The 57,671-nt window shown below is 39.5% G+C and carries 62 protein-coding genes and 1 other RNA gene (2 of these 63 only partly in view); 8 read left to right on the top strand and 55 right to left on the bottom strand.

Annotated elements, in window-relative coordinates:
- Nucleotides 1-1,168, bottom strand: the 5' portion of a protein-coding gene (locus A4245_RS03030; protein ID WP_067725538.1) for a formate--tetrahydrofolate ligase. It extends 494 nt beyond the left edge of the window; only the first 1,168 of its 1,662 coding nucleotides appear in the window; the start codon lies at nucleotides 1,166-1,168; its stop codon lies off the left edge, out of view.
- Between the two features lie 338 nt (nucleotides 1,169-1,506).
- Here A4245_RS03030 and A4245_RS03025 point away from each other — a divergent pair, with 338 nt between their 5' ends.
- The 4 genes from A4245_RS03025 (at nucleotide 1,507) to A4245_RS03015 (ending at nucleotide 4,582) form a co-directional block, all read left to right on the top strand.
- On the top strand, nucleotides 1,507-1,707 hold the full coding sequence (locus tag A4245_RS03025; protein ID WP_067725536.1) for a cold-shock protein: 201 nt from the start codon (nucleotides 1,507-1,509) through the stop codon (nucleotides 1,705-1,707).
- Between the two features lie 515 nt (nucleotides 1,708-2,222).
- The gene (locus A4245_RS19555; RefSeq protein ID WP_084268641.1) at nucleotides 2,223-2,360 is read left to right on the top strand and encodes a cytochrome c oxidase subunit 2A; all 138 of its coding nucleotides are present in this window, start codon (nucleotides 2,223-2,225) and stop codon (nucleotides 2,358-2,360) included.
- Between the two features lie 27 nt (nucleotides 2,361-2,387).
- Entirely contained in the window at nucleotides 2,388-2,891 is a 504-nt protein-coding gene (locus tag A4245_RS03020) for a cupredoxin domain-containing protein (protein ID WP_067725534.1), read from the top strand.
- Nucleotides 2,891-4,582 (top strand): b(o/a)3-type cytochrome-c oxidase subunit 1, encoded by a 1,692-nt coding sequence (locus A4245_RS03015; RefSeq protein WP_067725533.1) that lies wholly within the window; start codon nucleotides 2,891-2,893, stop codon nucleotides 4,580-4,582. Before A4245_RS03020 ends, A4245_RS03015 begins: the two co-directional genes overlap by 1 nt.
- Before the next feature lie 66 nt (nucleotides 4,583-4,648).
- On the opposite strand, the gene A4245_RS03010 is transcribed toward A4245_RS03015, so the two are convergent.
- The 9 genes from A4245_RS03010 to A4245_RS02970 form a co-directional block, all read right to left on the bottom strand.
- The gene (locus A4245_RS03010; RefSeq protein WP_067725530.1) at nucleotides 4,649-5,188 is read right to left on the bottom strand and encodes an isoprenylcysteine carboxyl methyltransferase family protein; all 540 of its coding nucleotides are present in this window, start codon (nucleotides 5,186-5,188) and stop codon (nucleotides 4,649-4,651) included.
- Nucleotides 5,188-6,285 (bottom strand): type III polyketide synthase, encoded by a 1,098-nt coding sequence (locus tag A4245_RS03005; protein ID WP_234402334.1) that lies wholly within the window; start codon nucleotides 6,283-6,285, stop codon nucleotides 5,188-5,190. Before A4245_RS03005 ends, A4245_RS03010 begins: the two co-directional genes overlap by 1 nt.
- Before the next feature lie 25 nt (nucleotides 6,286-6,310).
- Entirely contained in the window at nucleotides 6,311-7,810 is a 1,500-nt protein-coding gene (locus A4245_RS03000; protein ID WP_067725526.1) for a carboxypeptidase M32, read from the bottom strand.
- Nucleotides 7,811-7,813: 3 nt separating this feature from the next.
- The gene (locus A4245_RS02995; protein ID WP_067725524.1) at nucleotides 7,814-8,950 is read right to left on the bottom strand and encodes a THUMP domain-containing class I SAM-dependent RNA methyltransferase; all 1,137 of its coding nucleotides are present in this window, start codon (nucleotides 8,948-8,950) and stop codon (nucleotides 7,814-7,816) included.
- A gap of 705 nt (nucleotides 8,951-9,655) precedes the next feature.
- An RNA gene (gene rnpB / locus A4245_RS02990) (RNase P RNA component class B) lies at nucleotides 9,656-10,029 on the bottom strand.
- Nucleotides 10,030-10,106: 77 nt separating this feature from the next.
- Nucleotides 10,107-10,415 (bottom strand): cell division regulator GpsB, encoded by a 309-nt coding sequence (gene gpsB, locus A4245_RS02985; protein WP_067725522.1) that lies wholly within the window; start codon nucleotides 10,413-10,415, stop codon nucleotides 10,107-10,109.
- Between the two features lie 226 nt (nucleotides 10,416-10,641).
- Nucleotides 10,642-11,043: a cytidine deaminase gene (locus A4245_RS02980; RefSeq protein ID WP_067725520.1), complete on the bottom strand. Its 402-nt coding sequence runs from the start codon at nucleotides 11,041-11,043 to the stop codon at nucleotides 10,642-10,644.
- A gap of 82 nt (nucleotides 11,044-11,125) precedes the next feature.
- Nucleotides 11,126-11,473 (bottom strand): YppE family protein, encoded by a 348-nt coding sequence (locus A4245_RS02975; RefSeq protein ID WP_067725518.1) that lies wholly within the window; start codon nucleotides 11,471-11,473, stop codon nucleotides 11,126-11,128.
- A gap of 82 nt (nucleotides 11,474-11,555) precedes the next feature.
- On the bottom strand, nucleotides 11,556-11,765 hold the full coding sequence (locus A4245_RS02970) for a hypothetical protein (RefSeq protein WP_067725515.1): 210 nt from the start codon (nucleotides 11,763-11,765) through the stop codon (nucleotides 11,556-11,558).
- A 160-nt stretch (nucleotides 11,766-11,925) separates the two neighbouring features.
- On the opposite strand from A4245_RS02970, the gene A4245_RS20000 reads away from it, so the two are divergent.
- Nucleotides 11,926-12,030 (top strand): spore protein, encoded by a 105-nt coding sequence (locus A4245_RS20000; RefSeq protein ID WP_157087642.1) that lies wholly within the window; start codon nucleotides 11,926-11,928, stop codon nucleotides 12,028-12,030.
- Between the two features lie 36 nt (nucleotides 12,031-12,066).
- Here the strand turns inward: A4245_RS20000 and A4245_RS02965 are convergent, their stop codons facing one another.
- Entirely contained in the window at nucleotides 12,067-13,029 is a 963-nt protein-coding gene (locus A4245_RS02965) for a DUF2515 family protein (protein WP_067725514.1), read from the bottom strand.
- Between the two features lie 116 nt (nucleotides 13,030-13,145).
- On the opposite strand from A4245_RS02965, the gene recU reads away from it, so the two are divergent.
- A complete protein-coding gene (recU, locus tag A4245_RS02960) occupies nucleotides 13,146-13,739 on the top strand; it encodes a Holliday junction resolvase RecU (RefSeq protein ID WP_067725513.1) in 594 nt (197 codons plus the stop codon).
- Nucleotides 13,740-13,757: 18 nt separating this feature from the next.
- The gene (locus A4245_RS02955; RefSeq protein WP_067725512.1) at nucleotides 13,758-16,601 is read left to right on the top strand and encodes a penicillin-binding protein 1A; all 2,844 of its coding nucleotides are present in this window, start codon (nucleotides 13,758-13,760) and stop codon (nucleotides 16,599-16,601) included.
- 42 nt (nucleotides 16,602-16,643) lie between these two features.
- On the opposite strand, the gene nth is transcribed toward A4245_RS02955, so the two are convergent.
- From nth to A4245_RS20515, 12 genes are all read right to left on the bottom strand, one after another.
- Nucleotides 16,644-17,300 carry an endonuclease III gene (gene nth / locus A4245_RS02950; protein WP_067725509.1) on the bottom strand — a complete coding sequence of 219 codons (657 nt, stop codon included), beginning with the start codon at nucleotides 17,298-17,300 and terminating at the stop codon, nucleotides 16,644-16,646.
- 4 nt (nucleotides 17,301-17,304) lie between these two features.
- The gene (locus A4245_RS02945) at nucleotides 17,305-17,988 is read right to left on the bottom strand and encodes a DnaD domain-containing protein (RefSeq protein ID WP_067725508.1); all 684 of its coding nucleotides are present in this window, start codon (nucleotides 17,986-17,988) and stop codon (nucleotides 17,305-17,307) included.
- Nucleotides 17,989-18,092: 104 nt separating this feature from the next.
- The gene (gene asnS / locus A4245_RS02940; protein WP_067725507.1) at nucleotides 18,093-19,385 is read right to left on the bottom strand and encodes an asparagine--tRNA ligase; all 1,293 of its coding nucleotides are present in this window, start codon (nucleotides 19,383-19,385) and stop codon (nucleotides 18,093-18,095) included.
- An 18-nt stretch (nucleotides 19,386-19,403) separates the two neighbouring features.
- Complete coding sequence (locus tag A4245_RS02935) at nucleotides 19,404-20,591, bottom strand: pyridoxal phosphate-dependent aminotransferase (RefSeq protein ID WP_067725505.1); 1,188 nt, start codon at nucleotides 20,589-20,591, stop codon at nucleotides 19,404-19,406.
- A 16-nt stretch (nucleotides 20,592-20,607) separates the two neighbouring features.
- Nucleotides 20,608-21,123 (bottom strand): cell wall elongation regulator TseB-like domain-containing protein, encoded by a 516-nt coding sequence (locus A4245_RS02930; protein WP_067725503.1) that lies wholly within the window; start codon nucleotides 21,121-21,123, stop codon nucleotides 20,608-20,610.
- Nucleotides 21,124-21,438: 315 nt separating this feature from the next.
- A complete protein-coding gene (gene dinG / locus A4245_RS02925; protein ID WP_067725499.1) occupies nucleotides 21,439-24,240 on the bottom strand; it encodes an ATP-dependent DNA helicase DinG in 2,802 nt (933 codons plus the stop codon).
- A gap of 192 nt (nucleotides 24,241-24,432) precedes the next feature.
- Entirely contained in the window at nucleotides 24,433-25,410 is a 978-nt protein-coding gene (locus A4245_RS02920; RefSeq protein WP_067725624.1) for a biotin--[acetyl-CoA-carboxylase] ligase, read from the bottom strand.
- Nucleotides 25,386-26,585, bottom strand: coding sequence for a CCA tRNA nucleotidyltransferase (locus A4245_RS02915; protein ID WP_067725497.1), 1,200 nt, complete (start codon nucleotides 26,583-26,585; stop codon nucleotides 25,386-25,388). The genes A4245_RS02920 and A4245_RS02915 overlap by 25 nt, the downstream gene beginning before the upstream one ends.
- Before the next feature lie 6 nt (nucleotides 26,586-26,591).
- Nucleotides 26,592-27,734: an N-acetyl-alpha-D-glucosaminyl L-malate synthase BshA gene (gene bshA / locus A4245_RS02910; RefSeq protein ID WP_067725496.1), complete on the bottom strand. Its 1,143-nt coding sequence runs from the start codon at nucleotides 27,732-27,734 to the stop codon at nucleotides 26,592-26,594.
- Complete coding sequence (mgsA, locus tag A4245_RS02905) at nucleotides 27,731-28,153, bottom strand: methylglyoxal synthase (protein WP_067725495.1); 423 nt, start codon at nucleotides 28,151-28,153, stop codon at nucleotides 27,731-27,733. Before mgsA ends, bshA begins: the two co-directional genes overlap by 4 nt.
- Nucleotides 28,154-28,285: 132 nt before the next feature.
- Nucleotides 28,286-29,080 (bottom strand): 4-hydroxy-tetrahydrodipicolinate reductase, encoded by a 795-nt coding sequence (gene dapB / locus A4245_RS02900; protein ID WP_067725494.1) that lies wholly within the window; start codon nucleotides 29,078-29,080, stop codon nucleotides 28,286-28,288.
- 14 nt (nucleotides 29,081-29,094) lie between these two features.
- Nucleotides 29,095-29,427 (bottom strand): nucleotide pyrophosphohydrolase, encoded by a 333-nt coding sequence (locus tag A4245_RS20515; protein ID WP_067725623.1) that lies wholly within the window; start codon nucleotides 29,425-29,427, stop codon nucleotides 29,095-29,097.
- 185 nt (nucleotides 29,428-29,612) lie between these two features.
- Between A4245_RS20515 and A4245_RS02890 the strand changes: the two genes are divergently transcribed.
- A complete protein-coding gene (locus A4245_RS02890; RefSeq protein ID WP_199860642.1) occupies nucleotides 29,613-30,485 on the top strand; it encodes a YitT family protein in 873 nt (290 codons plus the stop codon).
- 50 nt (nucleotides 30,486-30,535) lie between these two features.
- On the opposite strand, the gene A4245_RS02885 is transcribed toward A4245_RS02890, so the two are convergent.
- The 32 genes from A4245_RS02885 to A4245_RS02725 form a co-directional block, all read right to left on the bottom strand.
- Nucleotides 30,536-31,216 carry a zinc metallopeptidase gene (locus A4245_RS02885; RefSeq protein ID WP_067725493.1) on the bottom strand — a complete coding sequence of 227 codons (681 nt, stop codon included), beginning with the start codon at nucleotides 31,214-31,216 and terminating at the stop codon, nucleotides 30,536-30,538.
- A gap of 56 nt (nucleotides 31,217-31,272) precedes the next feature.
- On the bottom strand, nucleotides 31,273-31,551 hold the full coding sequence (locus tag A4245_RS02880) for a sporulation protein YpjB (protein WP_067725491.1): 279 nt from the start codon (nucleotides 31,549-31,551) through the stop codon (nucleotides 31,273-31,275).
- 245 nt (nucleotides 31,552-31,796) lie between these two features.
- Complete coding sequence (lhaT, locus tag A4245_RS02875) at nucleotides 31,797-32,369, bottom strand: lipoprotein heptaprenylglyceryl N-acetyltransferase LhaT (RefSeq protein WP_067725490.1); 573 nt, start codon at nucleotides 32,367-32,369, stop codon at nucleotides 31,797-31,799.
- A 132-nt stretch (nucleotides 32,370-32,501) separates the two neighbouring features.
- Entirely contained in the window at nucleotides 32,502-33,275 is a 774-nt protein-coding gene (locus tag A4245_RS02870; RefSeq protein WP_067725489.1) for a menaquinol-cytochrome c reductase cytochrome b/c subunit, read from the bottom strand.
- Nucleotides 33,276-33,290: 15 nt separating this feature from the next.
- Nucleotides 33,291-33,965 (bottom strand): menaquinol-cytochrome c reductase cytochrome b subunit, encoded by a 675-nt coding sequence (gene qcrB / locus A4245_RS02865; protein ID WP_067725488.1) that lies wholly within the window; start codon nucleotides 33,963-33,965, stop codon nucleotides 33,291-33,293.
- A gap of 6 nt (nucleotides 33,966-33,971) precedes the next feature.
- A complete protein-coding gene (locus A4245_RS02860; protein ID WP_067725487.1) occupies nucleotides 33,972-34,484 on the bottom strand; it encodes a QcrA and Rieske domain-containing protein in 513 nt (170 codons plus the stop codon).
- A gap of 162 nt (nucleotides 34,485-34,646) precedes the next feature.
- On the bottom strand, nucleotides 34,647-35,108 hold the full coding sequence (locus A4245_RS02855) for a YpiF family protein (protein WP_067725486.1): 462 nt from the start codon (nucleotides 35,106-35,108) through the stop codon (nucleotides 34,647-34,649).
- A gap of 94 nt (nucleotides 35,109-35,202) precedes the next feature.
- Nucleotides 35,203-35,772, bottom strand: a complete 570-nt coding sequence (locus tag A4245_RS02850; protein WP_067725485.1) for a ReoY family proteolytic degradation factor — start codon at nucleotides 35,770-35,772, stop codon at nucleotides 35,203-35,205.
- Between the two features lie 30 nt (nucleotides 35,773-35,802).
- On the bottom strand, nucleotides 35,803-37,071 hold the full coding sequence (locus A4245_RS02845; protein WP_067725483.1) for a tetratricopeptide repeat protein: 1,269 nt from the start codon (nucleotides 37,069-37,071) through the stop codon (nucleotides 35,803-35,805).
- Nucleotides 37,072-37,207: 136 nt separating this feature from the next.
- Nucleotides 37,208-38,494, bottom strand: coding sequence for a 3-phosphoshikimate 1-carboxyvinyltransferase (gene aroA, locus A4245_RS02840; RefSeq protein WP_067725481.1), 1,287 nt, complete (start codon nucleotides 38,492-38,494; stop codon nucleotides 37,208-37,210).
- A gap of 26 nt (nucleotides 38,495-38,520) precedes the next feature.
- Nucleotides 38,521-39,624 carry a prephenate dehydrogenase gene (locus A4245_RS02835; RefSeq protein ID WP_067725479.1) on the bottom strand — a complete coding sequence of 368 codons (1,104 nt, stop codon included), beginning with the start codon at nucleotides 39,622-39,624 and terminating at the stop codon, nucleotides 38,521-38,523.
- Nucleotides 39,624-40,727 carry a histidinol-phosphate transaminase gene (gene hisC / locus A4245_RS02830; protein ID WP_067725476.1) on the bottom strand — a complete coding sequence of 368 codons (1,104 nt, stop codon included), beginning with the start codon at nucleotides 40,725-40,727 and terminating at the stop codon, nucleotides 39,624-39,626. Before hisC ends, A4245_RS02835 begins: the two co-directional genes overlap by 1 nt.
- 3 nt (nucleotides 40,728-40,730) lie before the next feature.
- Nucleotides 40,731-41,105 (bottom strand): chorismate mutase, encoded by a 375-nt coding sequence (gene aroH, locus A4245_RS02825; RefSeq protein ID WP_067725474.1) that lies wholly within the window; start codon nucleotides 41,103-41,105, stop codon nucleotides 40,731-40,733.
- Nucleotides 41,102-42,160, bottom strand: a complete 1,059-nt coding sequence (gene aroB / locus A4245_RS02820; protein ID WP_324609837.1) for a 3-dehydroquinate synthase — start codon at nucleotides 42,158-42,160, stop codon at nucleotides 41,102-41,104. Before aroB ends, aroH begins: the two co-directional genes overlap by 4 nt.
- Nucleotides 42,161-42,174: 14 nt before the next feature.
- Nucleotides 42,175-43,344 (bottom strand): chorismate synthase, encoded by a 1,170-nt coding sequence (gene aroC / locus A4245_RS02815; protein ID WP_067725467.1) that lies wholly within the window; start codon nucleotides 43,342-43,344, stop codon nucleotides 42,175-42,177.
- A gap of 131 nt (nucleotides 43,345-43,475) precedes the next feature.
- Nucleotides 43,476-44,249, bottom strand: a complete 774-nt coding sequence (locus tag A4245_RS02810) for a CheR family methyltransferase (protein ID WP_067725465.1) — start codon at nucleotides 44,247-44,249, stop codon at nucleotides 43,476-43,478.
- A gap of 146 nt (nucleotides 44,250-44,395) precedes the next feature.
- The gene (gene ndk / locus A4245_RS02805) at nucleotides 44,396-44,842 is read right to left on the bottom strand and encodes a nucleoside-diphosphate kinase (RefSeq protein WP_067725455.1); all 447 of its coding nucleotides are present in this window, start codon (nucleotides 44,840-44,842) and stop codon (nucleotides 44,396-44,398) included.
- A 75-nt stretch (nucleotides 44,843-44,917) separates the two neighbouring features.
- A complete protein-coding gene (gene hepT / locus A4245_RS02800; protein ID WP_067725453.1) occupies nucleotides 44,918-45,889 on the bottom strand; it encodes a heptaprenyl diphosphate synthase component II in 972 nt (323 codons plus the stop codon).
- A 67-nt stretch (nucleotides 45,890-45,956) separates the two neighbouring features.
- Nucleotides 45,957-46,664 carry a demethylmenaquinone methyltransferase gene (gene menG / locus A4245_RS02795; RefSeq protein ID WP_067725452.1) on the bottom strand — a complete coding sequence of 236 codons (708 nt, stop codon included), beginning with the start codon at nucleotides 46,662-46,664 and terminating at the stop codon, nucleotides 45,957-45,959.
- Between the two features lie 3 nt (nucleotides 46,665-46,667).
- Nucleotides 46,668-47,471 carry a heptaprenyl diphosphate synthase component 1 gene (locus tag A4245_RS02790; protein ID WP_067725451.1) on the bottom strand — a complete coding sequence of 268 codons (804 nt, stop codon included), beginning with the start codon at nucleotides 47,469-47,471 and terminating at the stop codon, nucleotides 46,668-46,670.
- Nucleotides 47,472-47,570: 99 nt separating this feature from the next.
- Nucleotides 47,571-47,795 carry a trp RNA-binding attenuation protein MtrB gene (gene mtrB, locus A4245_RS02785; RefSeq protein WP_067725450.1) on the bottom strand — a complete coding sequence of 75 codons (225 nt, stop codon included), beginning with the start codon at nucleotides 47,793-47,795 and terminating at the stop codon, nucleotides 47,571-47,573.
- Nucleotides 47,796-48,064: 269 nt separating this feature from the next.
- The gene (locus A4245_RS02780) at nucleotides 48,065-48,337 is read right to left on the bottom strand and encodes an HU family DNA-binding protein (protein ID WP_010650679.1); all 273 of its coding nucleotides are present in this window, start codon (nucleotides 48,335-48,337) and stop codon (nucleotides 48,065-48,067) included.
- Between the two features lie 366 nt (nucleotides 48,338-48,703).
- Nucleotides 48,704-50,182 carry a stage IV sporulation protein A gene (gene spoIVA, locus A4245_RS02775; RefSeq protein ID WP_067725449.1) on the bottom strand — a complete coding sequence of 493 codons (1,479 nt, stop codon included), beginning with the start codon at nucleotides 50,180-50,182 and terminating at the stop codon, nucleotides 48,704-48,706.
- Nucleotides 50,183-50,391: 209 nt separating this feature from the next.
- Nucleotides 50,392-51,120: a hypothetical protein gene (locus tag A4245_RS02770; protein WP_067725446.1), complete on the bottom strand. Its 729-nt coding sequence runs from the start codon at nucleotides 51,118-51,120 to the stop codon at nucleotides 50,392-50,394.
- 20 nt (nucleotides 51,121-51,140) lie between these two features.
- On the bottom strand, nucleotides 51,141-51,347 hold the full coding sequence (locus tag A4245_RS02765; RefSeq protein WP_407668347.1) for a DUF2768 domain-containing protein: 207 nt from the start codon (nucleotides 51,345-51,347) through the stop codon (nucleotides 51,141-51,143).
- A 376-nt stretch (nucleotides 51,348-51,723) separates the two neighbouring features.
- Nucleotides 51,724-51,984, bottom strand: a complete 261-nt coding sequence (locus A4245_RS02760) for a stage VI sporulation protein F (RefSeq protein WP_067725442.1) — start codon at nucleotides 51,982-51,984, stop codon at nucleotides 51,724-51,726.
- A gap of 63 nt (nucleotides 51,985-52,047) precedes the next feature.
- On the bottom strand, nucleotides 52,048-53,082 hold the full coding sequence (locus A4245_RS02755; RefSeq protein WP_067725440.1) for an NAD(P)H-dependent glycerol-3-phosphate dehydrogenase: 1,035 nt from the start codon (nucleotides 53,080-53,082) through the stop codon (nucleotides 52,048-52,050).
- 20 nt (nucleotides 53,083-53,102) lie between these two features.
- Nucleotides 53,103-54,413 carry a ribosome biogenesis GTPase Der gene (gene der, locus A4245_RS02750; protein WP_067725438.1) on the bottom strand — a complete coding sequence of 437 codons (1,311 nt, stop codon included), beginning with the start codon at nucleotides 54,411-54,413 and terminating at the stop codon, nucleotides 53,103-53,105.
- A gap of 84 nt (nucleotides 54,414-54,497) precedes the next feature.
- Nucleotides 54,498-54,683 (bottom strand): capping complex subunit for YIEGIA, encoded by a 186-nt coding sequence (locus tag A4245_RS02745; protein ID WP_067725433.1) that lies wholly within the window; start codon nucleotides 54,681-54,683, stop codon nucleotides 54,498-54,500.
- On the bottom strand, nucleotides 54,683-55,576 hold the full coding sequence (locus tag A4245_RS02740; protein ID WP_067725431.1) for a YIEGIA family protein: 894 nt from the start codon (nucleotides 55,574-55,576) through the stop codon (nucleotides 54,683-54,685). The genes A4245_RS02745 and A4245_RS02740 overlap by 1 nt, the downstream gene beginning before the upstream one ends.
- Nucleotides 55,577-55,958: 382 nt before the next feature.
- Nucleotides 55,959-57,092 carry a 30S ribosomal protein S1 gene (rpsA, locus tag A4245_RS02730; RefSeq protein ID WP_084268637.1) on the bottom strand — a complete coding sequence of 378 codons (1,134 nt, stop codon included), beginning with the start codon at nucleotides 57,090-57,092 and terminating at the stop codon, nucleotides 55,959-55,961.
- A 118-nt stretch (nucleotides 57,093-57,210) separates the two neighbouring features.
- A protein-coding gene (locus tag A4245_RS02725; RefSeq protein ID WP_067725421.1) for a lysophospholipid acyltransferase family protein crosses the window boundary here: on the bottom strand, nucleotides 57,211-57,671 show its 3' portion. It continues 124 nt past the right edge of the window; 461 of the gene's 585 nt are visible here — the last part of the coding sequence; the start codon falls outside the window, past its right edge; it ends in the stop codon at nucleotides 57,211-57,213.

The following is a 57,671-nucleotide window of genomic DNA, read 5'->3' as shown; positions in this document are numbered from 1 at the left end:
TTGTTTCAGCTTCTGTATCTGCAGGAAACTTATTGATGGCTATTATATACGGTAAGCCAAAATGCTGGATTGTTTCAATATGTTTATGGAGATGTTCCATGCCAGATTTTAATGCTTCTGCATTTTCAGTATCTAGATCCTGTTTTGAGACACCACCATGCATTTTTAATGCTCTTACAGTCGCGACGATTACAACCGCATCTGTCTCGAAATCACCTGCCAATGTTTTTATATCGAGAAACTTCTCAGCGCCTAAATCTGCCCCAAATCCTGCTTCCGTAATCACATAATCACCTAATTTGGCAGCTGTTTTTGTAGCAATAATACTATTACATCCGTGGGCAATGTTAGCAAATGGCCCTCCGTGAATAATGGCTGGAGTATTTTCGGTCGTTTGCACAAGGTTAGGCTTGATGGAATCTTTTAAAAGCAATGTTATTGCCCCTTCAACTTCAAGATCTTTTACGGTTACAGGTCTCTCTTCATATGTATAGCCGATTACGATTCTTGAAATTCTTGCTTTTAAATCCTCCAGACTATTTGCCAGACATAAAACAGCCATTAATTCGGAAGCTGCTGTAATATTGAAGCCATCTTCTCTTGGTATTCCATGCAGCGGTCCACCTAAGCCTGTGACAACTTGTCTTAATGCACGATCATTTACATCCATTACGCGCTTCCATTCAATTCTTCTTGGATCGATATTTAATACATTCCCCTGATGGATATGATTATCGATCATTGCAGAAAGCAGGTTATTGGCACTTGTAATTGCATGGAGGTCGCCAGTAAAATGGAGATTGATTTCCTCCATTGGAAGCACTTGGGAATACCCTCCACCAGCCGCTCCCCCTTTTAATCCCATTACTGGCCCCAAGGATGGTTCGCGTAAAGTGATAACAGCTTTTTCTCCTAATTTATATAATGCTTGTCCCAGCCCGACTGTGACTGTAGATTTTCCTTCCCCGGCAGGTGTTGGATTGATTGAAGTCACAAGAATTATTTTACCATTCGGTCTGTTTCTTAACTTGCCGATTAATTGTTCAGATAGCTTTGCTTTTGAATTGCCGTAAAGCTCATAGTCTTCAGGAGCTAAATCCAATGCTTTTGCAATTTCTGAAATGGGTTTCAGCTTTGACTGCTGTGCAATCTCAATGTCTGTTTTCATTTTTATGCTCCTTTATTCGGTCCTACTATTAAGTATAACCTGCGAAAAATTTTTTTTACAAATGTTCATGGATTTGTCGATTTGATTAATAATTTGTAAAAAATAGTTTATTGAGGTAAAAATGAGCCCATTTCCTTGACTGTGATTTCTGAATAAGCTATATTAATACCAAGCAAAGAAGAAGATGTACGGAATCATTAATGACAGAGGCAGCTTCTATAGAAGTGGATGTAATAGTGATCCCGCACTTCTATAGAAGCTGCCTTTTTTTAATATTCCGTTTCTCGACTTTGTATTAACACGCGTTTTACGTGGAATTATTTAGGAGGAAAAGTTACATGGAAAACGGAGTAGTAAAATGGTTTAACGCTGAAAAAGGCTATGGATTCATTCAATTGGAAGAAGGAAATGATGTATTTGTACATTATTCAGCAATCCAGGAAGAGGGTTTTAAATCTTTGGAAGAAGGTCAGGAAGTCTCCTTTGAAATCGTTGATGGTGAACGTGGCCCACAAGCTGCAAACGTTGTAAAAAGATAAGCGTGAACATATAAGCGGAGCGGAAATCTACCTGGATTTCCGCTTTTTTTCGTGAGTAAAGAAAGTATAAATTTTGGCAGCAATTAATTCTTACACATAAACAGCCACGTCTAGCTCCAGCGCCTACCCCCTCGAGGTCTTAAGTAGAAACTACCTGTGGCAAAGAACGCCACTGGTAGTTTCTACTTAAGCTTGTCGGGGGTGATCAAGGCGCTTGCGCTTTTGTTCTTTCCGTTAAATTGTCCACCCCTCCTCTCTTCCCGCCTCCCCTCGCTAAATCAAATATACGTGTATATTTGATGGCATATTTCCTTTATTTGTCAATGGAATATGCAAATAATTCATACATATTTCACAAACTTTTTATACTTAAAAGTTAGTAAAACCTATATACAGACTGTTTTGTGCATTATTGAACAAATTGTGAATCGTTTCCAATTGCCACTATTTCTACAATTATATTGTGTATGATAAAAACATAGGATACCTGATACTTTTACGAAGGGGTGAGACGAATGAAAAGCGGTGAGAGAAATTATAGCGGGTCAAACCGTGAGCCGAGTTTAAAAGGGACATTGATTTCCGTCGGGGTGTTGGGATTGGTAATTGTCATCAGCTGGTTTGCAGTATTTGCATTATTTATTTCAAGATAAAAAATGAATGTTAAGGAGTGGTAATCGATGCATTTACACAAGTTTGAAAAGTTATGGCTTCTGTCTGGTGTTGGAGCATTAGCATTATTTTTAGTTATACTTGGATTCGGAGCCTTTTATCTCGGAACTCATCCACAAAGCCATGGCATAACAATTGATCCTGCAAATATCGAAGCCGAAGAAGCCTTTCAGCCTGAAAATCTGGGTCTGACGAAAGTGGATGACGATAAGTATATTGTGAATGTTGTGGCAACCGCCTTCAATTATGATCTTGGTGTCGATGAAGACGGTAATGCCGTTAAGAACATAAAAATACCAAAAGGGTCTACTGTACTTTTTCAAGTAGTGACACCAGATGTTGTTCATGGCTTTAACATTGCTGGCACAAATGTAAATATGATGGTCGAACCAGGATTTATCAGCAGTATGGAAGTTGAGATGAAACAATCAGGTGAATTCACTCTTTTATGTAATGAATATTGTGGTGTCGGACATCACATGATGTTCGCCACTGTGGAGGTGTATGAATAATGGCCATACCAAAATTAGATGTGTTTGAAAATAATTCAAGATTACCATTGCCTATCGAAAAAAAAGAAGCAAACCTGTATATGTCATTTATTTATGTAGCATTTATTTCATTATTTATTGGCGGGTTAATGGGTCTTCTGCAAGTGCTGGTCAGATCAGGCAGTTTTACACTGCCATGGGGAATTGGTTATTATCAGATTTTAACATTACATGGGGTTGTTCTCGCTCTAGTACTTACTACATTCTTCATTCTTGGTTTTCAGTATGCATTAATGGGAAAGACAGTTGGTATGTCAGCTAAGCAACGGAAAGTATCCTGGCTTGCTTTCTGGGTAATGACTATTGGGACTGCTATGACGGCAGCTACCATTCTTGTAGGTAAGGCGAGTGTTTTATATACGTTCTATGCTCCTTTAAAGGCACATCCGGCATTTTATATTGGCTTGGCTCTTGTTGTAGTGGGAAGCTGGATTGCAGGGTTTGTAAACTGGAGACAATTATACGTTTGGAAAAAAGACCATCCGGGCGAAAAGTCCCCTCTATTGGCATTTATGGTAACGATTAATATGATTATGTGGTTTATCGCTTCCATTGGGGTGGCTGTCGCGGTACTCGTACAGTTTATCCCCTGGTCTCTTGGCTATGCAGAAACAATTAATGTATTGGTCAGCAGGACGTTATTCTGGTACTTTGGCCACCCTTTGGTATATTTCTGGCTGCTCCCTGCTTATATGGCATGGTATGCAATCATCCCGAAAATTATTGGTGGCAAGATTTTCAGTGATTCATTGGCAAGATTATCGTTTGTGTTATTCCTGTTTTTCTCGATTCCTGTCGGTTTTCACCATCAGCTGACAGAACCGGGTATTGATCCAACATGGAAATTTATACAGGTCGTTCTGACATTTATGGTTGTTATTCCTAGTCTGATGACCGCATTCTCAATGTTTGCAACATTTGAAATTACTGGACGCAAAAAAGGATTTGGAGGATTATTCGGCTGGTTGAAACATTTGCCATGGAAAGATGTACGTTTCCTTGCACCGTTTATTGGTATGCTGGCATTTATTCCAGGTGGCGCTGGAGGTATTATTAATGCTTCCCACCAAATGAACGCAGTCGTCCATAATACCATTTGGGTAACAGGTCACTTTCATTTAACGGTAGCTACCACGGTAATCCTGACATTTTTCGGAATTACTTACTGGCTTGTCCCGCACTTGACAGGAAGAACATTGACAAAAGAAGTCAATCGCCTTGGAATCATTCAAACGTTTGTTTGGACGATTGGTATGACGATCATGTCAGGTGCCATGCATATCCAAGGTCTGTTAGGTGCACCAAGACGTTCTGCTTACTCCGATTATGGTGGTTCTGAGCAGGCTGTCGAATGGGGAGCATACCAAATGGCTCAGGCAATTGGTGGTACGATCCTGTTTATTGGCATTACCCTTATGGTTTATATCTTTATTAAACTGACCTTCTTCTCACCTAAAGGCGAAGAGGAATTTCCGATCGCCGAGGAAGAAGAAAATGCACCAGCAACTCCAATGTGGCTTGAGAATTGGAAACTATGGGTGGCAATAACCGTAGCATTAATCTTGTTTGCCTATACGATCCCATTTGTGGACATTATCCAAAACTCACCACCAGGATCACCGCCATTCGATTGGCCGATTGGTAACTCATGATTAGACATATGCAGATACGAAAGTATTCCATGCCTTTTTAGCTGCTGTAAAAAGGGAAGAAACAGGTTAATCACCAGTCTCTTCCCTTTTTGAGTTTGAGAGGACATCATTTAATGCACGTTCTTCTGCTGGAATTCTTACAGTAAGCAATAAAATATGAAGCAATGGAAATATGACTGCAGTTATTATTGCTCCAAAAAGCAGTGGTATGATAAATAGTTCCAGACCTACAATAATATAATTGGGGTGTTTAACATATTTATAGGGACCCTTGCTTACTAGCTGTTCTCCAGGCAGAATAATTATTTTGGTATTCCAGAATTTTCCCAACGAAGCAATACACCAAACTCTCCCTAGCTGCGTTAAAATGAAAAAAATCAATAAGGTGTAGTTTAACGGTAATGTTGAATTATCTCTCCAGAATGTTTCCGTTAAAATGAAGATAAAGAAAAGGACGTGTATGATAATGAACCATTTGTAATGGTCAGCCTCTCTTTCAATGGCACCTCTCTCTTTCATCCATTTTTCATTTCTTCTGGCTATAACTAGTTCGATAAGACGCTGGAAAATAATTATTATGAATAATACCCACATATATAAAGTCATTACTCCATCCACTCCAACAGCAATAATTCCGAACTGAAACCTGGACCAAGCGCAGAGAGAACACTCTTTTCGCCTGGATGGATCGTTTCTTTCATCCATTCACGTAAAACATATAAAACTGTTGCAGAGGACATGTTACCGTGGTCAGCCAATACCTGGTAAGAGAACTTTAATTTTTCTTTAGAACATTGGAGGACATTCTCCATTGCCTCCATCACTTTTCTTCCTCCTGGATGGGAAACGAATGAATGAATGTGGTCCGACTTGAGTCCCTCTACCTCAAAGAATTTCATGACATGCTCCCTCCAAAAGGAGTCTACCAATGATGGAATACTTTTTTTGAAGATTACTTCAAACCCATCATTATTGATATCCCATCCCATAACATCTTCACTATTACGTTTCAAATAGGAACTGGCTGCGATTGTTTTTGGTGTTGAAGTTTTTCGGCTTTTTAGATAGGGTGATTCGTCCCCGACAGCTAGCGCAGCACTGACCCCATCTCCAAAAAGTGCAGTACCAACCATGTTACTCTTCTTACTGTCCCCTTTTTGAAATGTCAGACTGCAAAGCTCACAGCACACAATAAGGGCTGTTTTCTCCGGGTAAGCAGTCAACCATTCATGTGCACGCGCCAATCCAATCGCTCCCCCGGCACATCCTAGTCCCCAAAGGGGCATTCGCTTTACATCCTGCCGAAATGGGCGTGCATTCATAAGATGAACATCCATAGAAGGTGCTGCAATCCCTGAACTGGATACAAATATAATCATGTCAATTGCTTCGTAAGGGATATCTTCCTGCAGAAAATCGCTGTTCTTTAGGCAGTCATCTATTGCATCAAGGGAATAGTTTTCAGCCGCTGTCTGATAAAGGTCATTTTTCTCTTTAAAAGTATGTTCTTTTAAAAACCAGGATTGGTCAACGACAAACTGCCTTTTATTGACTGCTGCATTGTCGAACACAGGTAATAGACGGTTTATTTGCTTATCAGAGTAAGAGAATATTTCCTGGACGATTTCTTTGATATTTTGCTGTTCTATAGTGAATTCGGGAATTCCCAGTCCAATGGAACAGATATTGCTCAATTCGATCACCTTTTGCAGTTATTTTCCCCCGCGATTATAATCTATATATATCTGTATATTTAGTAGTTAAATAATTAACAAGATAATCTGGATTTAATGGTTCACTTGTTATATCTTTTATGATTTCCAATGGTTTTTTTGACTTTCCATACTGATGTATATGATCTGTCATCCATTTATTTACCGATCTGAAATTGCCGGATGCAATCATACCGTCCATGTTCATGTCTTTTGATAAATAATGGTGAAATTGTGCCGCATACATATAACCTAATGCATAGGAAGGAAAGTATCCAAAATCTCCCCCTGCCCAGTGGATATCCTGTAATACACCTTCCCTATCGGTAGGAGGTTCAATCCCAAGATAATCCACCATTTTTTCATTCCATAAATGAGGGAGGTCTTTTACTTCAATTTCACTATTTATTAATGCTTTTTCCAGTTCAAAACGAATCATAATGTGGAGCGGATATGTCAGTTCATCCGCTTCTATACGAATAAACGATGGCTTGACCTCATTTACTGCCCGGTAAAATTCTTCCTTGTCAACGGTTTGAAATTGCTCGGGAGCATGGGACTTGAACAGATCATAATGGTTGTTCCAAAATGATTTACTTCGCCCTACAAAGTTTTCCCAGAATAAGGATTGTGATTCATGAATCCCCATCGAGGTACCTGTAGCAAGTGGTGTATTTGCAAACCTTTTGCTTATATTCTGCTCGTATAATGCATGTCCGCCCTCATGAATGGTGCCAAAAACAGCCATGCGAAAATCTTCTTCATCATATCTGGTTGTAATCCGAATATCGTTTAGATTTAAACTGATTGCAAACGGATGGATCGTATCATCAAGACGTCCAGATTCGAAATCATAGCCCATCTGCTTTAGTACCTCAACCGTAAAAGCCTTTTGATCTTGCTTAGGAAAATGACCCTTAAGTATCGATGGGTCAGGTTTATCTTTACTATGATTCACTTTTTCCACCAGTTTGCTCAGTGAATTTCTTAATTTCGGGAACACATCATCCAATGTCTTTGTCGTAATACCTGGTTCATAATTATGTAGCAATGCATCGTAAATATTATCTTCATAACCCCAGTACTCAGCAAATTTCCTGTTGTAATCCACCAATTTCTCCAGATATGGCTGGAATAGGGAAAAATCTGCTTTCTGCCTCGCTTCCTGCCATATTGCTTCCGATTTTGACTGAAGCATTACATATTCCTTGTATTCGTTATTAGGTATTTTGCGATTTCGCTCATATTTCTCTTCACATTCCAAAACAATTTTCTGCATGATTTCATCACTTGTATGATCCTTTAACACATCAATAAAGAATTTCATTTTCTCGGATGTTTCCAGCTGATTCAACTTATCCGCAAGAAAACCAATCACTTCCGATCTTTGTTCAACTGCTTTTCTTGGAATTTTTGTACGCATATCCCACTGTGCAAGTGTTAATGCTTCACGGTAAGCATTTTGCTCATTTAATAAATCTCTAAAATCTTTCTCGTTTAGATAAGTGTTTTCCAAAGCTTATTCCCCCTTGGTTTTTTGTCCAAAATACTGATAGTAATTGGTTTCAATAAATCCATTGAACAGTTTTCGCTTTTTGGTAGCCTTTTGACCGTATTTTTTCTCAAAAGCTTCGAAAGCTGTGATAATATATACGCTCCAGGAAGGGTGATTTTTCATGATATTTCCTAAATCACTGTACATTTTTGCGACCATATCCTGATCGCCGATACGCTGGCCATATGGAGGGTTACTAATTAAATAACCATTTTCCCTGCGGATAAATAGATCACTTACTTGCATCTGTTTCCATGTAATAAGGTCACCGAGTCCAGCTTCGATGGCATTGTCTGTCGCGATTTCAATCATCTTGTGATCGATATCTGAACCTGTAATGTCAAGCTTTTGATCATAGTTGGCCTTGTCCTCCGCTTCTTCAAATGCCTCATCCCATAATTTCCTTTTGATTAGTGTCCAGTCTTCCGAAGCAAATTCTCGGTTAAATCCAGGTGCAATGTTTTGTCCGATTAACGCTGCTTCTATGGCTAATGTTCCCGAGCCGCAGAAAGGATCGACAAATGGGTATTCAGGCTTCCAGTTTGTAAGCATGACAAGGGCAGCCGCCAGTGTTTCTTTTAAAGGTGCCTCTCCTTGTCCAACGCGATATCCCCGTTTATGAAGACCTGCGCCAGAAGTATCCAATGTTAATGTGACCACATCTTTCAACAAGGCTACTTCGGTTTTGTATAGTGCTCCAGTTTCAGGCATTTTACTTGCCAGACCATATTTGAGCTTTAATCTTTCAGCGATTGCCTTTTTTACGATCGCCTGGCAATCCGACACACTATAAAGCTTTGATTTAATCGATTTTCCGGATACAGGAAATTGACCGTCTTCAGAGATATACTGTTCCCATGGTAGTGCTTTCGTCGATTCAAACAACTCATCAAATGTTAATGCTTTAAACTGTCCGACTACGAGCTTAATGCGGTCAGCTGTGCGCAGCCACAAATTGCAACGCGGAATTGCAGATATCGGCGCTTCAAAAATGACTTTTCCATTATCTACTGTTACTTCATATCCCAATGATTTAACTTCTTGTGCAACAACTGACTCCAAACCCATCGCAGCAGTTGCTATTAATGTTACTTTCTGCATTGAACTATTCCCTTCGGATTAAAATTAGTTTTAGTTTACCATATACAATTGAGCCTGCAAAAGAGGAACCCCCGATACGTGCGAGTTTGCTATTAGTAAGTCTAGTTGCTTTATATGCCTGCATTACAGTTGATATAAAATGCGACGTAACTACTATTTGTGTTAGAGCTTGGCGCGAATAATGGAAGCAAGTTACTTCGGCGACCGCTCTGGGAAATACACTGCGCTTTTCGCGGGCGGCTGGTGAGCCAACTTGCGCTAAAGCGCTGCGCTGTCTCACCTATGCCTCTGCTCCCGCAGAAGTCTCCGTGTATTTCCCAGAGCTGGTTAAGTTTGCTGTTAATAAACTGCATCCTTAATAACAAAATCTAATGATACAGCTTTACCAGTTCGGGGGAGCGGCGGGCAGTCGACTCCTGCGGGAAAAGCACGTGTCCGAAGACCAGAAGAGTGGTTTTCTCTTCGGGGCTGAGGCCGTGCCCTAAGGTGCGCGACTGTCCGTAGCGATCCCGGACGGCAGCAGAAGTACATATATTAAAGATAAGTTACTTCACATCTTACATATTTTGCGACATAACCCAATAATTATGGGATAAGTTAACGGAGTCCCAATCTTTTAGAAAAAAGCATAAATAAAAAACCTTTTCCTTTTGTCATTGTTGACAAAGAAAAGGTTTTACAATTCATCGTATAGACCATTAAATGCTCGATAAGCCATGTTCTGTACCATTGTACTGCAAGCGGTGGTCAAACCTCGTACGCCGGTTGTAATCATCTATCTACAGGTTTGATAACCTGTCCCTTGTTCGGTTGAATTCCCTACTGAAGGATGCCCCTACCATTATTTGGGTTGCTCACTCGTGGGGTTTACCTCGTTCCACCTGTAATGTTTCCATTACAGCTACGTCACTGTGGCACTTTCAAGAATAATTCCATATCAAAAGACTTAGGAATGTCTTCTGCCGTTAGCTATAAGCTACCTTGACTTATGAATTCATCAAGCACGAACACTACAAACATCTCAGTTTGTGTGAGCATGGACTTTCCTCTGCATTTGCATGCAGCGATTACTTGAGCATTTAATTAATGTCTTATTATAATATCACAAATACGTCCTGTTATCAATGGCTGGAGGAAATTGGCAATTTTGCGTCACCTATTCCCCAGCATCAGCGAACTTTTTGCCAAATACAGCTTTTTCTAAATTGGAAAGGCGTTTTAATACATCATAATTAACCTGTGTATTCGGCTGTGGCGCTCTTGTCCTTGGCTGTTCTGCAGAATTCTTTCTCAATTTCTCGTTTTCCGCCTGCAGACGTTCGATTTCCTGCTTGAATATGTCATAATCCTGGATGACAACATCGAGAAATTCGTCAACCTCTTCCTGGTTGTATCCTCTCATAGCAGTTTTAAAATCCTTCTCAAGAATATCTTTTCCGCTAAGTTGAATGCGGTTCAAACTCATCTCATCACCTCATAATCTTCACATTTCCTATTTACGTTATTATTTTTCCATTGTCAATTTAAGTTTATTGTCCAAATGAAAATTTAATACCAATATTAATCTTTATTATATCATAAAAAGGGAAACTAAAATATCTGTCTCCTGCTTAATATTAACGAATCTTAATATCTGAAGAAAATTCTATTTTCATGAAAGCATTATATTTTTGTTTGGATCCTGTCTCTATTCAGCTGCCAAGCAAATCGTCCGTATCAAAAGAAAATGGCAGCAGCTCTTCCATTGTGAGTGATTTTGTGTTTTTATTTAAATTGGTTAGATGGATCACCATTGTTTTAGGGAAAAACTCACTCATTACTTGGCGACATGATCCACAAGGAGGTACAGCTCTTGCGGTATCTGCAGCCACAGCAAGCTCCTGAAATTCAGTTTCCCCTTCTGAGATGGCTTTAAAGATGGCAACGCGCTCTGCACAGCAACTGACGGGATATGCAGCATTTTCAATATTGCACCCGGTATAGACCCTTCCTGATTTTGTAAGTAATGCCGCGCCGACTTGAAATTTGGAGTATGGGACATATGCGCTATCTCTGATTTTTATTGCTTCTTCAATTAGTTTTTCAGTTTTCATCGAGTTCATTCCTTTTATAGTTGTGCAGGTAATTATAAGAAAAGCACAAATTATTGTAAAGCTCTGATATAGGTTTTATATACTATATATCCTCCAGGAGCAAATCAAAAACATAAAGGATTGAATTATGCAATTCCATATAACGTTTTCTTCTTGTATCAACGTAGTAGCTATGCATCAATACGAGCTCCATATTTTCCCTTGTGGAAGTTATCTGTTGGGGATGTACGTTTGCTTTTCTTTCCTTTACTACGCTTAAAGCCGTTTCTTCCCACTCTTCCAATAGCTGATAAATTGGATCCGTATCCTTTTTCACCATCAGAAAGAAATCCCGGTCTTTTGTACTTTCGGGAGGGGAATTTTTCTCAAATATTTCTTTTAAACTTGCCAGATGCTCTTTTAACAGTTCTGTCTGTTTCCTTAAATCCATGACTATTTCCGCCTTTATACTGTATTGAAACCTACCTGATATTACTTTATCATTTTTACGTATGAAAGGCATCTAATCTGGATTAAGCCATCATTTTCTTTATGGTTGTTTTCGTAAAATCAATTTGGTGAATTTCATTTTGAAAATGCATCCACACTTCTCGGTCAACATGTATTTTTAGTTTCTGATCAATTAGATGGAGCTGTGCTGCCATTTCCTGAAGTGTGTGTTGCGCTTTATTTTTACTGATACCGTTCTTTTCCAATTTCATGTCTTTTAATGCTGCTGTCATGTTCATCACCTCTGCTATTTATTTTGTTAAATAAATAATTCGCTGTCTCACTGGTACTATCCTTCTCCTTCGACAAAACTAGAATTAATTATACAAAACTAGTGTAACTACTTATCTTTTGGCCATTATTAGACAAACTATAATAAAGGAGGTGTTTCTTTTGAAGCAGTCGAAAAAAGACCGACAAAACAAGCCAGACCGTAAAGCGAAATCCTTAAAAACCGGTGATAAAAAACTAAATGGCCCAAATCGTCCATCTGTATAAGCTACTTGTTTTATTAATGCAAAAAGGATTTGTTTTTTACAGCAAATCCTTTTTGCATAACCTCTTTAAATAATAATAGGCAAACAGTAATTTCCGTTTGTTATAAAATGATCTGCCGATTTCCTTTCTGGATGAAACTTTCACCTTTTGCTGCCATTTTTTTCTTATACCCCTATTTTCAAACCAATCATTTCGAATAATATCCTGATGGGTTATGATCGGATACAGATTTCTTAAACTGGCGCTGACTGGCACGTTTAATTTTATGAAACCTTCATATTCCAGGCGGGAACCCGTTGGCTCGACAGATAACATGAAATCTAATATCCCTTCATGAATATCCTGTCTGTCGAGCAAGGCGGCAATTTTCTTTCCTGCTTCAATCCTCTTGTCTACGTTTGTGAAATCATGTACAAAAACGCCATGCAGGTTACCCTTACGATCAGGAAGCAGAACGGCATTCATAAACAGCAGGTTTTGCAATATATATGGGAAGGATCCAAATACTTGGGTTTTGAAGAAGGATTGGTCAATTACCGGTGATTGGATGAGATTTTGTTCATTAATGATTAAAGAGGTCAAAAGTCGTTCCATATCTTTTAATTTCCAGAAGCGATGCCATTCATCTGTCATAAATGCTGACACACCGAATTCAGGTAATAAATGAAAGAAAGGTTTATTGTATTCCTTTGAAACACTGTAGGTAAGCAATTGTGGATAGGCATCAGAAAAAATCAGCCAATTTGCCCTTTCATATGTCATGAACAAACGGGTTCGTTCCTTTTTGCTTAATAACCCTTGAAATGGTGGCAGATACAAATCAGTCATGTTCCAGCCGGCATTTCTGGAAACGATACTTGCAACAAGTGACCATTTGATTTCAGGGTGGCGAATAAAATAGTTTTGATAGGCTTTTGTCCTTGAGATGTTGTCAACATTATGTGATGTTACCGAATTTGTTATATAATGAAGGAGGTAATCCGATTTTTTATTACTCACTTCATAGCACGTCCTTCTTTTCGGGATGATGTGATAAAAAGATGCAGTGTGGTTAAAGGTTATCATTTGCGATTTTTTCTGATATCATACTGTATTATGCTGGGAGGGAATATCTTTTGAATTATCCAAATGGACAAAGGAAAACAATACCTGTCCAGAAAACATCTAGAAATAATGAAAATAACATATTCAGTAACCGGGGAATGACGCTTGAAGAAGATATAAATATTACAAACAAGTTTTATTTGGATACAAATAAGGCGGTTATTCATAAAAAACCGACACCCGTACAAATAGTAAAAGTGCATTATCCGCAGCGTAGTGCTGCCGTTATTACAGAGGCATATTTCAAACAAGCTTCCACTACCGATTACAATGGCTTGTATCGAGGTAAATATGTCGATTTTGAGGCAAAGGAAACAAAGAACAAGACGACTTTTCCTTTAGCAAACATCCATCAACACCAAATCAGTCATATGAAATCAATCATCGAGCATGGAGGATTATGCTTTATGATCATTCGCTTTGCAGCATATGACGAAAATTATTTTCTCGAAGCGGAGAAACTTTTTACGTTCTGGAACGACAAATCAGAGGGAGGAAAAAAGTCCATTTCCTATGAAACACTTAAACAGGAAAGTCAGGTTATTCCCTTTACCTATCAGACAAGAGTCGATTATTTATCCATCATAGATAAGCTTTATTTTTAGAGACGGAGGTAGGAAACAATGGCAGAAAACAGCCAGAGTCGAACAGCTAGACGCAAACAGAAAAAAACAAAAAAGAAACCAATATGGAAAAAAATAGTATTAACTGCTCTTATAGTCTTTTTATCTTTAGGGGTGGGAGGAGCAGTTGTCGGGGCCTATTGGATAGCAACTGCCCCAGAGCTGGATGAGTCTCAACTCTCTGTCCCCTTCTCATCCACGTTATATGATAAGGATGGCAATCAATTTGCTGATTTAAGCGGTGATGAACAACGGAAACAGGTTACCTACGAGGATCTGCCGCCAATCCTGATCGAGGCGGTTACCGCAACAGAGGATGCAAGGTTTTTTGAACACCCAGGGGTGGATTTCCGAAGAATCGGCGGAGCGGTACTTGCTAATATCACTGACGGATTTGGTTCGCAAGGTGCAAGTACAATCACCCAGCAAGTAGTCGAGAGAGCTTTTCTGACGCCAGATAAGAAAATCAGTCTAAAAGTACAGGAAGCTTGGCTGGCATTACAATTGGAACGTGAATATTCCAAAGAGGAAATTATGGAAATGTATTTAAATGGCATTTTCTATGGTAATAACGCTTATGGGGTTGCCCAGGCTGCCGAAAACTATTTTGGGAAAACAGACTTAAATGATTTGGAGTTGGCAGAAGCAGCCATACTTGCTGGTTTACCACAGCGGCCAACTGCCTATAACCCATTTCAAAATCCAGAGTTGACGGAATCAAGGATGAACACTGTGTTAACGTTAATGGTAAGACATGGAAAGATCACTGAAGCTGAAGCGAATGAAGCAAGAGAAGTGGATATCCCTTCCCTGCTTGTTGAGTCACGTCCAGACCCGACACCATATGAAGCATTTATCCAACAAGTGGAAAATGAAGTGAGTGAAAAAGTTGATGGTGCCAACATTAACACCGACGGCCTGAAAATCTACACGACTCTGGATACAAGTATACAGGAGCATGTTGAATTTTTATTGACAGACAGCGAAGAAAATCCGATAAAATATCCGGATGATGAGACAAAAGCTGCAATGGTTGTGCTGGATACGCAAACAGGAGCTATCCAGGCCATTGGCGGAAGCAGAAACAATGAAGGCAACAGAGGCTATAACCACGCAATCAGAGGTGGAAGTCAACCGGGATCGACAGCAAAACCAATTGTGGCATATGGACCTGCTATCGAATATAACAAGATGTCCACCTATCATCAAATTAATGATGATGGTCCATATCAAGGTGCAGGAATGGAAAATCCAATCAGAAACTGGAACAGAAGCTATAGTGGCTGGATCACTGCACGTTATGCAATGAATCAATCATTGAATGTTCCTACTGTTAAAACGCTGGAAGAAGTTGGATATGGAAAAGCTCAGGAATTTGCAGAAGGACTCGGTTATGAGTTTGCTAATGATCAGATTCTGATAGGTGATGCAATTGGCGGAACAGGTACCAATGTCACCCCGCTTCAACTGGCGGGAGCATATAGAGCTTTTGGAAATGAAGGAATTTATAATGAGCCATATGCTGTAACGAAAGTAGAATTTCCAGATGGGAAAGTAGTTGATCTTACTCCAGAACCAGAAGCGGTCATGTCGGATTATACCGCATATATGATAACAGATATGCTAAAGACAGTTATGACGGATGGTACCGGTACAGGAGCAAACATCCCTGGAATACCTATTGCCGGAAAAACGGGAACAACAAATCTTCCGGATGTCTCTGGTAGTCCTGATGCATGGTTTGCCGGTTATTCGACGAATTATACGATTTCTGCATGGACAGCCGGTTTTGACGAAGATGAAAATCGCGCCCCACTGAAAGATACAAATCTTTCAAAGGCATTATTTAAGGAAACAATGTCTAAGATATCAGAAGGAATTGAATCTGCTGATTGGGAAAAACCAGATTCGGTGGTCGAAGTAAAAGTGGAAAAAGGTTCTAACCCACCTGCACTTCCTAGTGAATATACCCCTTCTTCTGAGATTGTTACGGAGCTATTTGTAAAAGGAACCGAACCGACGGAAACATCTGAAAAATTTGATGAGCTCGATCCGGTTACAGGGTTGTCGGCATCCTATGAGGAGGATTCCAATTCCGTCCAAATCGAGTGGAACTATGACACTGATGAAGACGTCCAATTTGAAGTCAGTGCAAGTATAGATGGCGGCCAAATGCGAAGCCTCTCTTCTACCGAAGATACATCAATGGAAATATCGGAAGTTGAACCGGGAACGGAGTATGAGATACAGGTAGTCGTCATAAGCGAATCGATGGCAAGTGAACCTGCTACAACAACAATAACCATTCCTGGTGAGGAAGAGGAAGAAAATATACCGCCTGTAAGTGGATTGAATGCACGGTATGTTGCAGACAGCTCCTTGATCGATGTATCGTGGAATTACAATGGCCCACCAGCTTCCTTTGAAGTATCTGTCAATGGTGAACAGACGCAGACAGTACAATCAGAGGGAATTGAAATTGGTGGTGTAACACCTGGCCAAAGCTACAATATAGAAGTTACGCCAATTGGCCAAAATGGCGATAATGAAGGTGAAAGAGGTCAGACGCAAAGCACGACTGTCGATGTACCTGAAGAAGAAGCTGACGATAGCAACGAGAATGAGAACAATGGCAATGGAAATGAGGACAATGACAACGGGAATAACGGAAACGGGAACAATGGCACCAGTAATAATGGTAATGGCAACCAAAATGACCAAAATAACCAAGACGAAGAAAATCCGGAAAATGATAGTAATGAAGACCAAGAAGACGAAGAAGAAGGATCAGACACTGACTCTGATACTGATTCTGAGGATGAAGATGAAGACGAAGGCCAGTAACCAAAAGAGAGGTAAACTCGGATATCCGCGTTTACCTCTCTTTTACTTTGTATTTGCTTTTTTCATTCGTTTTTGCCCTTCCCTGCATAAATCAAGCAAAGGACATTCCGGGCATTCCGGGTTACGTGCTTTACAATGATACCTTCCAAAGAAAATCATTCGATGGTGTGTAACGCTCCACTCATCCCTGGGTACTTTCCTCATAAGTGTTTCTTCAACTTCAACAACAGAATCTTTCCATCTGGAAATTCCCAGTCGTTTGGAAACACGCTCCACATGTGTATCAACTGCTATAGCAGGTTCGTCAAAAGCAATGGAGGCGACTACATTGGCAGTTTTCCTGCCTACACCTGCAAGCTTTACGAGCTCCTCTTTCGTACGTGGGACTTCTCCATTATAATCTTCCAGTAAAACCGTGCATAACTTTTTTATGTTTTTAGCTTTTGTACGGTAGAGTCCAATAGATTTTATGTCACTCTCCAGTTCCTCGAGCGACACTTCCAGATAGTCCTCAGGTTTTTTATATTTCCTGAATAAGTCGGCAGTTACTTTATTGACAAGCTTGTCTGTACATTGTGCAGACAGCAATACAGCAATTACAAGTTCAAATGGATTGGAATGTACGAGTTCGCCTTTGGCATCCGGAAACATGTCTGCCATCACATCGAGGCAATGTCGGATCTGCTTTCTGTTTAGCATGTGTTTAATCTTCCCCTTCTAACCAGTTGTAATAAAAGGATGTGTCTCTTTTTACTGTTTTCTCTTCTTTAGGACGTTTTCTGCTGTGAAAATTCTTGCTTGCCTGGCGGGCCTGATCAACGGTATGAATCCCTTTCTTTTTCCATTCTCTCAGGATTCGATCAATATATTTGAAGTTAAGCTTCCCCATAAGTACAGATTCTCTCAAACCGGCCTTAATCAACGACGGCTCTATTTCATCTTCATCAAGCCAAACATTGATTGTTTCGATTTCAAAAGGGGATAACGGTCTGCCAAATTCCTGCTCAAACAGAATAAATATGGTACCTACTGTCTGTTCTTCGACTTTTTCCTCTTCCTCTTCGGTAAACAGCTTTTCCCATAACGGGTCGAGGCTGTATGCTTCACTTAGCTGATGGTTTTCATTTTCTTTCTGTTCAATGGAAAGGATGCTTTTCTGCATTAATTTACGAAGGAGATTCGCACATTCCTGCTCATCCATCGTTACACATTCGGAAAGGTCGTAAGGTGTAGGGAAATCATTCTTGTCTCCCAAATAACGAAGCAGCTGAAGGATAATCATTACCTCTTTTTCATCGAGACCCAATGATTTATATTTCGAGAGCAGAATTGTCGGGATATGCAGCTGATCTAAGAGAATTTGTTGTATCGATATATTTTTTGTCATGATTGCAGCACCTCTATCTTAGTATAGCATGAAAGATGATAATTTTCGGGAAACTAAAATCCCTTGCTTCATATTTGCAAGGGATTTTAATAAAATTGTAACTCTTATGGATATAGGCGGTTTAATAATCTTGGGAATGGGATGGTTTCTCTCACATGGTCCACACCTGAGAGCCATGCTACGGTTCTTTCAAGACCTAGTCCAAATCCTGAATGTGGCACGCTCCCATATTGTCTTAATTCCAAATACCATTTATAAGCTGGACCGTTCAATCCATGCTGTTCGTATCGTTCTTTCATTAATTCCAGATCATCGATACGCTGTGACCCACCGATGATTTCTCCATAGCCTTCCGGAGCAATCAGGTCAGCACATAATACGACATCTGATCTATTTGGGTCTGGTTTCATATAAAATGCTTTGATTTCGGCTGGATAGTTGGTTATAAATACGGGCTTATCAAAGCTTTCTGCGATAGCTGTCTCATGAGGTGCACCAAAGTCCTCTCCCCATTCGATATCATCAAAACCTTTTTCCTTTAACAATTCAATTGCATCATCATATGAAATTCTAGGGAATGGTGCTTTGATCTGTTCCAGTTTAGATGTGTCGCGTTCAAGGATGTCCAGTTCCAGTTTACAATTGTTCAATACAGATTGAACAATATAACTCACATAGTTTTCCTGAATTTCCAGACTCTCTTCATGGTTTACAAAAGCCATTTCTGGTTCAATCATCCAAAATTCGATTAGATGTCTGCGGGTTTTGGATTTTTCAGCACGGAATGTCGGTCCGAACGAAAAAACTTTTCCAAAGGCCATTGCAGCTGCTTCCATATATAATTGTCCGCTTTGGGACAGGTATGCTTCTTCATCGAAGTATTTCGTATGGAACAGTTCTGTTGTGCCTTCTGCAGAAGATCCTGTAAGAATCGGTGGATCGATTTTAACGAAATCATTTTCATTAAAAAATTGATACGTTGAACGAATGATTTCATTGCGTATCTTCATGACAGCATGCTGTTTTTTGGAACGCAACCATAAATGGCGGTGATCCATTAAGAATTCGGTGCCGTGCTCTTTTGGTGTAATTGGATAATCTGTTGCTTCATGGATTACTTCAATGTCACTTACCTGTATTTCGTAACCAAATGCAGAACGCGTATCTTCAACAATTTTTCCAGTTATATACATGGAAGATTCCTGTGTCAGGTTTTTAGCAAGGTTAAAAGTTTCTTCGGATACCTCACTTTTAACAACAACACCTTGGATGAATCCCGTACCGTCCCGGAGCTGAAGAAAAGCTATCTTACCGCTGGATCTTTTATTGGCAAGCCATGCACCAATCGTTACTTCTTGCTCATTTAATCTTGGTGCCTGTGATATGGTTGTTTTCATAAAGAATTTACCTCCATCTTACTTTGATTGGTGATTTTCGACGAATCGCTTGATCCTTTTTGCTGCTTCTGTTAGTTCTTCCATTGATAATGCATAAGATAAACGGACATTATCCGGAGAGCCAAAGCCTGATCCAGGAACAAGCGCTACTTTTTCTTCCTCCAGTAATGCTGCCACCCATTCATCAACGGTGGAGAAGCCATTATTGGTTACCGCTTCTATCACATTGGGAAATAAATAGAAAGCCCCTTCCGGTTTTACACAGCTGATACCTGGAATATCAAGAATCAGATCGTAAAATGAATCAAGTCTTTCAGCGAAGATCTGTTTGATATTTTCAGTTGTTTCTCCCTCTGTTTCATATGCGGCCAATGCTGCATATTGAGCAATGGACGTCGGATTGGAGGTAGAATGTGAAGCCAGGTTAGTCATTGCTTTAATGATCTCTGCTGCTCCAGCTGCATAACCTATTCTCCAACCTGTCATTGCATGTGATTTTGATACGCCATTGATTATTACAGTCTGTTTCTTTAATGCTTCTGACAGAGCTGCAATTGAAACATGTGGAGACGCAGTATAAATAAGCTTTTCGTAAATTTCATCAGAAACAATGAGTATATCATGCTTCAGGCATACCTCGCCGAGTTTTTCCAGCTCTTCTTTGCTGTACATGATTCCGGTTGGGTTTGATGGTGAATTGATAATAACCGCTTTTGTTTTGTCTGTAATTGCTGCTTCCAGTTCTTCAGGAGTCAATTTAAAGTGATTTTGCTCGGAAGAATGGACAAAGACTGGGTTTCCTTCTGCTAATTTGATTTGCTCAGGGTAGCTGACCCAATAAGGTGTTGGGACGATTACTTCATCCCCTTTATTCAGGATTACTTGAAATAGTGTATAGAGAGCGTGTTTGGCCCCTGTAGTGACTATTATCTGGTCATTGCTGTAAGTCAGACCGTTGTCCTTATCGAACTTGGCAGCAATTGCTTTTTTGAGTTCTACAATTCCACCGGCAGGAGTGTATTTTGTCTGACCATTGTCCATGGCTTCTTTTGCTGCTTCCAATATGTAATCAGGAGTATTGAAATCTGGTTCTCCTGCTCCCAGACCAATGACATCATATCCTTGCTGTTTTAGTTCTTTTGCTTTGGCAGTTATTGCCAGAGTTGAAGATGGTGATAACGTTTTGACTCGTTGTGCTAAATCCATTATTAAATCCCCTCTCTTAATTAAATATTTTTTTTAACCGGTACTGTTCTTCTCTGGAGCCGTCGTAAATGGACAGATAATCCATTACATAGCGATTATTATTATCATTATACGTTATTTCCCATAAAGGTTCATCATTTTCCAATGCAGGATTGATTTTTATGAATTCGCATCCATTGCATTGTGCTTGCCATTGGTCCAAAATCGCTTCCTCTGACATTATTTCTGTTCTGTCAATGGTTGTCAGCTCTTTTTCATTTCCTGCAAGAGGATAGAAAATCAGCTTCTCTTCATTCTCATCATTTTCACCAAATACAATATGGTAAGCTTCGGAACCATTATATTGCTCAACCTTCTCAATTTCTGTAATGGCGGTCTGGTTAAGAATCTGCCGGGAAGTTTCCGCAAATTCTGCAGTTTTGCTACCGTAAATTTCATTATATAAGTATACAGCATAGATGCTGCAAGCTAAAATAATTACCACGATGCTGACAAAACTCCATAATAACCAATTGGATTTTGAACTATGCATATAATTTATCCACCATTATTATATGTCCACTAAGAGATGAATATTGGAGCTTAAACAATATAATTTCTCCATTATACATATTCATCTGCCTCCCTCCAAATTTTAGTGCTTCTTGTTTTATCAATTTTTACTATACATAGCTGGTGACAGTATGTAAATAATAAATATAAGTCAAATGGATGAAAGAAGGATGATTGTATCGTCTGCTTTCTGATTAGTTTGGCAAAAATTTCCCTGACCCACACACATCATATCTGTCTTAACTGCTGATGCAGCATTTTGCATCAGTAGTTTTTTCCGTTTGAATCGTATTTTTCAAAACCATTCTTCTGCTTTATTTAACAGCATTTTTGTGGAATCAAAGGATAATGGCACGTCAGGAATGGAGTCAGTAAAATATTTTCCATATTTTGTTTTTATGATTCGTGCGTCACAGACAAAGACGATCCCTCTGTCACTTGAGGAGCGGATCAACCGACCAAATCCCTGCTTGAATTTAATCACTGCATTTGGTAATGATAATTCCATAAATGCATTTTTACCATTCTCTTTCATTAATTGTGATTTTGCTTCAAAAACTGGATGGTTCGGTGGCTGGAACGGAAGTCTGACAATCATCAGACATGAGAGGTCCTCCCCGGGAATATCGACCCCTTCCCAAAAAGAACTCGTACCGAGCAATATCGCCTGGTCAAATGTCTGGAAGTTCTTTTTCAGTCTGGATCTGCTTCCACTCGTTATGCCCTGCCCAATAAGTATAAATTCATTATCATGGATAATTTCCTTTAATAATGTGTAAGATTTTTTCAGCATATCATAAGATGTGAATAAAACGAGCATTCTTCCTCTCGTTATTTCGGCAAGGGAAATGATCGCTTCACACGTTGCATAAATAAAATCATCCATATTTCCGTATTTTATATCTGGAAAATCATTAGGGATCAGTAACTGAACCTGGTCGTTGTATGAAAATGGTGAATCTATTTTTTTAGTAATCAGCCTCTCTGCTCTCAACCCAAGTCTTTTTTGAATAAATTCAAAGGAATTTCTCATTGTCAGTGTTGCACTTGTCATGATCACGCTTTTTTTGCTCTGAAAGAAGTCACTGGCCAGCAATCCAGATATATCTGCTGGCTCACTGTATAAATAGACAGCATTTTTCGTTCCTTTTGTATCGATTTCAATCCATTTTACTTGGGGTACATTTCCATCCAGGAAAAATAACTGTTCAAACCCGTCAATGAAATTTTGGAAAATACCTGTCATGGAAAGCAAATCTTCCCTATCATGCTTGTCCAGTCTTTTCTCTTTGTTCAGATGCTCTTCTAGGAGTGCAAGGATATGGATAAGATCCCTTAAATAAAATGTCACTCTGGAGGACATTTCCTTTACAATCGGCCAGGTTGTGTCATCTTCCTTATCTTCTGCAAAACGGTATTGAAGCCTACCGATATCACTTAATGATTTACTTTTTTTGTGCTGTGCAACAACATACTGATAAAGCGTCTGGAATAAGTCGTCCACTTCGTATTTGGCTTTGTCAAATAAATCATCCCATTTTTCAATTGGGATATCTTCCGCTGTCATTCCATAGTTTTCAACAATCTTGCCAATCATTTTCCCATCATCCGAATGTCCAATCTGGTTAAAAAGAAACTGTATATTGACATAATCCATTTTCAGACCATAGTGGTGTGAGGCAGTTTCTTCAAAATGGTGTGCCTCGTCAATAATCACTTTTTCGTAGCCCGGTAAGAATTGGTAGTCATTAAACATATCTGTACAAAGTAATGCATGATTTGTAATGATGAGATCCGCTTTTTGAGCTTTTCTTCTAGCTCTCTGGTAAAAAGATCTGGAAAACCAAGGTGACTGAGGATCTACATTACTCTCGGTATCCGAAGAAATCTTTCTGTAAAAGAAATAACCGCTTGTAGGTAACTGTACCTCATCAATATCTCCGGTATCTGTCTCCGTGATCCAAACGAGCAGTATTGCTTTCGTTAATGCCGTATCATAATTGTCTGAATGGGAAATATTCAATTCATGTGCAAATTTTTCCAGACTTATATAATGGCTTTTCCCTTTTAACAATGCTACTTTAAAGGAAATGTCCGTTAGTTTTCTTACGGACGGAATTTCCTCTTCAAGTAATTGGCTTTGTAATTGAGTCGTGTACGTGCTTATGATGACCTTCTGTTCCTTTTTTACCGCTTCATATACTGCCGGAAGCAAATAGGCCAGAGACTTCCCTGTGCCCGTTTCAGCTTCAATCAATGCATGACTTGACGATTGAAAGGAGTCGTAAATGATTTCAGACATTTCCCGCTGTCCTGCACGCTTCTCATAGTTGGTAAATCGCTGTTGCATGGAACCGCCTTTTTCGTATATTCCATCCAAATATTCACCAAAAGATGATTCCATTATATTCTTTTCTTTCACTGATTCGTCTGTCTTTTTGAAAGCGATCCCTTGATAGGATGTTATATCGTTCTGTTCTGCTGTGGTAAAAGCCAATTCATCCAACCTGTCTGATAATATGTCTCGAATGTCAGATATAAAAAGCCGTTCGAGCTTCAATAGCTGATCAATCGTCTCATATGGGAGTGATTCCAGTTTTTTCTTTAATTCCAAAAATAATTTAGCAGTTACAAATGCATCTGAAAGTGCCCGATGAGGGTCTTCGTGGTGAATATCCAAGTATTCTGCAAGCTGTCCCAGTTTATAGCTTGGCGCTTTAGGAAAGAGAATTCTTGCTAACTCGACTGTATCCAATACAGGATTTTGCAGCCTCTCTTTGCCGTTTGCCGCAAGCTCGGCATTAAGAAAGCCAAGGTCGAATGAAACATTATGAGCAATAAGGTAACTGTCTTTAAATAACTCGGTGATTTTGTCTGCTTTTTCATAAAATAAAGGGGCCCCTGCCACGTCCTTATCAGATATTCCAGTCAAGTTGGAAATAAATGGTGGAATTGATTTACTTGGATTCAATAAGGTCGTACGGGTATCTGTAATCACACCATTTTCAATAACAACGATGCCGACTTCAATTATTTTATCATTCCTGGATGGTGAGTGCCCTGTTGTTTCAAGATCAACCACCACAAATTTATCCATCTTTTCCACCTTGCTTTCTGATACACGCTATCTCTATGGTTAATAGTAATATTTTAAACAATGTACATCGGGTTGAGCAACCTTCAAACCAAAATAGAATTTATCCCTCAGTATGATATGAAATCCTGTTGATGTGCAGTCAATGCTACATCAACGGCAGGGAACCTATTTATAATCAAATGGCACCTATCTTCAGAACCAGTCAATCTCAGCAGAATAAAGTTTTACTGGCTTCCCTTCTATGGATTCGGTCAAAAGGGCTCCCTCGTCGGAAATTCCGAGGAATTTTCCTTCCCATTGATCGGAGAACGTTTGTATCTTTATATTTTCACCAATTTTGAATCCAAAATGCTCCCATTTCTCTTTAATTGGATGGAATCCATTTTTCATGTACAAATCATAGGAAGTTTCAAAAGCTGTCAGCAATCTTTGAATAATCGTTTTAATGGACCATTCTTTGCCGGTTTCTATTTTCAAGGAAGTGGCCTTCATCTGGATATCTTCGCTCAAATCCTCGATGGAATGATTGATATTTAAGCCTATGCCTATCAAAATATACTGAATCCGGTCCTGCTCTGCCTGCATTTCAGTCAAAATACCGGCAGTCTTCTTTTGGTTCAGCAATATATCATTTGGCCATTTAATAAGGGGTTCGACACCCTCAAAGGAATTCAGTACATCTGCAAGGACAGTCGCTGTCAATAAAGTTAATTGAGATGCATGATTTGGTGGCATTTCAGGTCTTAAGATGATGCTTAGCCATATTCCCTTCTCTTTGGAAGAATGCCACGTCCGGCTCATCCTCCCTCTCCCATTAGTTTGCTCATCCGCAACCACAATTGTACCATGTGGTGCGTTTTCCCTTGCTGCCCGATGTGCGATCGTTTGTGTGGACTCGACGGAATGCTTATGTATGACGGTTTTTGCGATCCATTTCGACTCCAGGCCCCACTTTATCGTATTACTGCTTAATTTATCAGGGTACTCTTTAATCCGATATCCCTTTCTTGGTTTCGCTTCGATTTCGTAACCGTCTTTTCCAAGATCCTTCATATGCTTCCAAACAGCGTTCCTTGATATGTTTAACGATTCGGATAATGCTTGTCCGGAAATGAACTTATCTTCATTCTCGGCTAGCAAATTTATTAATCGATCTCGGGTGGATTCCATTTTATCCAATCCTTTATCTCTTTTTTATTGTTAATTAATCTGCCGGAAACAACTTCTTTTTCAATTCGTTTCAGTAGATGATTCAGCCATGGCCCTTTTTGTTTTTCCGGAAATAATTCGACGATGTCATAACCGTTAATCATCAATTCGCTTTTATTTTTTATTACCAGCTGGTCTTCTATTTTTATCAACTCGTGTATGTTGATTGCTGAATGATCCAGTATATTGACTAATCGGCAAAAGCCGGCATAGAACTCCGGGCTTAGTCGATATACAAGCCATGGATCCATTTCTTTGGTTTTGAAATACTTGTATGCCTGCACAAGCTGAAGGGCCTCCAGCTTTATTTTATTGGAACATTTCCAGCTGCTTACCCAATGTTTTACCGACACCTCAGGATGAAGGATGTGAAATAGAGCAATTACTTCCCCGAATGATTTTAACGGTTTAATTGTAGATGGAATGGAATGTATGATATCAGGATAATCTCGCATGACCGGTAGGAATTTTCCAATCTCCAGCTCTTTTAAATAGCTGATCCCGGAGGAAATATAATCTCCGGCAAAAAGTTTTGTAAATTCATTCGTAATACGTTCTACTGCGAGATTCTCGATTTCCTCCCTGAGAGCAGCCATTTCCTCCAATGTTTTCGATTGAATGGTAAATCCTAGCTGACTGGAAAATCGAAGCGCTCTGATGATGCGTAAAGGGTCTTCCGAAAAACGCTCATAGCCATTTCCAACAGTCCGGATTATCTGATGGTCAATATCATCTCTGCCGCCAAACAAATCGATGATATTTCCATTCAGATCCATAGCCAGTGCATTGATCGTAAAGTCACGTCTTTCGAGATCTTTATCAATCTCATCAATGAACTGGACAGTATCAGGATGTCGTTGATCCGTATAGTCGCCATCTACACGAAAGGTGGTTACTTCATAGGATTCCTTGCCATGTCTTACGATGACAGTACCGTGCTCAATGCCCACAGGGATCACTTTGGGAAAAATCTCCTGAATGTATTCCGGGGCTGCTGAAGTAGCAATGTCTATATCTCCCAATGGACGGCCCAGCAGCAAATCACGTACACAACCACCGACAAAATATGCCTTATGGTTGTGTTTTTCGATATGTTCAAGTACGGGTCTCGCCATTAAAAAGGGCTTTGGTAACATACAAAATCACCATTTTCTTTCTGATTGCTTGTTTATAACTTTATCATAAAGCTGTACATACTCATTAACAATCTTACGGGATTCAAAGCTTTCCTTGCTGTGCTCCAATGCATTTTCTGAGAATTGATTCAACAATCGGTCGTCTCGTAATAACTGTAAGGCATATTTGACCGTAGCATCTATATCTCCCAACTCAACAATATATCCGGTTTCCTCATGTCTGATAACTTCTGGGATTCCTCCAATATTCGTCCCAATACACGGAACGCCGCATGCCATTGCTTCCAAGAGCACCAGCCCGAAGCTTTCCTTCTCCGATAATAACAATTTCAGATCTGCAATCGACAATAGTTCACTGATATTGTTCTGCTTGCCAAGAAAAAGCACTTCTTCTTGAATATTCAATTTTTCAGTGAGCTGTAGCAAATCCGAATATTCCGGACCATCTCCAATAAGAAGAAGCTTGCTTTTTACTTGTTTTCTAATTTCATTAAAGGAATAGATGATGTCTTGTACACGTTTTACTTTACGGAAATTGGATATATGTATAAGAACTTTTTCACTGTCTTTAATTCCGTATTGTTCCTTGAGTGATGGAATACTTTTTTTATGGTATTCCGCTTCGTTGACGAAATTATAGATGACGGATATTTCTTTTTTCAGATCCAGCATTTGCTCTGTCTGATGAACAAGACTGCTGGAAACAGCTGTCACGGCATCTGATTTCTCTATGCCGTGTTTGATTATTTTTTTGAAAGTATGATCAATACCAAGTACCGTAATATCCGTCCCATGAAGTGTAGTTACTATCTTTACATCATGTTCGGCGATATCTTTAGCCAATATGGCACAAATAGCATGTGGCATTGCATAATGTACGTGCAGAATGTCCAGTTTCTCCCGATCAATCACTTCAGCCATCTTTGCTGCAAGAGCAAGGTCGTATGGCGGAAATTGAAAAACGGGATAATGGTTTAATTCTACTTCATGATAAAAGATCTTCGGGTGAATCTTATTCAGACGAAAAGGGATACTGGAGGTTATAAAGTGAATTTCATTTCCCTGTTCTGCAAGTAGCATACCCAGTTCTGTAGCGATGACCCCTGAGCCGCCTACAGTTGGATAGCATGTAATTCCTATTTTTTTCACCTGTTCCCTTCTTTCTGCTGTCTTTCTTTAATAACTTCTCTCCATTTTAAATCACCACGTTCAAGCCCGAGAAGAAATATCTCCGATGCAGCAATATTTGTCGCGAGCGGTATTTGATATACATCACATAACCGCATCAGTGCACTCACGTCAGGTTCGTGAGGCTGCGCGGTCAATGGGTCACGGAAGAAAATGATCATGTCCATTTCATTAGTGGCGATCATTGCCCCTATCTGCTGATCTCCCCCAAGTGGCCCCGACTTAAATCGAAATATGTTTAATCCGGTTGCTTTTGTTATTAATTTTCCCGTCGTTCCCGTAGCATACAATTGATGCTCCTCTAGTATGTGGGAATATGCAAGACTGAAATTTATCATGTCTTCTTTCTTTTTGTCGTGTGCAATCAGAGCAATATTCATAGATACCTTCCTTTATCATAACTCAGCAGTATTTTTAATAAAATAAGAAAGTGTAAATGTTGGCAGCAATTAATGTTTAGACATAACCAGCCACGTCCAGCTCCTTGGAATGCATGAACGATAGGAGACTATTTATAAGATATTCTCCAGCCCATAAGCGAGTTCGTTCATATCCATGACTTTAAAGACGGATAATTTGATTCCTTCCATAAAGGAGTCACGATTTAATGAATCATGCTTAATGGATAAAGTCTGACCGGAGCTGCCGAAAACTACCTCCTGATGTGCGACAAGGCCAGGCAACCGTACACTGTGGATTCGCATGCCATCCATTTCACCGCCACGGGAGCCTCTAATTGTTTCCTCTTCATCAGGATGACCTTGGTTTTTATGGCTTCTTGTTTCCATGATCATTTCTGCTGTTTTTTTGGCTGTGCCCGATGGAGCATCCAATTTTTTGTCATGGTGCTTCTCTATAATTTCTACATCGGAAAAGTACTTTCCTGCCATTTGTGAAAACTTCATCATCAAAACAGCTCCAATAGCAAAATTAGGAGCTATGATGCAACCCGTGTTTTTCGCCTTCGCTAACTGTGAAAGCTCGATAATCTGTTCATCGGTAAACCCGGTAGTCCCTACCACTGGTCTGATGTTGTTATCCAATGCCGTTTTCGTATGATGATATCCAAACTCGGGAACGGTGAGGTCGATAAAAATGTCTGCTTTTACTTGCTTAAAGCATTTATCGATATCCTCATAAACAGGTACGTTCATATCTGGCAGTCCTTCTATGTCTTTTAATTGTTGACCGTTATATTTTCTGTCGATGCACGCTACCAATTTAAAATCAGGTTCATTTTTTACCATTTTTACTGCTTCAGATCCCATTCTTCCTCGTGGGCCTGCCAATATAATATTTATTGCCATTCTTATTGTCTCCTTTAATCTTTTCGGGTCCAGCGTTCCTTGTCCCTTGTTTCAATTTTGTTTATTGCAATGTCAAACGATTCTGAGAGATCAATTTCAAGCGAATTGGCGAAACAGGATAGCACAAAAATAATGTCCCCCAATTCCTCCTCAATTGTCTTTTCTTTCTCAGTAGATTTTTTTGGTTTTTCTCCGTAGTAATGGTTTACCTCTCTGGCCAATTCTCCAATCTCTTCCGTCAATCTTGCCATTAAAGACAAAGGAGAAAAGTAACCTTCCTTATACTGCGAAATATAGTCGTCAACTCTTTTTTGAATTTCTTTGGTATCATATACTGGTGTATCGATAGGTAATACCTCTCTTCTATCCTTTTCTCTTATCCATGTTAGCGAAAAGGAGTTGCTTTGACAAATTTTTAATACAGGAATAATAAAATTGTTCTTATAAAATTTATTATCTATAATGGATTTAATTGGAAAATAGAATATGAACGGCATAAAAGGGTATAGACAATCGTCAGGAGGCATTACATATGATATATGGAATGAAACTAAGAAATATCTTTTTCATTTTACTCGGCTCTGCGATATTTTCTTTTGGTATTGTTCATTTTAATATGCAAAACAATCTAGGGGAAGGCGGTTTTACTGGTATTACACTGTTGCTTTACTTTCTGTGGAATTGGGATCCTGCTATTACAAATATCATTCTGAACATACCGGTTTTCTTTGTAGGATGGAAGTTTCTGGGGAGAAGTACCTTTTTGTATACGATTATTGGAACTATCGCTGTGTCCATATTTTTAAGGATCTTCCAGTCATATCAATTTTTCATTCCTCTGGAAAACGATATGACACTGGTTGCCCTCTTTGCGGGGGTTTTTATCGGAGTCGGGCTAGGAATTATATTTCGATTCGGCGGCACAACCGGTGGCGTGGATATTATAGCAAGGCTTGTAAATAAATATGTCGGCTGGAGTATGGGCCGTACAATGTTCCTATTTGATTTTATTGTCATCGCAACTTCCGTTTTTGTTATTCTCGACCTTGTGGAAGGTATGTACACATTGGTGGCTGTTTATGTGGGAGCACGAGTGATTGATTTTCTTCAGGAAGGAGCTTATTCAGCTAAAGGAGCAACAATCATATCGTGTAAAAGCAATGAGATTTCTGAGAGGATTCTTTCATCGATGGATCGTGGAGTCACTATACTGGATGGTCGAGGAAGTTATTCAGGTGAGAAAAGAGATGTTCTCTATTGTGTTGTAGCAAGAAATGAAATTGTGAAGCTGAAGAGCATTATTAACACGATTGACCCACATGCATTTGTAGCAGTTACAACTGCACACGATGTCATGGGAGAAGGTTTTACACTCGATGAAAATAAAAACCCAATAAATGATTAATCATATAAAAGAACAAATGAAAAGGGATGACATAGGGTCATCCCTTTAAACTATTCTCTGCTTGCAAGGTAAATCAAAATAAATCTGACCAATTCAGCTACAGCAACTAGAGCAGCTGCGACATATGTCAATGCTGCCGCATTGAGAACTTTTTTTGTGTCTCTTTCTTCGTTATTCCGTATTACACCGGCTGATACCAACTGAGACATCGCACGATTGGATGCATCAAACTCTACAGGGAGTGTTACAAGCTGGAATAAAACAGCGGCTGACATAAAGATAATACCGAAAAGGAACAAGTTCATTGCACCCATAAGCATACCTGCTATGATTAAAAAGAAAGAGATGTTTGATCCAAAGTTTGCAATTGGCACCAAAGCACTTCTGAATTTCAAAAACACATATTCCTGCTGATCTTGAATAGCGTGTCCGACTTCATGGGCCGCTACAGCGGAGGAAGCCATTGAGCGTCCATGATAAATGCCTTCAGAAAGCTTGATCACTTTTTTCCTTGGATCATAGTGATCGGTTAAAGTACCTTTTGTTTGTCCGATTTGTACATCATATAATCCATTTTCATCCAATATTTTACGGGCAACCTCTGCCCCAGTCATAGAAGAAGATGTTGGTCGTTTTGAGAACTTTGTATATGTGCTTTTCACTTTAGCCTGTGCCCACATTGGTATGATCAGCAACAAAGCTATATAAATCAGGTAACTGCCTAAACCCATTTCCATTCCTCCATTATTTTGTTTATCTAAGGTCAATTTTAGTCAAATTCCTGTATTTAGTCAACTGATTTGTCCTTTTTCGCCTCTTCTTTTGATTTCACTTCTGCATTATATTTTTTCCAGCTTACATAAGATAATGTACAAATTATAGAACCTCCAACAATAGAAGCTGTCCAAATAAGCATCGTAATATCCATATTGTTTTTCTCTTCTAACACTTCGGTATTATTGATGGTGCTTGCCTCGGCCAAAATGGAACCGAATTGGATATAAATTAAAATCCCTATGAGTGCTGCTGTTGTGATCTGAACAAGAAGTCTTCTTCTGTTTACCATAGAGATCACCTCATATACTTGTTATTATTCAAGTGTATGATGAAATAACGCAGCATATAACAGTAACTTAATATTCCCTTTTTCGCAAAATAAGAAAATATAAATTTTTGGCAGCAATTAATCTTTACACATAAACAGCCACGTCCAGCTCCGGTTCCTAGAAACTCCTGTCATAAGCAAAGGACATTCCAAGAGCCAAACCCTTGCGCTTTCCAGTCCCTTGCTAGCATTGAGTTTCTGATCAGTCACCTCCGCTTTTGATCGATGGTCAACCAATAAGCTATAAAAATAGACAGTATGCTCAGCCAAAAGGTGAAATAACCAATTTCACTCATATAATTATTTAGTGAAGAATAAGATGGCATCATCCCAAATAAATAATCAATGACATCATTATGAAGTGTCCATATCGAAGCAACTACAATATGACGTAATTTGATTTTGTAAAAAGGAGCGTAAAGCAGCCCCTGAATGGCCATTCCAGCATGAGAAGCCATGAGCATATACCCCTGCCATCCTAAAGATCCTTCCACAATCAATGTGAGCAGATTCATCACCACTGCCCATGTGCCGTATTTAAATAAGGTAATTAGAGAAAGTGCTTCAATATAAGGAAGGTTTCTGCCAAACAGGAAAAACAATAAAAAAATTGTAAAGAATAAACTCGCCGTAGGACTATCCGGCACAAAAACCAAAAATATGTCTGGTGTAATGGCAAGTTGCCCCTTATACCAATAATAACCATAGATTGTACCAAAGAAATTAATCAGGAATAGTAAAAAAACGAATTTTTTGTCCTGGAGTATGTATTTGATCATTATTTTTATCCTTTCTTACTTGCATAAGTGCAACTACGGTATTCGCCCAAAGGCTCGGCGTATGCCAAGTTTTCTAATATGACTATGTAAAAACACCTTCACCAGCATAGATGGTAAAGGTGTTTTAGTAAATTATTCTGCGGATTCATTAACGGTAATAATAAAGTCAACTAACTGTTCGAGCTCTTCATCAGATCCCTGGAACTGGTCAGGTGGCATAGAGCCAATACCGTTTACTGCAATATCAGCAATTTCTTCAGCCGAAAGGTCTAATCCAACAAGTGAAGGACCTGCTCCACCTTCCAATTCAGCGCCATGACATGCGAGGCAGCTGTTTTCATAGGAAGCATAGCCAGGATGCTCTGTGTCGATGTCGACTTCAGCTGTCGGAACTGGCTTGTTCGCTTCTGCACGGCCTTCCCAATCAACATGTGCTGCGGAAGTATACGTTAACCAGATTACTGACACCAATCCTAGCAGCATCATTCCAACAGCAACAGGACGTTGATGCGGCCTGCGTCCAGGACCATTGTCCAGGAATGGTGCAAGCAGGAGTGCACCAAATGCGATTCCCGGTAGAATCAGGATACCCATAAGCGTCCAGTCTCCACTTGCAAATTCATATTTTAATAGTTCGTACAGAAATAAGAAGTACCAATCTGGCAGAGGTATATAAGCTGCATCTGTTGGATCAGCCATCCCTTCAAGTGGTGATGGATGAGCTAATGTCAAACATAAAAACCCAACTAGAAAGACTGCACCAGCCAACCATTCTTTTAATAAAAAGTTGGGCCAAAAAGCTTCTGTCCTTCCAGGATACTCAGAATAATCTTTCGGTATATTTGGTTTCCTTTCAGCAGAGATACGTGAATCTCCGACAAATTTCATACCTTTACCCTTATGCATCACTTGCCCTCCTTTCTATAGTGGTCCGGATATACCTTGTCTGCGAATTAAGATAAAGTGTACTGCCAATAGTGCAAATAATGCTGCCGGCAGGAAGAATACATGGATTGCAAAGAATCGGGTCAATGTCTGTGCACCGACAATTGTTGCATCTCCAGCCAATAATGTTTTTAATTGCATTCCGATAAACGGAACCTGTTCAGCAATTTCCAGTCCAACCTGTGTTGCGAAATAAGCTTTGTTGTCCCAAGGTAATAGATAACCAGTAAAACCTAAACCGAGCATTACGAAAAAGATCAGCACTCCAACTACCCAGTTAAGTTCACGTGGTTTTTTATAAGCACCTTGGAAGAATACGCGTAACGTATGTAATAATAGCATTACAATAACAACACTGGCGCCCCAATGGTGCATTCCCCTTACTATTTGTCCATGAGCTACCTCAGTTTGCAAATAATAAACGGACTGCCAGGCATTTTCAATATCCGGAACATAGTACATTGTCAGAAACATTCCGGAAAGGATTTGAATTACTACAACGAAAAAGGTTAATCCCCCGAAGCAGTAAACAAACGCAGAAAAATGATGGGCCGGGTTAACATGCTCTGGAACTTCATGATCGGCAATATCCCGCCATATCGGCGTAATATCTATACGATCATCAATCCAATCATATATTTTCTGTAACATAAATCATTACGCCTCCCCTCGTGGTCTCGCATCGCCCAGGAATAACATGCCATCCCTGACTTCCTGCTCATATTCATCCAATGGAGCTAATGGTGGTGTACCAGGAACATTGGTCCCATCCTTGTAATAGCGTCCATCATGACATGGGCAGAAATACTCGTTTGGATGCTGTTCACTGCCTTCCCATGAAACAACACAACCTAAGTGTTTACAAATTGGGGAAAAAGCTACAATTTCATCATCGTCATTTCGATAAACCCATGCAGAGCGATTAACTTCAGATTCATACCAGCCATCTACCTGGTTAACGCTCCAATCAATTCGCTGAGGCTCTGAAGTAATATCTTCAACAGCTAAACCTACGTTTGCAAGATCACCTGCTGAGGAATCCTTCAGGACAGGATCGACCGCCATTCTTATCGGAGAAATAAGCAGGCCGGCTGCCATAAACCCCCCTACCCCTGTAAGCGTATAGTTTAGAAACTGTCTACGGGATACTTGCTGTTTTTCATCACTCATGATTTTCCCCCCTCTTTACATTAATCACGGACTTATGCAATTTATTTCAGATTACTAGGACAATACAATGATAGCGCAATCTTTTTATTCGGTCAATCTAAAACCATATTCAGTGGCAAAAGATTAGACAAATTTCTGGATTTTTTGATTGAATCCGTCACATTATTGCCAGTAAGAACGAATCAATTCAGCAGTCTGTCCTACTTGGTCACGAATTATACGGTGCATTTCTTTTGAGTTTATTTCCCCTGCCTGTACAGCCGGAATCCATAAAAGATTGTCGTTTATATCCTTCTCATGCTTCTTCCAGCCTGAATCAAAGGTTATGTGTACGATTTGTGAAAACGGCTGCTCTTTCATATCCTCAGCCCACATTTTCAGGCGGTGGATCTCCGTGTTTTTATCTGCTGAATTTAAGTAATGATAGCTCGGTGCAAGCATGATTCTTCCTGTCAGCTCTTTCTCAATTTCATTTGCCAGAATATGCATCACCTCAGCTTGAGAGGCATATTTTTCAGCCTGATCATCTTTGGAAAGCTGGATAGGGATTAATGGCAAGAGAATCGTATCTATATATTCTTTAGCTTGTACATATTGCTGGAGATCATCTTTTCTCCATTTCATCGGTCATCTTCCTTTCATGGCTTTTTACTTGTTGCTTACATATTGTCCCATTCATAAATCTTATCTTATATAGGCAAAAAAAATCAACCTGTTCCTACTTATGGTCAGGCTGATTGAAATTTGATGATTTTAACTCGTTTAATCTATCTGTCAGACGCTGGAATTCTTCCAGATTCATGTCATCGAGGGCACGGTCGATTTCCGTCAGTAAGCTATTTTTTTTATATTCATATAGTGAATGACTCAGTATTTGATTGGCAAGGTCTTTATCATGATTCGTTATATAGTAGTCCACAGGAATAAAAGGATTTTCTTCAAGGACGGATGCATAGTATGAATGCTGATTTGATTTTTTGAAATTTAATTGCAAATATAAAGGTTCATTCTGGTTCAGTCTGATCTCATGGAAAGATTTTTCAGCATCTGTCGTAACAAGGTGGTTTTTATAAAAGCGAAAAGGTACTTCTTCTGAACAGTGACTGGTCATCATGATTCCTCTTGGACAATATTTCACATCTCTGACAAAATGGACATTTGCCAGCAGCTCATTGTGGTTGACAAGGTAGTTAAGTATCCATACACTTTCACGTTTTTTCAGACGATAATGATTCAGGAACCACTGGATGAAGCTTTTTTTGTCCTTCGCTGTTACAGGAGATATCATCGTTTTCCCCCCTTCTTAAATTACAAGATACTATTGATCCCATTCATACGTTTGTTTTAAACGGCTCAGATATGCTTCAGCATCTTCATCGAGAGGTTGCAGTGAACAATAGGACTCAAAGATCGGTATGGCATCTTTAATCCTGCCCTCTTCAGTTAGGAAGTAACCGTATTCCTTTAGGAAATCACTATCCTGATTTAAACTATTATATGCTTCACGGTAGTATTTTAATGCCTCCTCAAACCATTCATTTTCATTAAATGCCCGAGCAAGTTCCCAATCATATAATGGGTCATCTGCACCGGTTTTTTTAATTTCCAATAACAATTCGCTTATTTTCGAAAAGCTTCCGTTCTTTTTGAAAAGCTCAACCGAAAAGAGAACGGCCTCTTTGTAATCGGGATCAAGTGCAATTGCTTCACGAATGAATTTTTCACTTTCGTCATCCTGTCCCAATTGATGGGCGACAGAACCAGCTATAAAATATAACTCCTTATTAAAAGCATCTCTTTCAATTCCTTTTTTAGCTATCTCAAGTGCCTCTTCAACCAAACCCTCGCCCTCATATGCTTTGGCGAGTTGATAATAGACAGTATGATAATCTTCATCGATTTCCAGAACATGTTCCCAGGCCTTGATGGCAATATCTGTTCTATCTGCCTGGTATGCTGTTACCCCATGCTTAAAAAACTTATCGGCATTTTCGTTTCCGTCTTCTTTAAAATAGGTCAGTGCCTTTTCATATTCCCCTGCTGCTGCATAAGATTCACCGAGCCGGTCATCCAATGAAATGTGGCCGACTTCATTTTGGTTGTTTTTCACTTTTTCGTAATAGGTAATTGCTTTCACATATTCGCCAATGGAAAAATACAATTCCCCTAGCGCAAAATCGATTACAACCTCATTTGGTGACAGTTGCTTGGCTGTGAGCAACTTTTGTTCAGATACCTCAAATAATCCTTGTGCCTGATATAAATCTGCAAGTTGAACAAGCGCTTGTATATAAGCCGGATCATCTCTTTCAATCTCATTCAGCAGCGTGATTGCCGGTTCGTCCTCTTCCAACTCGATAAATATATCGGCAAGGGAGATTTTAAGATCGTTTTCTTCAGGAAATTGCTGGAGTAATTCTTCTAATATCAGTCGGGCTTCCTGAAGAAATCCCCATTGCATGTAAAGTTCCGCTATCGTATATTTTTCATCAACATTTGCTTTTGTCAAATAGTTATCAAGCAGGTTGATTGCTTTCTCGGTTTGATTGTTTTCTACTAGCTGTACTGCTTCCATAATGGTGTCCATAATGAACATCCTCTCTAAAACTGCAAAATATAACTGTTGTCAGCTTTAATAATACCGAAAACGGGGTGTTAGTTCAAATTTGCGAATTAAAAAGAATCTGCAGGCTTGCAGATTCTTTAATAAGGTAAGTACTAAGTTATTTCAGTGATTTCAGGTCCTTGAAAAAATCAGGGTAGGAAATGGAAATACAGGATATATCGTCTATTATTACATCATCTGCCGTTATTAATGAAGCGATGGCTCCCATCATGGCGATGCGATGGTCGTCGTAGGAGGAAATGCTGCCACCATTCAGCTTGGTTTTCCCTTCTATAACCATACCATCCTCTGTTGGTGTGATATTTGCGCCCAACGTATTTAAAACATCGCAGACAGCAGTTATCCTATCCGTTTCTTTGACTCGGAGCTCTTCTGCATCTTTAATGATTGTCGTTCCTTCAGCCTGACTGGCAAGCAAGGCAATGACAGGTATTTCATCAATTAACCTTGGAATGATTTCACCTTCAATGGTTATTCCTTTTAATGAGTGATAGGAAATTTGGATGTCACCTATCAATTCCCCGCTGACAGTTCGTTCATTTTCGATTGCTATATTTGCCCCCATTTTTTGAAGCACTTCGATTATTCCGTTTCTTGTCTCGTTTAACCCGGTGTTTTTCAGACGAAGTTTACTGCCAGGAACAATAGCTCCAGCAACAAGAAAGAAAGCTGCAGATGAAATATCACCCGGAACATGGACATTTGTTGCCTTCAATTGGTTTTTTCCTGTAATGACAGTCGTATACCCATCGGAAGTAATATCAGCACCAAAAGCTTTAAGCATATTCTCTGTGTGATTCCTTGTAGGAGTTTGTTCGGTCACCCTCGTTTCCCCTTCAGCCAGGAGGCCGGCCAAAAGGATTGCGGACTTGACCTGTGCACTTTTAACCGGCAAGGTATAGTCAATACATTTGAGTTTACTTCCTTTTACTGATAAAGGAAGTAAATTTCCGCTATTTCTTCCATCTATATTTGCTCCCATTTGCCTTAATGGGTTGACAACACGATTCATTGGCCGTCTTGACAACGAATCATCACCAAAGACGGTTGTAAAGAATGGCAGTCCGGAAAGTATTCCGAGCATAAGCCTTGTTGTTGTCCCTGAATTACCGAAATTTAAAGGCTGTTTCGGTTCGGACAAAGCAGATATTCCATTACTTTCAATGACAAGACTTTCCCCATCCTCTTGTATAGTCACTCCCATTTCACGAAAAGCATTTACGGTTCTCATACAATCTTCCCCATCTAAAAAATGGGTGACTTTTGTAGTTCCCTGAGCAAGAGAGCCGAAAATTACTGCACGATGGGAAATCGATTTATCACCTGGAATATTGATTTCGCCGGACAAAGCCTGATTAAAAGGTTTAAGTACTTTTTCGTTCACTGTAACCACTCCTTTACCACCGTTTTCTATTGTTGGATCATTGTTTCATAACCTTTGCTTTTCAATAATGTTGAGCTTTTTAATTGGGCCTCTTTTGTATAGAAGCTCAATCTCAAGACCCCCATGATATCTTCCCGAACTTCAAGAATTTCGATGTTTTTAATACTGACATCTTCATCTGCAAGTAATTGAACGACAGATGCAAGTGTCCCGGTCTGGTCACGGATATCAACATACACATCGTAAAAGGAAGGGATGGCCCCTTTTTCTGATTCGGCCAGCCCATCACGATAAAGCTTTGCTCTTTCAAGGTATGTAATCATTTGTTCCTTCTGATCATTATCGAGCAGAACCTTCAAATCCTTCATTTCTGCAATCCACTCTTCCAGTAGAATAGACATCTTATTTCTATTGTGGTAGAAGATGTCCTGCCACATTTTAGGATTACTTGAAGCGATTCTTGTAATATCCCGAAATCCACCTGCAGCCAGCTTGGGTAAGAATGAATGGGTATTTTCCCATTTTTTTGCCTGGTGAACTAATGAGGAAGCAATTAGATGAGGGAAATGAGAAACCACTCCCGTCATTTCATCATGCTCATCCGGCTTCAAAACGACAAATTTGCTTTTGGTATTCATCAGAATTTCCTGTAAGGCTTTCACTTCAGCTTCACTGCTTTCCTTTACAGGGGAAAGCACATAGATCGCGTTTTCGAATAAATGGGCTTTCGCAGCCTGAACACCTTTCTTGTGAGAGCCTGCCATTGGATGACCGCCAATAAACGTGATCTTTTCATTGGTAAAATGTTTCGCTGCATCAATAATCGGACTTTTAACAGATGCTGTATCCGTGACAATCACATTCTTATAAAAGCGGATTGTATTTATTTCTTTCATCAAAGAAATTGTCTCGGAAATAGGAGCGGCCAATATAATAAAGTCTGCCTTCGATGCAGATTCAGCAAAATTTGTACTTGATTCATGAATGATCCCGTTTAATAGAGCGAATTGCAATGATTCCTTGTTGAGGTCATAACCTATAATATGATTTTTTTTTGCTGCTGCCATACTCTTAGCAAGAGATCCCCCAATCAATCCCAAGCCGGCAACGAGTATATTGACTTTTTCCATTATTGCACCTTCGCTTTTTCTTCATGAAATTTTAAAAGTAATTGCTGAAGTTCTTTCATATCTTCTTCTGTTCCAAGGGAGATTCTTACTGTATTTGGTATCCCAAGTAATTCACCTGGTCTGACAATAAATCCGTTTTCTATCAGATATTGAAAAACCTCCATTCCGCTCACGGGCGTGGAAACAAGTAAAAAGTTTGTTTCAGAATCATAATATGGCCACTTGATGCGATCCAGGAACGTTTCAAAAGAAGCTTTTACGGTTTTATTTTTTTCATAGGTATTCTCGATAAACGCTTGATCTCCAAGAGCGATGACGGCTGCTTTTTGGGCAATGGATGTAGTATTGAATGGACCTCTGACTTTATCCAACGTTGTTATAATGTCGCTGCTTGAGATTCCGTATCCGATACGGAGTCCCGCTAACCCATATGCTTTCGAAAACGTACGCATCGTGATCAGGTTCTCATAGTTATCCATATGGGATAAGGCATCTGGGTCTGCTTCCTTATCCATATATTCATAATAAGCTTCATCAAAAGCTACCAGCACGTGTTTTGGACATTTACTCATAAATGACAGAAAATCGTCTTTTGGAATAACTGCCCCGGTAGGATTATTGGGCGAACAAAGCCATACAATTTTCGTGCTTTCATCAATCGCTTCAAGCATACGATCCAAGTCATGGTAGCCATGTTCATCTGTTGGAATTTCTCTTACCGTTGCCCCTTCAATCAATGCATAATGCTTATATTGTGGAAAAGTTGGTGCAGCCATTACTACATTTGACCCGGGCTGCAGAAAAGAGCGGCAAAGTAATTGAATGACTTCTTCCGTACCACTCCCAAATATTAATTGGTTTGGTTGAATGTTTAATTTATCGCTTAAAGCCATTCTTACTTCCCCTGTATAACCATCCGGATAGATATTAAATTCTGGCAGTCCGTCAGAAAGGACGTCTTTTACCTGTTCTGAATAACCATATGGATTTTCATTTGAAGCGAGCTTTACGATATGATTCAATCCGAATTCTTCCTGTATTTCTTTTGTTTGTTTTCCCTGCTTATATGGGCTGAGTTGATTTAGAATAGGTTTGCCTTCCATAAGTTATTCTCCTTTATTCTTTACTAAATCAGGGCGTAATTTTACTGCATCATTATGAAAAACATGCTGGATGCTTTCCTGCGCTTCATTTGTATTTACGACCATCATTACGCGTATACATTTTGGCAGACTTCCAGGTACATCTATTTCTGCCATACACATAACAGGAACATAAGTCCATCCCTCGATTTCTCTAAGTGCTTTTGCAGGAAATCCTGCATTCAAATCTCTCGTTACAGAGATAAAAACATGGGAAATATCATTGGGTTCAATATTATTAATTTCCACCATTTCTTCAACCAGTTTTCTCGTGTTTTCCAGCATTTGATCTGCATTATTGTCTGAAACTGTCGTTGCTCCGCGTAGACCTCTAGTCATTTTCCCACCATCCTAACAATAAACGATTTTAAGTACTTATCAATATCAGAATCTTCCAGTTCCTTCACTACCGGAAGACCCACTTCTGTTAACAGGACCATTTGTATTCTGCTTTTAACTGATTTCTTATCCGATTTCATTTTATTGATAAGTCGCTCCGTATGATAATCGATACCGTGTAATGGATAGCGATTATTTTTTAACAAGTGCAATAGTTTTTCAAAAGGCAGTTCTTCATCAAATAACTGTTCACTGACATGAAGTGAAAACAACAGGCCAATGGCTACAGCTTCCCCGTGAGTGAGTTTCCCATAGCCCAGGTCGGATTCGAGAGCATGCCCCAGTGTATGGCCGAGATTCAAATGTTTGCGAACCCCGGACTCTCTCTCGTCCATTTCCACAATATGAGCTTTTATTTTAATTCCAAGCTCAAGGTGGTTCTTTAACTGAGTCTTTTTCACATTATAAATATCCGTTTTGAGTAAAGAACCGAAAAACTCACGATCGGCAATTAATGCTTCTTTAATCAGCTCGGCATACCCAGAACGTATTTCTCTCTCACTTAATGATCCCAACGTATCGATATCATAGATAACAGCTGCAGGTGGATAAAAATTACCAATAAGGTTTTTACCTAATTCATGGTTGATTGCCACCTTGCCTCCAACACTGCTGTCATGTGCGAGAATGGTTGTAGGCATCTGGATATAATCGATTCCCCGCATAAAGGTTGCTGCTGCAAAACCAGCCAGATCTCCAACGACCCCACCGCCAAGCGCGATTATTAATGACTGCCGATCCAAACCGTATTTTATTGCTTCCGTATGCAATTGATAATAGGTTTCTATATTTTTTGATTGCTCTCCCGCCTGGACAATTGATTTGAAGACGGGTTTACCAGGAAAATTTCTCAAGATATCATCCATATACAATGCTGCCACATTATCGTCGGAAACTACCAGAATCGATGAATAGTCTTTCTTTAAATACTCGTTTAATCGAAAACGAATAGATTCGCCGACCGTAATGTAGTAGGAATTTGTACTGGACTTCACGAAAATATCTTCCACTAAAAACACCTGATTTCTTCACGGTAGTCATCGATCGCTTTTTTAAGTAGTGAGAAACGGTCACTTGGAAACTGTTCCGTAATTGCTTTGGCAATTTCAAATGCGACTACATGCTCCATAACAACAGATGCAGCAGGTACAGCACAAGCGTCAGATCGTTCAACCGTTGCTTTGAATGGTTCCTTCGTTTCAATATCAACGCTTTGCAGTGGTTTTTTCATTAGGGTAGGAATTGGCTTCATGACCCCTTTTACAACAATAGGCATTCCGGTAGTCATGCCACCCTCAAAGCCTCCGAGTCTGTTGGATGTTCTATAGTACCCTGTTTCTTCATCCCAGGCGATTTCGTCATGGACTTGACTTCCAAACAGTTCTGCTGCCTGAAAACCGATACCAAATTCTACCCCTTTAAAAGCGTTAATGCTGATCACACTTCCGGCAATTCTGCTGTCAAGTTTGCGATCATAATGTACATAGGAACCGACACCGGCAGGCATCCCCTCAACATAGACCTCGCAGACTCCGCCAATTGAATCACCTTCGCTTTTAGCTTTATCAATGGCATCCATCATTTCCTGTTCTACATTTTGATCGAGTACCATAACAGGTGATTCCTGTGAAATTCTGATTCGCTCCTGGATGGTTAAGGATTCCTTTTCTTCAGCTCGAATACCGGCAATTTCTTTTACGTAGCCGCATACTTCGATCCCTAGTTGCTTTAACAATGTCTTGGCAACTGCTCCTGCTGCTACACGTGCAGCAGTTTCTCTCGCTGAGGAGCGTTCCAGTATGTTCCGCATATCACGGTGACCATATTTTAATGCCCCATTTAAATCTGCGTGTCCAGGACGTGGTTTTGTCACGACACGTCTCATTTTTGATTCATCTTCCATTGGATCTTCACCCATAATGTCTGTCCAATGTTTGAAATCATCGTTATGTATTACTAGAGAAACGGGAGAGCCTAATGTATAGCCATGTCTGATACCGCTTGTAATTTCGACAAGATCCTTTTCGATCTGCATCCTTTTGCCACGCCCATATCCTCCCTGACGCCTTAATAATGACTCGTTTATATCCTGTTTCAACAAAGGCATTTGCGAAGGAAGCCCTTCAATAATTGTTGTCAGCTGTTTTCCATGAGATTCCCCAGATGTTAAGTAGCGCAATGTACCATTCTCCTTTACAGTAAATTATTGTAATATTGATAAGTATAAAGTTTTTCTAATTACTATATCATATCTGCTTTTACTTATGTTGCATTTATTCAAAAAAAATCTTTTCACCCGAAAACGTAATTTTAAGCTTTTTGATAAAAAAATGTTTCTGCTAGATGAAGGGTATATTTATTGGGATTGAAAATCTGTTCGGTACTGCCGACGAACAGGACACCATTCTTCTTAAGAGAATTGCTGAAATTGCGATAGATTTGTTCTTTTGCCTGATCTGTAAAATAAATCAGAACGTTACGGCAAATGATCAGATCAATAGTTTCCGGGTATGGATCTGACAATAGATTATGCTTTTTGAAAGTGATATTCTTTTTTAATGATTCATCAATCTTATACAGGCTGCCGGTTTGTGTGAAATGCTTCTTTATAAGCCTGTCTGGCAGTTCTTTTAAAGCTTGCTCTGAATATACACCCTGTTTTGCCTTTGCCAGCACGTTAGCATCTATATCTGTGGCAAGAAGTTGAATTCTCGCATTCGGAAAATGTTCTTTTGCCATAAGGGCCAGACTGTATGGTTCCTCACCTGTTGAACAAGCTGCACTCCATATGGATATTCTTTTATTGTTTTTCAAAAGCATAGGAAGTATGCTGTCTTTTAGGACATCCCATCTCTTTGGATTTCTGTAAAACTCGGATACGTTTATCGTTAATCGGTCCGTAAATTCGTTCAGCAGTGTGTCATCCTTATTCATGGCTTTAAAATAAGATACATAGCTGTCAAATCCTCTTTTATTCCGCAAAGTAGTTATACGCCGCTTCATTTGATTCTCTTTGTATAAGCTTAAATCAATTCCCGGTTTTTTCTTTACGAGCTGTATAAATTCCATGTAGTCATCTTTCATGAATTAGCGCCTCTTCCATCCATAATTAATTGTTAAAAAACCCCCGTTACGATAAACGGAGGTTAATTTCAGCAGGTGGAAAGTATAACGCTTCCCTTTCTGCAAAAGCGCAACAAAGGCCTGGTGATATGCCAAGTTTTCTAAAATTAATACACCCATGCGCTATTTTCTTTTGTGTAAGAAACGATTTCTTTTTCATCAAAGAATAAAGAAATCTCTCTTTCCGCGCTTTCAGGTGAATCAGATCCGTGAATGATATTCTTTCCTACAGTCACGCCGAAATCCCCACGAATAGTGCTTGGTGCTGCTTCGACAGGGTTTGTTTTACCCATCATGTTACGTGCAGTTGCAATAACGTTTTCACCTTCCCACACCATGGCAAAAACCGGACCGGAAGTAATGAAGTCAACAAGTTCTCCGAAGAAAGGTCTTTCTTTATGTTCAGCATAATGCCGCTCGGCAAGTTCATTGGAAATCAACATCAATTTAGCACCTGCAAGCTTATAACCTTTTGATTCAAAGCGTTTTACAATCTCACCAATTAAATTGCGTTGTACCCCATCAGGTTTTACCATTAAAAACGTTTTTTCCATTTTCCCACCCCATCGTATGTATTAAAAAACTAACCTTTATGATTCTATCAAATTTTCTCAAAAATGACAATTGAATTATGAGCGGCGTTTCCCAATATATTTTGCTATATCCTGAAGGGTAAGTTTCGCCCTTGAATGTGGCAGTGGATCAAGTGCCGTCAACGCTCTTTCCAGATAACGGTCACTTAGTTTATATGACTTCCTGATGGCATCTGTTTGTTTTAGCTTTGTCAAAATAATTTTCATAGATTCTTCATCCACCATATCGGGATTTGCGAAGGTTTCGTGAATCATCTCTTTAAAGTCCTTATCCTCCAAGGCATAAAGGACCGGAAGAGTGATATTTCCCTGCAGGAGATCGTTCCCTGCCGGTTTCCCAAGTTCCTTGGCAGATGAAGTGAAATCCAGAATGTCATCTATAATCTGATAGGACATTCCGATGTTATACCCATATTGATATAATCTGTCCGCGTTTTTTTCATCCAGCCCACTGACAATCGCACCCAATTTACAGCTGCTTGCGATAAGCAATGCGGTTTTACGTTTAATTCTTCGCAAATAATCTCGAAGACTCTGATCCCATACATATTTATCTTTAATCTGTTCAATTTCCCCAATGGATACTTCCACAAGTGTCCTGGAAAGTAAGCGGTGTACGTTAGGGTTTTTGATTGTCGTCACTTCTTCCAAAGCCCGGGACAGAATGTAATCGCCTGTATACATTGCTACACGATTGCCATATAGGGATTTGGTCGTCGGCTTGCCTCTGCGCAGCTCTGCTTCATCAATCACATCGTCATGGACAAGTGTAGCCATATGGATCAATTCAAGAGAAACGGCAACCTTTTTTATACTGTTAAGGTCGTAATCTCCCAATTGACCTGCAAGCAAAACAAAAACAGGGCGAATTCTCTTTCCCCCTGCGTCCAATAATCCAATGGATGCTTTGCGCAATACAGGATGTTCTGCCTGAATACTTTCATGTAATGCAGATTCGATTAGATCTAGATCTTTTTTTAAAAACCCATAGATTTTTGGTAGTCTCATTTATTTCACCTAATTTTACCTTGAAAAATAGTAATCGCATCCTTGATTGAATGTGATACCTGCTTTATTATTTTTTGAAGCCCATATGCATCGCAGCAACCCCGCCTGTGTAACTCTTAACGTCAACGTGGGAAAACCCTGCCTCCAAAAACATTTGCTTCAATTTCTTTTTATCTGGAAAATCTTTTGCCGACTCCTGCAGCCAGGAATATTCTTTATAGCTTTTGGCAAATAGTCTTCCAAGCAATGGCATGATGAACTGGAAATAAAAATAGTAACCTTGTCTGAAGCCAATCAATGTTGGCTGTGAGGTTTCCAGACATACGACTTTTCCACCTGGTTTAACGACTCTGTACATTTCTTTTAAAACTGTCATATAGTCCGGAACATTTCTTAATCCAAAGCCAATTGTGACATAATCAAACGTATTGTCTCCAAAAGGAAGTTCCATTGCATTTCCATGAATCAGTTCCAATTGGTTAAGCTTTAGTTCCTCTTTTTTCTTTTCGGCAACAGAGAGCATATTTTTGCTGAAGTCGAGGCCAGTGACATTTCCGTCTTCTCCGACAGCTTCTGACAGGGATATCGACCAGTCGCCTGTTCCGCAGCATACATCAAGTGCACGGGCCCCTTTGGATACATTCATTCGCTTCATGACGTCTTTTCGCCATGCTTTATGGCGTTGAAAAGAAATTATAGAATTCATGGAATCATAATTTGGATAAATTTTCTCAAAGACATGATGCACTCTTTCTTCTTTTGATTGTTCCTGCATTACTTAACCTTCTTCCACTATTGAGGAATGATGAAATTCCATTTCGTCAGTTCTATTGATCACATAGTTTTTTAGAAATAAGTATTTTTCCGGAAGCATGGAAATGGAGCTGTTTATTTTAGCTTTTGTTTCCTGGTTTAGGACATTCATTTTAGTAAGAAAGGATGTATAATTGCTATTTTGATCAATATCCAGCCATTTTTCATATAGTGGAAAAATACCATTATTCTTTGCTTCCGATAACTCGGCAGTTAATCTATCTGTGAGCAGCCAATCAGCAATCAATTCATGGATTGAACTGTCATCATATATATGTTGTGTAACATGTGTAATCACTGTCGAATCAATTTTCTTTATTACATCAATAAACTCTGCAAGTGACTCCACTTCTTTATAGTAAAGTTGTATTTTATACTCATTGATTTTCTTTATAGAAGTTGCAAGCGTATGTATAAAATCAAAGTCTTCTATTTCAGATAAAAATAAATAATATAAACCACTGTAATAGTCGCCAGCTAAAACCCTCAGTTGCTTTGCGAGTTTATCTTCTTTTGTTTCATCCGTGTCATTCCTTGCAGGGACGAGTTCATGTGTATCAAGGGCAATTTGCACCAACATCGCTGTGATGACGTATTGTTCCTTTTGTATTGGATTAAGAGATACCTTATGATCGACCAAGGAAGTTAAGATTCTCAGCTTTTCTTTATCAAATTTGGGCTTTTTTAAATATTTTTCAAGATATTTGTGGTGTATTTTATCTTCCAGAAGTCCCGCTAAGTTATCGATGTCTGTGACAGAAGTATTCAAAGATATCACCTGGGCCCTTTCATCCTTTCAAGTGCTCTAGTTATTATAGCATATTTTGACTGTCATAAAAATGATTGAATCATGACGAAAGGGAAACTGCTAACTGTTTTCCATTTCTCCGTGACTGGTCTGGATCATTGCCCTTCCTCTTACTTTTACAGCTGAAGTATGCTCAGTAAATTGCGCAATCATCACTTCGCCCTTATCCAGTTTTTCAGAATGATGAAATTTCGTATCGTTGCCTCTAGTCAGGCCGATGACGCTCACACCGTCTTCCAAAGCTTTTATTACAAAAAAATCTGATTTAATGGTTGGTTCATACATATAGATTACCTGCCCTTTTTATATTAAATATGTCCTATAACCTAATTAAAGTCAATTAATTAAATCCTACACTTTCTACCAATAACAATAAGTTCAAGCACTTAAATGAGTTAATCTCAGAATGTCTTACATAATTATTGCCGTATATGTTGTAGCTCTCCTGATTCTATCAAGGCTTATTGTCAAACTTCGCTTTAGGAAGGTAGAGCTAAAATCTAAAAAAAGAAAAAGGGTACGTTTGATAACGTACCCTCTCGTGCCCTATGTAATTATTTTACACTATCTTTAAGGGCTTTTCCTGGTTTGAAAGCAGGAACTTTGCTTGCAGGAATTTCGATTTCTTCTCCAGTTTGCGGGTTACGGCCTTTACGGGCAGAACGCTCACGTACTTCAAAGTTACCAAAACCGATCAACTGTACTTTTTCACCATTTTTAAGTGAATCCATGACAGATTCGAATACTGCGTCTACAGCTTTTGTTGCGTCTTTTTTAGAAAGTTCGCTTTTCTCAGCTACTGCATTAACTAAGTCTGTTTTGTTCATGACATTCACCTCCTCCCAAAATGTTTAATTTGACATGGGAACAAATCAATTCATCGGAGTGAAAATTTGTTCTTTTGTTTGTCTGTTTAAACGAAAATGCCATCTGCTTCAAGTGATGACAAGGCTTATATTAACTGAGTTTGCAATAAAATTCAACAGAAAGTACCTATTTATCCAATATTTATTTGTTGAACAGCCTAAAATGTCTCCAAAAGCAGAGGGTGATTACCATTTTTTGGTAATCGGCGCCAAACCAGCAATAATAATGGTTAAAGCGATTCTTTATACATATACGACATCATTCCCACATTTCCTTCCGTTGAAACAATTTTTTTGAAATAAAAAAAGCAGCTTAAAAGCAAGCTGCTATAATATGATTGCTATTAACCCTCCAGAACCCTCGTTTATGATTCTTTCCAGAGTATCCTTCAGTTTGTATCTTGCATTTTCAGGCATTAATGAAATCTTCGCCTGTATGCCTTCTCTGACAATGGAGCTTAAGGATCTTCCAAATATGTCAGATTCCCAGATTGACAATGGATCCTCTTCAAAATCCTGCATTAAATATCGAACAAGCTCCTCACTCTGCTTCTCCGTTCCAATTATCGGTGCAAACTCGGATTCCACTTCTACTTTGATCATATGGATGGATGGTGCTACGGCCTTCAGCCGTACTCCAAATCGGGAACCTTGGCGAATGATTTCAGGCTCATCCAGCTGCATGTCTTCCAATGTTGGGGCTGCAATGCCATAACCGGTTTGCTTAACCATCTGCAGTGCTCCGGAAACTTGATCATACTCCCTTTTGGCAAAAGCGAAGTCCTGCATTAACTCCAGCAAATGGTCTTTCCCCCGAATTTCTTCACCCACTATTTCTTTCAGGATCTGATCGTAAAGATAATCTGGTGCATGCAAATCGATTTCAGCGATGCCATCGCCCATCTCCATACCGGCCAGGTTTGCTTTATCAATATATTCATATTCTGTAAAATTACCAACGATATGATCAACATCCCGAAGTCTTTTAATATCTTTTACTGTAGTCTGAATCGCTTCCTGATAGTTTTCCCGAAGCCAGTGGTTTTCTTTCAGGACCATAACCCAGCTTGGAAGATTGACATTTACCTCGAGAACCGGAAATTCATATAATGCCTCACGAAGAACATTGTACACATCATGTTCCGTCATGGACTCGATGCTCATGGCGAGAACAGGTATATCGTATTTTTCGTTGAGATCCTGACGCATTAGCTCTGTTTCCTGACTTGTTGGCTTTGTGGAGTTAACAACCATAATAAATGGTTTCCCGACTTCTTTAAGCTCTTCAACCACTCTCAATTCGGCTTCTTCGTAATCACTCCGTGGTATCTCACCAATGGAACCATCTGTCGTGACGACGACACCGATTGTAGAGTGTTCCTGAATTACTTTTCTCGTGCCGATTTCCGCAGCGTCATGGAATGGTATGGGATCTTCATACCATGGTGTATTTATCATTCTTGGGCCATTTTCGTCTTCAAAGCCTTTAGCACCTTCAACAGCATATCCGACGCAATCGACAAGCCTTACATTCACATCCAAACCTTCATCCACAGACAGCTTTACTGCCTGATTCGGGATAAATTTAGGCTCGGTCGTCATTATCGTTCTTCCTGCTGCACTTTGCGGTAATTCATCATGTGCTCTTGCTCTTTCACTTTCTTCTTCAATGTTCGGCAATACAACGAGCTCCATGAACTTTTTGATGAATGTCGATTTTCCCGTACGGACTGCTCCGACTATTCCCAGATAAATATCTCCATTCGTCCGTTTCGAAATATCTTTAAAAATATCAATTTTTTCCAAAAGATCCCCTCCCGATCTCCGTACTTTAATATGGACCACCCGCAATTTATTGACATTATGAGTCTATGATGTTGTCCTATTAAAATATGACTTGTTTAAGTCTTTTTAATAAAATAATTAAATCAATAGTCATTCAGGATGTAATAAATGCCGGAAATAAAAAAATCCCTTGCAACAATATATGTTACAAGGGAGCCAATATGATATGTTTATTCGTTTTCCATTAAAAAAACAGGTTCACCATCTGCAATCGTATACGGCAGAGAATATGCCGGCACGAATGGAGAATGATCAGCAAGCAGATAACGTATATCTTCCCCGTTGGTATATTCATGGTCATATTCGCTTAAAGCATGGTTTAAATCGATTCTGTAATCCGCGTACAGATTTCCGTCAACATCCATTATAATTGGAAGGTTTTCGCCTGAATATGGGCTGACTACAGTCGGTGGGTTATCCAACCCTAATTTATCGTAATCGATCGTATAGACACCTTCTGAAATCTTTTCCCCGTATGCAGGATACAAATGTTCACTGCGATAAAATTCGAGCTGGACATTAACACTTCTTATAGCCTCTGTCATGCGTAAATCAATCAGTCTAACTCTTGGATTATCTTCCGGAGTTATCAATGTATATTGGTAAACGCCGCCTGTTTCATAAGCATTTCCAGGAATTTCGGATAAGTACCCTTTCTCTTTCAATAAGCTGAAATCAATTAGGTATTTTTCAAAGATTGGTGTTTCATTAGGTTTTGTACGGATCGGTACCAAACCTTGTTGTTCTTCTTTATATTTGTCAACAGCCCGCTGGACCATCTCCAATTGTTCTTCATAAGGTATTTGATTTTGCTTCATTTCACTTTGCGGATATAGACACCCACTTAGGAGTAAAACGGAAAGCAATAAGCCAAATATGCCCGCATATGTATGTTTCACTTAAATAGCCTCCTTGTCAGCTACCGTGTCGGCCCGCTTAAAACTACATAAAGAATTATAAATCCACCCGTAATTAAACATAAGTATGCCAGAAATGTCACGATTCCGGCCAGCCATCCTCTTAGTTTATTTCTGCTTAACACTATTAAACCAATTGCCAGAATTAACAAAAACATTCCAACAAATGATATGTACATCATAAGCATTGAAACTGACAACGAATTCACCCCTGTTTTTCATTTTTCAAGAAAGTAAAAATTGATTGTTAATCGTTCAATTTCATACACAGACCCATTTAACGGTTCGCGGATACTATCATCATAAGAAATATGCATTCTAAGCTGATGAAAGACGCCTGTGCATTTGTTCCACAAGTATTAATTATAACATAAGCATTGAAAATGAACGTATTAAAATGATTTGACGTAATTTTATATAAATGTGAATTGATGGAGTTGCAAACAAATAAAACCCGAATTGAAGGGGGCATCTTCAGTTCGGGCCGACTAAATAAATTCCTTTGCAACTCTATCCATGAATGCTTGTGCGATTTATCTTATGCAGGGATTTGCTGTTACGTATCCGCAGGTTGCCCATGAATGATTAATTTTTGAAGAAATGGTTCAGTGACTGTATGTCCCCAGGCATTTTATTGTTGACGATGGACTGAACGATTTTATCTTCTTTCTCTTTTGATAAAGGTTTATCTGCCATTCGTGCCAGGTGCCGAACAAGGTTCCTCACTGTCTTTTCATCTGAAAAATTCGCATTCTTAACGGAATCTGCGACTTTAAATATATCATCCGGGTTGATATTTGAGTTTTTCTGTATTTTGTCAAACATTCCTTTTTGAAAATTATTCACTCGTTCTCCTCCTTGCTATGTTCACTCAACATAGTATATGCAGGGGGAGTGATAACGTGTTATTTATGAATAACGTTCACTAAGCAAGTTGGCAAGGTCATCCATCTCTTCCCGTTTGTCTCGATTCATAAGCTGCTCCACAACTTCTTTCGGATTCTTTTCTTCAAATAAAATTTGATAGATACCTGAAGTTATGGGCATTTCCACTTTCTGTTCTTTCGCAAACTGATAGGCAGCCTGAACTGTTCTGACGCCTTCAACCACCATACCCATTTCTTCGAGCACATCCTCCAGTTTGTTCCCTTTACCAAGTAGATTTCCAGCTCGCCAGTTTCGGCTATGGACACTCGTACATGTAACAATAAGGTCTCCCACACCCGAAAGGCCAAGAAAGCTCAATGGGTTAGCACCTAGTGATGTGCCGAGTCTTGCTATTTCAGCCAAGCCTCTCGTTATAAGAGCCGCTTTTGCATTGTCTCCGTAACCAAGCCCGTCTGAGATGCCGGCACCAAGGGCAATAATATTTTTTAACGCCCCGCCTAATTCTATGCCAAGTATATCGGTACTTGTATAGACACGAAACGTATCGCTGTTGAACAAATCCTGAGCAATTTTCGCATTTTCTATATTTACAGAAGAGACGGTTACGGTAGTCGGATGTCGTAAGGCAACTTCTTCGGCGTGACTTGGTCCTGATAGGACGACAATATCCTCGTAATCGTATTCTGGCATTTCTTCACTAATCATCTCTGAAACTCTTTTTAGTGTAATTGGTTCGACTCCCTTTGAAGCATGGATGATTGTGACGTTTTTATCCAATACATGGTTTAATTGCTGGCATACTTCCCGGATTGCTTTTGTCGGAACTACAAGGATGATTGCATTCACATCTTCAACAGCTTTTCCAATGTCATCATAAGCCGTAATCTGTTGCGGTATATCAACATCCAAATATCTTTCATTTCGATGGGTACGATTTATTAAATCAACCTGTTCCCGTCGATGAGACCATAATCTTACATTGTGGCCATTATCAGCAAGAACGATGCTTAAGGCTGTTCCCCAACTGCCAGCTCCCAAGATTGCAATATTTTTCATGATTCTCACTCCCTGTTTTCCTACTGTCTTCTTCTTGCAAATAATTTTATTGGTGTACCGGTAAAACCAAATGCATCTCTAATTTTATTTTCCAGAAAACGTTCATAAGAAAAATGCATCAGTTCAGGATCATTAACAAAGATAACGAAGCTGGGTGGTTTTACCGCAACCTGTGTTGCATAAAGAACTTTTAGTCGTTTTCCTTTGACTGTAGGTGTAGGATTCATTGCAAGGGCGTCCATGATAACGTCGTTCAGTACATTTGTCTGTATACGCTTTGCATGGCTCTCACTTGCAAGTTTGATAGCAGGGATAAGTGTGTGCAGTCTTTTTTTTGTTTTAGCCGAGAGAAAGACAATCGGGGCGTAATCCAAATAAAGGAAATGTGCACGAATTTTTGTTTCAAAATCTTTCATCGCTTTTTCATCCGTATCGACTGTATCCCATTTGTTGACGACGATGACAATGGCTCTTCCTGCTTCATGTGCATAGCCTGCGATTTTTTTATCCTGTTCTCTGATTCCGGTCTCTGCATCAATCAGAACGAGAACGACATCTGAACGCTCTATCGCTTTGAGAGCTCGAAGGACACTGTATTTTTCGGTCGTCTCATAGACTTTTCCACGCTTGCGCATTCCGGCTGTATCGATAATCACGAAATCCTGATCATCTTTATGCAAATGTGTGTCAACCGCATCCCTGGTAGTACCTTCCATTTCACTTACAATAACCCTTTCCTCATTAAGAAGGGCATTGACGAGTGAGGATTTCCCCACATTTGGTCTGCCTATCAGACTGAAATAAATGGTATCTTCATTAACAGGCTCTTCCGATATAACAGGAAAATGTGTAAGTACCTCGTCCAAAAGATCACCAAGCCCCAGTCCGTGGGAGCCTGAGATAGGGAATGGCTCTCCGAAACCAAGCGAATAGTATTCATAAATTGTCTCACGCATTTCGGGATTGTCGATTTTATTAATTGCAAGGACAACAGGTTTATTTGATTTGAATAATAATTTGGCAACTTCTTCATCTGCTGATGTAATTCCTTCTTTTCCGTTTAAAAGAAAGATAATAACATCGGCTTCATTAATTGCCACCTCGGCCTGCTGACGCATCTGGACCAGCAAAGGCTCGTCTCCAATTTCAATTCCGCCAGTATCGATCAGGTTAAATTCCTGATTCAGCCACTCGGCGGAAGCATATATTCGATCACGGGTAACACCGGGTATATCTTCTACAATCGAAATTCTTTCTCCAACAAGTCTATTAAAAATAGTAGACTTTCCAACATTAGGTCTACCTACAATTGCAACTACAGATTTCCTCATATAAAAGGACATCCTCTCTCTTTATGTCTATTTGCCTTAACTTTAATTCATTCTAGCAAAAGAAGGTAATATTAACAATCGTTATCAGTGCTTTACGATAATAAACAGATCTTCACTTAGTGCATGGGCAATACCATCTGTGATGGCTTCGATGTTTGATGCAACATACTCCAGCTCTTTTTTGCTCTCACAGAAAAATATAGGTGCGCCACCGGAAACCTTTTGTCTGTCCGTCGTAATTACGGCCAATATAGATTTTTCAAGCATCATTATACCTTATCCCCTTTATTTAAAGATTTGGATTCAGAAGGCATTCTGACTGCACTTTCTAATACAGGAACAGATCCGATTACAGATTTCGCTTTGGCAACATCTCGAATTTGCGGGAGAATGAATACACCCAGTCTTCCGTCATCCAGGTCTCGTTTAATTAATGGGGTGAGTGCAGGGGTCCCTGAATCCCTGAAAACGCCTAAGGATACCGAGACATCATGAAGAATTGCCTGACGTTGGCCGAGATTGCCTATTGTCGTAACAATATTAATGTTTTTAGGTGTCAGAATAAAACCCATTCCATATTTTAAAATTTCTTCCTTTCGCTCTTCCAATCCAATATTCATGATATAAATATTATCGACATAGAGACCTGCCCCATCAAAGCTTATCTTGCTTTGTTCAATGTCGACGATATCTTCAATTTTTGACCCGCTCATCAGTTTGCTGCCAACAATCAGACAGATCACTGCAACGATAATTGCAGCAAATACATTCCAGATAATAAATGAAAGCGTACCAAGAAACCCTGTGAACATGACTAAGTAATTTCTGCTCTCGAAAGAAACGGCGATCCCTTCGATATATGTTTTCCCTCGTGAAACAAGCTCATAACTGTCCACCTCTGTCAGCGTGTTCCTCTCCATGTTCCTCACATCTCTAAATTGAGTGGCGGCCACGGTCAATAGTGTAACCGCAGTGAATTCCTTCTCCATGATGGCTGGAACGGCAAGGGCACCTAAGGATGCAGCGATAAAGCCCAAGGAAAGGTGAATGATTTTTCCATGCAGATAGGTAGGATATTGCCGGTAATCCGTCCTTAACATAATAATTCTTGAAATTGTTCCAAAAACCACACCAAAGACGATTGGAAATGTGTATTCCGTCATTTAAGCCACCTCTGAAAAAAATTTATTTACGCATTTTCTTTTGTAGTATGGCTTAAATCCACAATAATACTAATCAATTGCATGAGCTTCTTATCAACTTGGAAAACTTGGAACTGCTCTTACCTATGGTTTTTCGGCGAATGCCTTAGTTGCACATATGCCAATAGGAAAGGTATAAATTTTGGCAGCAATTAACTCTTACACATAAACAGCCGCGTCCAGCTCCGGTTCCTAGAAACTCCTGTCATAAGCAATGGACATTCCAAGCGCCAAAACCATGCGCTTTCCAGTCCCTTGCTTATGCATGCGTTTCTGAACAGTCACCTCCGCTTTTGTTTTTGCCAAAGAAAAAAGATCCCCTGCTGAGGGATCTCGTGATTTGTTATTTTTTGTATTTGTCCAGTTTGTCACCAATAAAGTCACCAAGTTGGAAACCTGACTGCTCTTCATCTTTTTCATATTGTTTAAATTCTTTTTCTTCCTTTTCCTGTTCCAATTCTTTAATGCTAAGCGAGATACGTTCGTCAGACTCATTTACATCAAGAACTTTGACGCTCACCTTCTGTCCTATTTCAAGAACTTCCTGTGGTGTTCCGATATGACGGTTGGCGATTTGGGAAATGTGTACCAAACCTTCCACACCCGGCAGGATTTCCACAAAAGCTCCAAAATTGACAAGGCGTTTGACTGTACCTTCTACTATAGAACCAGCGGAAACACGGCTTTCGATATCTGTCCATGGTCCTGGAAGCGTATTTTTGTGTGATAGGGAGATGCGCTCATTATCACGGTCCACTGATAAAACTTCTACTTTAATTTTGTCCCCTTCAGAGATGACATCGGAGGCTTTATCGACATGTTCATGTGCTAATTGTGAAATATGAACCAATCCATCAACACCACCAAGGTCGACAAATGCCCCAAAGCTTGTAATCCGTTGCACGGTACCTTCCAATACTTGACCAGGCTCAAGAGATTGAAGGATATCATTTTTTCGGGCTGTTGCTTCTTCTTCTGCAACTGCACGGTGGGAAAGGATAATTCGATTCTGGTCTCTGTCCAGGTCGGCGATTTTGACGGTCAATGATTTATTCAGATACTCTGAGAAGTCTTCCACGAAATAAGTTTCAACTAAAGATGCAGGAATAAATCCACGAAGACCAACATCCACAACGAGGCCGCCTTTTACGACTTCCTTGACAACTGTTTCAAACACTTCACCGTCGTTGTATTTTTTTTCCAAATCCTCCCAAGCCGATTCCGCGTCAACTGCTTTTTTGGAAAGAATTATTTCGTCATCTTCCGCCTTTTTTACCTTCAGTGTAACTGTGTCGCCTTCTTTAACTACATCGCCTGTTGATTCAACATGCATGCTCGAAAGTTCTCCAATTGGCAAAATACCTTCAGTTTTATAGCCAATATCGACAAGAACCTGCTTATCTTCCAACTTAATAACGGTTCCTGTTACAGTATCTCCTGCTTTAAGTTCCTGTAGTTCTTTGTTTTCTTCACTCATATCCATAGCCCTCCTAAGTACACTCCAAAATCCAAATTAAATGGAAATAGTAAGAATGGTTAAAACTTATTCTTTCTATAACTTCTAATAATTACAATTATTTGTCAAGCAAAGTCAATTAATTTTGATGTTTTTCTTGTAAATACTTAATTTCCTGCATAATGGCTTCCGCAGTTTCCTGTGGTGAAGATTTCGAAGCTCTGTGTTCTTCCATATTCATCGGCTTACCGTATACAACTTTTACTTTTTTGAAAGCTTTATATGGACCTATGATTGCACATGGAATAATGGCTGCTTCAGATCGAAGAGCAAAAAAACCGACTCCTGCTAAAGGCTTACCCAATTCACCCGTTTTACTTCTTGTACCTTCCGGAAAAAGTCCCAATGTCTTCCCATCTTTAAGAATTTCAAGTCCTTTTCTTAAAGCGTTTCTGTCCGAAAGTCCTCTTTTTACCGGGAATGCTTGAATCCCAGATAATAGCCTCCCAAGGATTGGTTTTTCAAACAATTCACCTTTGGCCATAAAGTGGATATCCCTCGGTGAAGTGATCCCCACTACGGGTGGATCGAAGTTGGAGA

Source organism: Oceanobacillus damuensis (assembly GCF_001618145.1).
Taxonomy (GTDB): domain Bacteria; phylum Bacillota; class Bacilli; order Bacillales; family Amphibacillaceae; genus Oceanobacillus; species Oceanobacillus damuensis.
Note: the sequence above shows the minus strand (reverse complement) of the source record. Positions and strands in the feature narration are given on the sequence as shown.

Excerpts from the sequence above, each read along its gene's own strand:
- A4245_RS03025 (WP_067725536.1), top strand. The coding sequence starts at position 1,507 with ATGGAAAACGGAGTAGTAAAATGGTTTAACGCTGAAAAAGGCTATGGA.
- A4245_RS19555 (WP_084268641.1), top strand. The coding sequence starts at position 2,223 with ATGAAAAGCGGTGAGAGAAATTATAGCGGGTCAAACCGTGAGCCGAGT.
- A4245_RS03020 (WP_067725534.1), top strand. The coding sequence starts at position 2,388 with ATGCATTTACACAAGTTTGAAAAGTTATGGCTTCTGTCTGGTGTTGGA.
- A4245_RS03015 (WP_067725533.1), top strand. The coding sequence starts at position 2,891 with ATGGCCATACCAAAATTAGATGTGTTTGAAAATAATTCAAGATTACCA.
- A4245_RS03010 (WP_067725530.1), bottom strand. The coding sequence starts at position 5,188 with ATGACTTTATATATGTGGGTATTATTCATAATAATTATTTTCCAGCGT.
- A4245_RS02995 (WP_067725524.1), bottom strand. The coding sequence starts at position 8,950 with ATGCAGAAAGTAACATTAATAGCAACTGCTGCGATGGGTTTGGAGTCA.
- gpsB (WP_067725522.1), bottom strand. The coding sequence starts at position 10,415 with ATGAGTTTGAACCGCATTCAACTTAGCGGAAAAGATATTCTTGAGAAG.
- A4245_RS02980 (WP_067725520.1), bottom strand. The coding sequence starts at position 11,043 with ATGAAAACTGAAAAACTAATTGAAGAAGCAATAAAAATCAGAGATAGC.
- A4245_RS02975 (WP_067725518.1), bottom strand. The coding sequence starts at position 11,473 with ATGGATTTAAGGAAACAGACAGAACTGTTAAAAGAGCATCTGGCAAGT.
- A4245_RS02970 (WP_067725515.1), bottom strand. The coding sequence starts at position 11,765 with ATGACAGCAGCATTAAAAGACATGAAATTGGAAAAGAACGGTATCAGT.
- A4245_RS02955 (WP_067725512.1), top strand. The coding sequence starts at position 13,758 with ATGGCAGAAAACAGCCAGAGTCGAACAGCTAGACGCAAACAGAAAAAA.
- nth (WP_067725509.1), bottom strand. The coding sequence starts at position 17,300 with ATGCTAAACAGAAAGCAGATCCGACATTGCCTCGATGTGATGGCAGAC.
- A4245_RS02945 (WP_067725508.1), bottom strand. The coding sequence starts at position 17,988 with ATGACAAAAAATATATCGATACAACAAATTCTCTTAGATCAGCTGCAT.
- asnS (WP_067725507.1), bottom strand. The coding sequence starts at position 19,385 with ATGAAAACAACCATATCACAGGCACCAAGATTAAATGAGCAAGAAGTA.
- A4245_RS02935 (WP_067725505.1), bottom strand. The coding sequence starts at position 20,591 with ATGGATTTAGCACAACGAGTCAAAACGTTATCACCATCTTCAACTCTG.
- A4245_RS02930 (WP_067725503.1), bottom strand. The coding sequence starts at position 21,123 with ATGCATAGTTCAAAATCCAATTGGTTATTATGGAGTTTTGTCAGCATC.
- dinG (WP_067725499.1), bottom strand. The coding sequence starts at position 24,240 with ATGGATAAATTTGTGGTGGTTGATCTTGAAACAACAGGGCACTCACCA.
- A4245_RS02920 (WP_067725624.1), bottom strand. The coding sequence starts at position 25,410 with ATGGAATCCACCCGAGATCGATTAATAAATTTGCTAGCCGAGAATGAA.
- A4245_RS02915 (WP_067725497.1), bottom strand. The coding sequence starts at position 26,585 with ATGTTACCAAAGCCCTTTTTAATGGCGAGACCCGTACTTGAACATATC.
- mgsA (WP_067725495.1), bottom strand. The coding sequence starts at position 28,153 with ATGAATATTGCTCTGATTGCACACGACAAAAAGAAAGAAGACATGATA.
- dapB (WP_067725494.1), bottom strand. The coding sequence starts at position 29,080 with ATGGCAATAAATATTATATTGGCAGGCCCACGAGGAAGAATGGGATCT.
- A4245_RS02890 (WP_199860642.1), top strand. The coding sequence starts at position 29,613 with ATGATATATGGAATGAAACTAAGAAATATCTTTTTCATTTTACTCGGC.
- A4245_RS02885 (WP_067725493.1), bottom strand. The coding sequence starts at position 31,216 with ATGGGTTTAGGCAGTTACCTGATTTATATAGCTTTGTTGCTGATCATA.
- A4245_RS02880 (WP_067725491.1), bottom strand. The coding sequence starts at position 31,551 with ATGGTAAACAGAAGAAGACTTCTTGTTCAGATCACAACAGCAGCACTC.
- lhaT (WP_067725490.1), bottom strand. The coding sequence starts at position 32,369 with ATGATCAAATACATACTCCAGGACAAAAAATTCGTTTTTTTACTATTC.
- A4245_RS02870 (WP_067725489.1), bottom strand. The coding sequence starts at position 33,275 with ATGCATAAGGGTAAAGGTATGAAATTTGTCGGAGATTCACGTATCTCT.
- qcrB (WP_067725488.1), bottom strand. The coding sequence starts at position 33,965 with ATGTTACAGAAAATATATGATTGGATTGATGATCGTATAGATATTACG.
- A4245_RS02860 (WP_067725487.1), bottom strand. The coding sequence starts at position 34,484 with ATGAGTGATGAAAAACAGCAAGTATCCCGTAGACAGTTTCTAAACTAT.
- A4245_RS02855 (WP_067725486.1), bottom strand. The coding sequence starts at position 35,108 with ATGAAATGGAGAAAAGATGATCTCCAGCAATATGTACAAGCTAAAGAA.
- A4245_RS02850 (WP_067725485.1), bottom strand. The coding sequence starts at position 35,772 with ATGATATCTCCTGTAACAGCGAAGGACAAAAAAAGCTTCATCCAGTGG.
- A4245_RS02845 (WP_067725483.1), bottom strand. The coding sequence starts at position 37,071 with ATGGACACCATTATGGAAGCAGTACAGCTAGTAGAAAACAATCAAACC.
- A4245_RS02835 (WP_067725479.1), bottom strand. The coding sequence starts at position 39,624 with ATGGAAAAAGTCAATATACTCGTTGCCGGCTTGGGATTGATTGGGGGA.
- hisC (WP_067725476.1), bottom strand. The coding sequence starts at position 40,727 with ATGGAAGGCAAACCTATTCTAAATCAACTCAGCCCATATAAGCAGGGA.
- aroH (WP_067725474.1), bottom strand. The coding sequence starts at position 41,105 with ATGACTAGAGGTCTACGCGGAGCAACGACAGTTTCAGACAATAATGCA.
- A4245_RS02810 (WP_067725465.1), bottom strand. The coding sequence starts at position 44,249 with ATGAAAGATGACTACATGGAATTTATACAGCTCGTAAAGAAAAAACCG.
- ndk (WP_067725455.1), bottom strand. The coding sequence starts at position 44,842 with ATGGAAAAAACGTTTTTAATGGTAAAACCTGATGGGGTACAACGCAAT.
- hepT (WP_067725453.1), bottom strand. The coding sequence starts at position 45,889 with ATGAGACTACCAAAAATCTATGGGTTTTTAAAAAAAGATCTAGATCTA.
- menG (WP_067725452.1), bottom strand. The coding sequence starts at position 46,664 with ATGCAGGAACAATCAAAAGAAGAAAGAGTGCATCATGTCTTTGAGAAA.
- mtrB (WP_067725450.1), bottom strand. The coding sequence starts at position 47,795 with ATGTATGAACCAACCATTAAATCAGATTTTTTTGTAATAAAAGCTTTG.
- A4245_RS02780 (WP_010650679.1), bottom strand. The coding sequence starts at position 48,337 with ATGAACAAAACAGACTTAGTTAATGCAGTAGCTGAGAAAAGCGAACTT.
- A4245_RS02755 (WP_067725440.1), bottom strand. The coding sequence starts at position 53,082 with ATGAAAAATATTGCAATCTTGGGAGCTGGCAGTTGGGGAACAGCCTTA.
- der (WP_067725438.1), bottom strand. The coding sequence starts at position 54,413 with ATGAGGAAATCTGTAGTTGCAATTGTAGGTAGACCTAATGTTGGAAAG.
- A4245_RS02745 (WP_067725433.1), bottom strand. The coding sequence starts at position 54,683 with ATGATGCTTGAAAAATCTATATTGGCCGTAATTACGACGGACAGACAA.
- A4245_RS02740 (WP_067725431.1), bottom strand. The coding sequence starts at position 55,576 with ATGACGGAATACACATTTCCAATCGTCTTTGGTGTGGTTTTTGGAACA.
- rpsA (WP_084268637.1), bottom strand. The coding sequence starts at position 57,092 with ATGAGTGAAGAAAACAAAGAACTACAGGAACTTAAAGCAGGAGATACT.